The sequence below is a fragment of the Iningainema tapete BLCC-T55 genome (assembly GCF_014698965.1).
Classification (GTDB): domain Bacteria; phylum Cyanobacteriota; class Cyanobacteriia; order Cyanobacteriales; family Nostocaceae; genus Iningainema; species Iningainema tapete.
This window is the reverse complement of the sequence record NZ_JACXAE010000057.1, coordinates 57,672-115,342: the sequence shown is the minus strand read 5'-3', so window position 1 is coordinate 115,342 and position 57,671 is coordinate 57,672. Positions and strand designations below refer to the sequence as shown.

At 40.0% G+C, this 57,671-nt stretch carries 47 protein-coding genes and 1 CRISPR repeat array (2 of these 48 cut by a window edge); of the genes, 27 read left to right on the top strand and 20 right to left on the bottom strand.

Features of this window, described 5'->3' with window-relative positions; genetic code table 11:
- The 8 genes from ICL16_RS16755 to ICL16_RS16720 form a co-directional block, all read left to right on the top strand.
- Positions 1–119, top strand: the 3' end of a protein-coding gene (locus tag ICL16_RS16755; protein WP_190829753.1) for a hypothetical protein. 754 nt of this gene lie to the left of the window's left edge; only the last 119 of its 873 coding nucleotides appear in the window; its start codon lies off the left edge, out of view; the stop codon is at positions 117–119.
- A 42-nt stretch (positions 120–161) separates the two neighbouring features.
- Positions 162–950, top strand: a complete 789-nt coding sequence (locus ICL16_RS16750) for a hypothetical protein (protein WP_202895589.1) — start codon at positions 162–164, stop codon at positions 948–950.
- Positions 943–3,621, top strand: coding sequence for a CRISPR-associated helicase Cas3' (gene cas3, locus ICL16_RS16745; RefSeq protein WP_190829749.1), 2,679 nt, complete (start codon positions 943–945; stop codon positions 3,619–3,621). The genes ICL16_RS16750 and cas3 overlap by 8 nt, the downstream gene beginning before the upstream one ends.
- Positions 3,622–3,632: 11 nt before the next feature.
- Positions 3,633–4,481, top strand: coding sequence for a CRISPR-associated endoribonuclease Cas6 (gene cas6, locus ICL16_RS16740; RefSeq protein WP_190829747.1), 849 nt, complete (start codon positions 3,633–3,635; stop codon positions 4,479–4,481).
- 5 nt (positions 4,482–4,486) lie between these two features.
- The gene (gene cas4, locus ICL16_RS16735) at positions 4,487–5,080 is read left to right on the top strand and encodes a CRISPR-associated protein Cas4 (protein WP_190829745.1); all 594 of its coding nucleotides are present in this window, start codon (positions 4,487–4,489) and stop codon (positions 5,078–5,080) included.
- A gap of 20 nt (positions 5,081–5,100) precedes the next feature.
- Positions 5,101–6,102: a type I-D CRISPR-associated endonuclease Cas1d gene (gene cas1d, locus ICL16_RS16730; protein WP_190829743.1), complete on the top strand. Its 1,002-nt coding sequence runs from the start codon at positions 5,101–5,103 to the stop codon at positions 6,100–6,102.
- Between the two features lie 8 nt (positions 6,103–6,110).
- Positions 6,111–6,386 (top strand): CRISPR-associated endonuclease Cas2, encoded by a 276-nt coding sequence (gene cas2 / locus ICL16_RS16725; RefSeq protein WP_190829741.1) that lies wholly within the window; start codon positions 6,111–6,113, stop codon positions 6,384–6,386.
- Between the two features lie 265 nt (positions 6,387–6,651).
- Positions 6,652–14,961: a CRISPR direct-repeat array (repeat unit 37 nt; unit sequence GTTGAAATTTCCTAAAATCCCTATTAGGGATTGAAAC).
- Positions 14,962–15,464: 503 nt separating this feature from the next.
- The gene (locus tag ICL16_RS16720) at positions 15,465–15,929 is read left to right on the top strand and encodes a hypothetical protein (RefSeq protein WP_190829735.1); all 465 of its coding nucleotides are present in this window, start codon (positions 15,465–15,467) and stop codon (positions 15,927–15,929) included.
- Between the two features lie 256 nt (positions 15,930–16,185).
- Here the strand turns inward: ICL16_RS16720 and ICL16_RS16715 are convergent, their stop codons facing one another.
- Positions 16,186–16,404 (bottom strand): hypothetical protein, encoded by a 219-nt coding sequence (locus ICL16_RS16715; protein WP_190829733.1) that lies wholly within the window; start codon positions 16,402–16,404, stop codon positions 16,186–16,188.
- Positions 16,405–16,860: 456 nt separating this feature from the next.
- Here ICL16_RS16715 and uvsE point away from each other — a divergent pair, with 456 nt between their 5' ends.
- Together uvsE and ICL16_RS16705 are read left to right on the top strand one after the other, a co-directional pair.
- Positions 16,861–17,832 (top strand): UV DNA damage repair endonuclease UvsE, encoded by a 972-nt coding sequence (uvsE, locus tag ICL16_RS16710; RefSeq protein WP_190829731.1) that lies wholly within the window; start codon positions 16,861–16,863, stop codon positions 17,830–17,832.
- Positions 17,833–17,915: 83 nt separating this feature from the next.
- Complete coding sequence (locus tag ICL16_RS16705) at positions 17,916–19,511, top strand: Hsp70 family protein (protein WP_190829729.1); 1,596 nt, start codon at positions 17,916–17,918, stop codon at positions 19,509–19,511.
- Here ICL16_RS16705 and ICL16_RS16700 read toward each other — a convergent pair whose 3' ends face one another.
- The 4 genes from ICL16_RS16700 to ICL16_RS16685 all read right to left on the bottom strand — a co-directional run bounded on the left by ICL16_RS16700 (position 19,512) and on the right by ICL16_RS16685 (position 21,251).
- Positions 19,512–19,982 (bottom strand): L,D-transpeptidase, encoded by a 471-nt coding sequence (locus tag ICL16_RS16700; protein WP_190829727.1) that lies wholly within the window; start codon positions 19,980–19,982, stop codon positions 19,512–19,514.
- Positions 19,983–20,052: 70 nt separating this feature from the next.
- Positions 20,053–20,253, bottom strand: coding sequence for a hypothetical protein (locus tag ICL16_RS16695; RefSeq protein WP_190829725.1), 201 nt, complete (start codon positions 20,251–20,253; stop codon positions 20,053–20,055).
- A gap of 61 nt (positions 20,254–20,314) precedes the next feature.
- Positions 20,315–20,524, bottom strand: coding sequence for a hypothetical protein (locus ICL16_RS16690; RefSeq protein WP_190829723.1), 210 nt, complete (start codon positions 20,522–20,524; stop codon positions 20,315–20,317).
- A 94-nt stretch (positions 20,525–20,618) separates the two neighbouring features.
- Positions 20,619–21,251, bottom strand: a complete 633-nt coding sequence (locus ICL16_RS16685) for a bifunctional 4-hydroxy-2-oxoglutarate aldolase/2-dehydro-3-deoxy-phosphogluconate aldolase (RefSeq protein WP_190829721.1) — start codon at positions 21,249–21,251, stop codon at positions 20,619–20,621.
- 200 nt (positions 21,252–21,451) lie between these two features.
- Here ICL16_RS16685 and ICL16_RS16680 point away from each other — a divergent pair, with 200 nt between their 5' ends.
- From ICL16_RS16680 to ICL16_RS16665, 4 genes are all read left to right on the top strand, one after another.
- Entirely contained in the window at positions 21,452–22,294 is an 843-nt protein-coding gene (locus ICL16_RS16680; protein ID WP_190829719.1) for a DUF2382 domain-containing protein, read from the top strand.
- Positions 22,295–22,523: 229 nt separating this feature from the next.
- Entirely contained in the window at positions 22,524–23,486 is a 963-nt protein-coding gene (locus ICL16_RS16675; protein ID WP_190829717.1) for a DUF2382 domain-containing protein, read from the top strand.
- Between the two features lie 92 nt (positions 23,487–23,578).
- Complete coding sequence (locus ICL16_RS16670) at positions 23,579–24,466, top strand: DUF2382 domain-containing protein (protein ID WP_190829715.1); 888 nt, start codon at positions 23,579–23,581, stop codon at positions 24,464–24,466.
- Between the two features lie 744 nt (positions 24,467–25,210).
- Positions 25,211–26,110, top strand: a complete 900-nt coding sequence (locus ICL16_RS16665; RefSeq protein WP_190829713.1) for an SDR family NAD(P)-dependent oxidoreductase — start codon at positions 25,211–25,213, stop codon at positions 26,108–26,110.
- A 209-nt stretch (positions 26,111–26,319) separates the two neighbouring features.
- On the opposite strand, the gene ICL16_RS16660 is transcribed toward ICL16_RS16665, so the two are convergent.
- On the bottom strand, positions 26,320–27,666 hold the full coding sequence (locus ICL16_RS16660) for an ATP-binding protein (RefSeq protein ID WP_190829711.1): 1,347 nt from the start codon (positions 27,664–27,666) through the stop codon (positions 26,320–26,322).
- Between the two features lie 110 nt (positions 27,667–27,776).
- Between ICL16_RS16660 and ICL16_RS16655 the strand changes: the two genes are divergently transcribed.
- The 6 genes from ICL16_RS16655 to ICL16_RS16630 all read left to right on the top strand — a co-directional run bounded on the left by ICL16_RS16655 (position 27,777) and on the right by ICL16_RS16630 (position 32,994).
- Entirely contained in the window at positions 27,777–28,562 is a 786-nt protein-coding gene (locus ICL16_RS16655) for a Tab2/Atab2 family RNA-binding protein (protein WP_190829709.1), read from the top strand.
- A 100-nt stretch (positions 28,563–28,662) separates the two neighbouring features.
- On the top strand, positions 28,663–29,103 hold the full coding sequence (locus ICL16_RS16650) for a SufE family protein (protein ID WP_190829809.1): 441 nt from the start codon (positions 28,663–28,665) through the stop codon (positions 29,101–29,103).
- Between the two features lie 178 nt (positions 29,104–29,281).
- Positions 29,282–29,800: a DM13 domain-containing protein gene (locus ICL16_RS16645; protein ID WP_190829708.1), complete on the top strand. Its 519-nt coding sequence runs from the start codon at positions 29,282–29,284 to the stop codon at positions 29,798–29,800.
- A gap of 218 nt (positions 29,801–30,018) precedes the next feature.
- Complete coding sequence (locus ICL16_RS16640) at positions 30,019–31,497, top strand: NAD(P)/FAD-dependent oxidoreductase (RefSeq protein ID WP_190829706.1); 1,479 nt, start codon at positions 30,019–30,021, stop codon at positions 31,495–31,497.
- 15 nt (positions 31,498–31,512) lie between these two features.
- Positions 31,513–32,010 (top strand): DoxX family protein, encoded by a 498-nt coding sequence (locus ICL16_RS16635; RefSeq protein ID WP_190829704.1) that lies wholly within the window; start codon positions 31,513–31,515, stop codon positions 32,008–32,010.
- Between the two features lie 81 nt (positions 32,011–32,091).
- On the top strand, positions 32,092–32,994 hold the full coding sequence (locus ICL16_RS16630; protein WP_190829702.1) for an alpha/beta fold hydrolase: 903 nt from the start codon (positions 32,092–32,094) through the stop codon (positions 32,992–32,994).
- Between the two features lie 7 nt (positions 32,995–33,001).
- Here ICL16_RS16630 and ICL16_RS16625 read toward each other — a convergent pair whose 3' ends face one another.
- The 5 genes from ICL16_RS16625 to ICL16_RS16605 all read right to left on the bottom strand — a co-directional run bounded on the left by ICL16_RS16625 (position 33,002) and on the right by ICL16_RS16605 (position 37,438).
- Positions 33,002–34,078, bottom strand: a complete 1,077-nt coding sequence (locus ICL16_RS16625; RefSeq protein WP_190829700.1) for a WD40 repeat domain-containing protein — start codon at positions 34,076–34,078, stop codon at positions 33,002–33,004.
- A 101-nt stretch (positions 34,079–34,179) separates the two neighbouring features.
- A complete protein-coding gene (locus tag ICL16_RS16620; protein WP_190829698.1) occupies positions 34,180–35,151 on the bottom strand; it encodes a CobW family GTP-binding protein in 972 nt (323 codons plus the stop codon).
- 184 nt (positions 35,152–35,335) lie between these two features.
- Positions 35,336–35,782 (bottom strand): type II toxin-antitoxin system VapC family toxin, encoded by a 447-nt coding sequence (locus ICL16_RS16615; protein ID WP_190829696.1) that lies wholly within the window; start codon positions 35,780–35,782, stop codon positions 35,336–35,338.
- Entirely contained in the window at positions 35,770–36,021 is a 252-nt protein-coding gene (locus tag ICL16_RS16610) for a hypothetical protein (protein WP_190829694.1), read from the bottom strand. The genes ICL16_RS16615 and ICL16_RS16610 overlap by 13 nt, the downstream gene beginning before the upstream one ends.
- A 34-nt stretch (positions 36,022–36,055) precedes the next feature.
- Positions 36,056–37,438, bottom strand: a complete 1,383-nt coding sequence (locus ICL16_RS16605; RefSeq protein WP_190829692.1) for an aminopeptidase P family protein — start codon at positions 37,436–37,438, stop codon at positions 36,056–36,058.
- Between the two features lie 130 nt (positions 37,439–37,568).
- Here ICL16_RS16605 and ICL16_RS16600 point away from each other — a divergent pair, with 130 nt between their 5' ends.
- Positions 37,569–38,045, top strand: coding sequence for a DUF4332 domain-containing protein (locus ICL16_RS16600; protein WP_190829690.1), 477 nt, complete (start codon positions 37,569–37,571; stop codon positions 38,043–38,045).
- Between the two features lie 25 nt (positions 38,046–38,070).
- On the opposite strand, the gene ICL16_RS16595 is transcribed toward ICL16_RS16600, so the two are convergent.
- A complete protein-coding gene (locus tag ICL16_RS16595) occupies positions 38,071–38,685 on the bottom strand; it encodes a TetR/AcrR family transcriptional regulator (RefSeq protein WP_190829688.1) in 615 nt (204 codons plus the stop codon).
- Between the two features lie 303 nt (positions 38,686–38,988).
- Between ICL16_RS16595 and ICL16_RS16590 the strand changes: the two genes are divergently transcribed.
- The 4 genes from ICL16_RS16590 to ICL16_RS16575 all read left to right on the top strand — a co-directional run bounded on the left by ICL16_RS16590 (position 38,989) and on the right by ICL16_RS16575 (position 44,555).
- Positions 38,989–40,512 (top strand): M16 family metallopeptidase, encoded by a 1,524-nt coding sequence (locus ICL16_RS16590; RefSeq protein WP_190829686.1) that lies wholly within the window; start codon positions 38,989–38,991, stop codon positions 40,510–40,512.
- Complete coding sequence (locus ICL16_RS16585; RefSeq protein ID WP_190829684.1) at positions 40,512–42,011, top strand: M16 family metallopeptidase; 1,500 nt, start codon at positions 40,512–40,514, stop codon at positions 42,009–42,011. Before ICL16_RS16590 ends, ICL16_RS16585 begins: the two co-directional genes overlap by 1 nt.
- A gap of 507 nt (positions 42,012–42,518) precedes the next feature.
- The gene (locus ICL16_RS16580) at positions 42,519–43,343 is read left to right on the top strand and encodes a hypothetical protein (RefSeq protein WP_190829682.1); all 825 of its coding nucleotides are present in this window, start codon (positions 42,519–42,521) and stop codon (positions 43,341–43,343) included.
- A 384-nt stretch (positions 43,344–43,727) separates the two neighbouring features.
- A complete protein-coding gene (locus ICL16_RS16575) occupies positions 43,728–44,555 on the top strand; it encodes a hypothetical protein (protein ID WP_190829680.1) in 828 nt (275 codons plus the stop codon).
- 142 nt (positions 44,556–44,697) lie between these two features.
- Here the strand turns inward: ICL16_RS16575 and ICL16_RS16570 are convergent, their stop codons facing one another.
- The 7 genes from ICL16_RS16570 to ICL16_RS16540 form a co-directional block, all read right to left on the bottom strand.
- Positions 44,698–44,961 carry a hypothetical protein gene (locus tag ICL16_RS16570; RefSeq protein WP_190829678.1) on the bottom strand — a complete coding sequence of 88 codons (264 nt, stop codon included), beginning with the start codon at positions 44,959–44,961 and terminating at the stop codon, positions 44,698–44,700.
- Between the two features lie 46 nt (positions 44,962–45,007).
- Complete coding sequence (locus ICL16_RS16565) at positions 45,008–45,208, bottom strand: hypothetical protein (protein ID WP_190829676.1); 201 nt, start codon at positions 45,206–45,208, stop codon at positions 45,008–45,010.
- 2 nt (positions 45,209–45,210) lie between these two features.
- Positions 45,211–47,799 carry a tetratricopeptide repeat protein gene (locus ICL16_RS16560; protein ID WP_190829674.1) on the bottom strand — a complete coding sequence of 863 codons (2,589 nt, stop codon included), beginning with the start codon at positions 47,797–47,799 and terminating at the stop codon, positions 45,211–45,213.
- A gap of 138 nt (positions 47,800–47,937) precedes the next feature.
- Entirely contained in the window at positions 47,938–48,258 is a 321-nt protein-coding gene (locus ICL16_RS16555; RefSeq protein WP_190829672.1) for a hypothetical protein, read from the bottom strand.
- A 287-nt stretch (positions 48,259–48,545) separates the two neighbouring features.
- Positions 48,546–49,319 (bottom strand): peptidylprolyl isomerase, encoded by a 774-nt coding sequence (locus ICL16_RS16550; protein ID WP_190829670.1) that lies wholly within the window; start codon positions 49,317–49,319, stop codon positions 48,546–48,548.
- 62 nt (positions 49,320–49,381) lie between these two features.
- Entirely contained in the window at positions 49,382–50,914 is a 1,533-nt protein-coding gene (locus tag ICL16_RS16545) for a beta-barrel domain-containing protein (protein WP_190829668.1), read from the bottom strand.
- Positions 50,915–50,957: 43 nt separating this feature from the next.
- On the bottom strand, positions 50,958–53,993 hold the full coding sequence (locus tag ICL16_RS16540) for a peptidase domain-containing ABC transporter (RefSeq protein ID WP_190829666.1): 3,036 nt from the start codon (positions 53,991–53,993) through the stop codon (positions 50,958–50,960).
- Between the two features lie 1,431 nt (positions 53,994–55,424).
- Here ICL16_RS16540 and ICL16_RS16535 point away from each other — a divergent pair.
- Together ICL16_RS16535 and ICL16_RS16530 are read left to right on the top strand one after the other, a co-directional pair.
- Positions 55,425–56,270, top strand: a complete 846-nt coding sequence (locus tag ICL16_RS16535) for a PEP-CTERM sorting domain-containing protein (RefSeq protein WP_190829664.1) — start codon at positions 55,425–55,427, stop codon at positions 56,268–56,270.
- Between the two features lie 410 nt (positions 56,271–56,680).
- Positions 56,681–57,475 (top strand): PEP-CTERM sorting domain-containing protein, encoded by a 795-nt coding sequence (locus ICL16_RS16530; protein ID WP_190829662.1) that lies wholly within the window; start codon positions 56,681–56,683, stop codon positions 57,473–57,475.
- A 41-nt stretch (positions 57,476–57,516) separates the two neighbouring features.
- Here the strand turns inward: ICL16_RS16530 and ICL16_RS16525 are convergent, their stop codons facing one another.
- Positions 57,517–57,671, bottom strand: the end of a protein-coding gene (locus ICL16_RS16525; RefSeq protein ID WP_190829660.1) for a glycosyltransferase family A protein. Its footprint extends 1,522 nt past the window's final position; 155 of the gene's 1,677 nt are visible here — the last part of the coding sequence; its start codon lies beyond the right edge, outside the window — the gene reads right to left on this strand; its stop codon occupies positions 57,517–57,519.

Genomic DNA, 57,671 nt, shown 5'->3' with positions numbered 1-57,671 from the left:
CAGAAGCAAACACTAATCACATTCAACTTACGCACTTTGAGCGCTGGATAGGGGATGTTGCTTTGGAAAAATTACAAGAGTATTCCAGCCAGTTCGTAGACACTGTTTTACAAGCATGAATTATGTACTGTGTTGAACTCAAAATTCAACCCACTGCAGCTATGACCTTTCGCATACTGCCTGGGTCAATTCTCAACATTGCCACCTATCCTTTTGTTCCTCCAACTACTCTATCTGGTTTCTTGCGGAGGTTAGGCATGATGAGTGTTGGGTTAGACATTCCTGAAACTCGCGTCAACAATGAAAACCCACCAATTTATGCTTTACCTCCACGTTACTTGGCTCTAGGAGCATATCCAGTTAAAGGAACCTGGAGCGCAGTACATCGAACTTACCGCAAAGGAATGCGCGAGTTTAACCATGATGCTTTTTCCAGGCTTTATCAAGATGGAGACAAGGAAAATTTTCAACTGCACACTTGGGAATATTTAATTGCAGAAGAATTGGTTGGCTATGTAGTAGCTAATTCTCCAAAAGGATTAGAGCATTTTCGAGACTTAAAAGGTTACGGCTGCAAGTTAGGTAAAGAAGGCTTTGCTATTGTTTTAGAGGTTTCAGAAATATTGGAGTTACGCCAAGAAACCGCTACAGTTCATCCTTCAACAATTGTGCCGATGGAAACTCTCTTGCAGAGTAACCAGTTTGTTAGCGGGTGCGATATTTATAATCTCTATCGCTACAAATGGGCGACAGATGCCCAAAACCAATGTGAGCCAGAAGGATTTCTGGACAATCAGCCAGCTAAAGTAGAGGGATTTGTCCCGTTTGTTACAGCTTATTTTTCAAAACAAACTGGTTATGCTCCTACCCTCGAATACTACACTGATGGGAATGAAATTAATATCCCTGTCTCTATCGTCAACCTGCTGAAAGGTGAAGCTTATGTCTAAACCACAACGCCAATATCCATTTAAGTTTGGTCGAGTTTTCTTCCCTAGTGAAGTTAATCCAATTCCTTCTGAGGTACGTTTTCAAGCACTAGGTAATCATGTCGGTAATGTCAGGAAATTGGTGAAGTGTTGGCGTAAAAACGACTTTCCCTCTGAGTCTTCATTCGACCAAGTTCTCGAAGCCGCAAGCATTCATGACAATGGCAAACCACAAAGGTTTGAAATTATAGCAAAAATTGCAAAAAGCAAATTTCAAGAATACACTTATTCTTTTCGAGGGCATCGGTTCTTAGCTAAAAGTAAAAAAGATGCTTGGGCAGAAGCTTTGGCAATTGGACATCATGATTTTTCTGTTGAGGATATCTGTCGTGATGCTTATACCTTGAAAAAAGAACAGCATTATGCTGAAATCTTAACTAAAGAACCGCTTGCCTATGCTCGTGAACTTTACATTCTAGAAATGTGCGATCAAATTGAGGCTGAGCTAGCTTGTCGAGTTTTTGAAGACGGAAAACAGGCAGAATCTCGCGCTTTTATGGACTTTACCATTACACAAGATGAGTCAGAACCTACAACTTATCTGATAGACCCTTGGGCATTTGAGCCAGAGTTAAATTTCATTGAACTAACTTTTAGGTGTTGGTCAATGCAACCTGCTGAATTAGATACAGATGGAGAGTTGCAAAAATGCCTGAAAGATAATCGAGAGGGGGATTTAGGCAAGACGCTAGACCGTATAACTAAACGCTGGTGGCAATCTCAGCAGGGTCAGCCAAAGGAATCTATTTCCAAAACTATTATTCTCAAACCTTATCGCTCAGCCATTACATCAAAAGAGTGGACAGCAAAAGATTTCTATCAGCAGTTAGCAGGTTTTACACCTAACCCTATGCAAGCTGAGATGTTTGAGGCAATTTATGACCCCAATGATGAAAAACATCCTGCAATTTTGCTGAAAAGTTCTACTGGTTCAGGTAAGTTTGAGTCAGTATTGTTTCCAGCATTAGCATCAAATTATCGCCTAATTCTGCCTTTACCCGCTCGCAGCTTGTTAGAAGACCAGAAGGAGCGTATCGAAAAATACCTGAAGAAGTTTTCCATATTGCAAAAAGATAGAGAAGTTTCTTTGGTTGTAGACACAGGCTCACAGATGTATCGCTGGGTGTACAAAAATGGGGATGAAACCAAACGCACTTCAAATCTCCGACGCCATTTGTACAAAGGTGATGTTATCCTTACAACATTGGATAAATTTCTCTATCGTTATTTTGGTTTCGGTGACAAACAGAAGTCATTTACCTTCCCTTTGAGAATACATCGAGAAAAAACACTCATCTGCTTTGATGAGGCTCACAGCTATGATGAAATTTCCTTCACAAACTTTCACAGTTTAGTCAAAGCACTTTACGAAGCAGGGCGATCGCTCATCCTGATGACAGCCACAATGCCTAAGGAGTATATCGAACGCTTTGATTATCTTAACTCTATAGATTATGTTGATGAACTTGAAAAGGTTGAAAAACTCAAGCAGTTTCAGCAGCAAACTTTAAGACAACCTTACCTCAATCAAAAAGGCTTTGAATGGATTAGCCATATTCAGCGTGATTCTGAAGTACCTGAGATTTTCCAACATGAATTTGCTCAAATAATTCTCCGAGAATGGACTGTTAAAACTGACCGGAGACTTATTGCCGTAGTTGAACGGGTCAAAGATGCAGCAGCCATTTATCAGTATTTAAACAATTATTTAAGTGGCAATACTGATGCTCAAGGAAGGTTTTTATTCCTCTATCATGGTAGAATTGCCGACCAACTTAGACCAAGTATTTATAAACAACTGCAAGAACGCGATTCCAAAAATCAGCCTTACCTTTTAATTACAACAAGTGCAATAGAAGTTGGTTGTGATTTGAATGCTGAGGTGCTTGTTTCCGAAATTTGCCCTCCTGAAAACTTGATTCAAAGAGCAGGACGTTGTAACCGTAAAGGAAATATTTCTGATGCCAAAGTTATAGTGGTAGGTAATTCCATCCCTGACTTTGCAAACAGCTTAGATGAGTCCGGGTGGCAAAAATACCAAGAAACACTAACATCATTAGAAAAATTTGATACTCAAGCGATTATCGAATGTATTTCGCGTTCTGAGCATGTTGACGACTATCGAGTAGTGGAAGTGTTCTCAATGCTACACGACTACGTTTATGGTGCTGACCTCACTTGTAAAACAGCCCATGAAAAAGGTTTAGTAATCACTCGCAGTTGGACACCCTCAGCAACATTGATTTATAAAGATGGTAGCAAAGACCAGCATAAAATTAAAGTCCCAATTGACCGCTTGATTAAAAATGACAATAACCAGTACGCTAATACTCATGTGTACGAGCATTACTATAATCAGGAAACAACTCGCTGGGATGTACGAAATTTAGGATGGGGTTCAGCTTACTTGAAAGATATAGTAATTGAGATTCACCCAAATAATGAAGCTGCTCTAATGTATGAAGATAAACCAGAGTACCCTTACAATCCAGAACTAGGTTTTGTAGAACTACCGGGTGTGTTCATTAAACTCAAAACCAACGATTTTGAGGAAAAGTTGCTCTGTAAGCATACTGACAATAAATCAGCGATTATTACATATACAAAAGCTTTAAATCCCCAAACTTATTAAGTTTACTGAAAATGCCTCACAGTCTCGTCCTCAACCTACTTCCCCAATCTCCCATTTACCCACAATTCTTAACAGGTAGACATCTCCATGCCCTATTTCTCACCTTGGTTAGTTCGGTGGATAAGGAATTAGGCTCGCGCCTCCACGAATCCACCGCTGACAAAGCTTTCACCCTCAGCCCCTTGCAAGTTTACCATACTACCAGAAACAGAAACTCAGATCACGCTTTGCAATGGGAACATCAACAACCCATACAAACAGGAACTCCTTGTTGGTGGCGCATCTCTTTACTAGATGACACTCTTTTTAGTAAGCTTACCCAACTGTGGCTCAATATTAACCCTACCCATCCTTGGCACTTGGGTTCTGCTGACTTGTATATTACCAGCATCCTTGGCACTCCCCAGTCTACACAACCTTGGGCAAATGCTACTACTTACGCTCAATTGTACGAGCAGGCTTCGGAAAGCGATCGCCAAATTTTCTTGAGTTTCTCCACTCTCACCAACTTCCGCCAAGGAGAGTTTGATACTGCTTTACCAACAAGAGAATGTGTCTTTAACAGTCTACTTCAACGTTGGCACAAATATAGCGGTATACCCTTAGAACCTAATCTCACAGAAGTTCTTTTTCCCAGTTTCTTTAATATTCGCACTGCCATTGGAGCAGATTCCCGCAGCAAATTTATCGGCTGCGTCGGCGAAATTAACTATCGAATATTAGGAGAAGTCAATCCTTTAATTATTAAACAAATCAATACCCTAGCGGATTTTGCTCTTTACTCTGGTGTAGGAAGAAAAACCACTATGGGTATGGGAATGACACGACGATTAAAAATGACCAGACGCAATGTTGATTAAATACCATGAATAATACTGAATATATTCCCATTGCTGCTCTGAATCAATATAGCTATTGTCCCCATCGATGCTGGAGAATGTTTTGTGCTGGAGAATTTACTGATAATCAATACACAATTGAAGGGACTAGTTTACATTCTCGCGTCCATACATTAGGAGAAGGACAACGGGAAGAAACTTGGCAAATACGCGCTATTTGGTTAAAGTCTGAGCGTTATCAATTAATTGGTAAAGCTGATTTAATTGAAGAAACAGACGGACGTTTTTACCCTGTAGAATACAAGCGCGGACGCAAGGGAGAGTGGGATAATGATGCAATGCAAGTCATAGCCCAAGCACTTTGTTTGGAAGATATGACTGGTGAAAAAGTGACTCAAGGTTATGTTTATTATGCTGAATCTCACCAGCGTCAGTTAGTAGAAATAAGTGCCGAAATGCGAGAAGCTACCTTGGCAACAATTCAAGCTGTCAATAATTTGCTTGAAACAGGAAAAATGCCACCACCAGTGTATGGCGAGCGCTGTTCTGGTTGTAGTTTGTATTCCCAATGCTTACCGCAAGCAACTGCAAAAGTTAACCGCTATCAAGAAGCCAATTAATACTCACTTTTAGAACAATTATGGGAACAGTATACATTACCGAAGCCGATGCATTTATCGGTAAAACAGATGAACGTCTCAGTGTAAAATCAAACAAACAAACTCTTTTGGATGTACCGTTAATCAAAGTAGATGGTATTGTAGTTTTAGGACGGGCAACAGTTTCTCCATCTGCTATTTCCGAATTTCTCGAACGGCATATTCCCCTCAGTTTTTTGACAGATACAGGTAAATATCTTGGTAGGTTAGAACCAGAAGTGACTAAAAATATCTTTGTGCGTAAAGCGCAGTGGCAAGCCGCCGGAGAAACATCACAAGCAGTGCATGTTGTCAAGGGTTTTGTGCGGGGGAAGTTGAAAAATTACCGCAACGTCTTACTTCGCGCTCAACGAGAAAATGCTATTGACTTAAATGCAAGTATCACACACTTAGAAAACGCCCTAGCACCAATTAATACAACCGCATCGATTGATTCTTTACGTGGTTTGGAAGGTGCTGGTAGTGCTGCATACTTCGGTTGCTTCAATAAATTAATTCGTGCCGAAGGTTTTAGCTTTGAAAGCAGACGCCGCCGACCGCCCACCGATCCTGTAAACTCTCTATTAAGTTTGGGTTATGCTTTACTCCGTCACGACGTGCAAAGTGCAGTAAATATCGTCGGTTTTGATCCATACTTGGGCTACTTGCACGTTGAGCGTTACGGTCGTCCTTCACTATCCTTAGATCTGATGGAGGAATTTAGACCTACAGTTGTGGATGCAGTTGTACTTTCAGCGTTGAATAAGAAAGCACTGCTTATTACCGATTTTACCACAGAGCCGCTATCTGGAGCAGTATCTTTAACAAAAGAAGGACTGCGCACATTTTTGCGATTGTACGAACAGAAGAAACAATCCAAGTTTAAGCATCCAGTCCTGGGTCGTCAATGTACTTACCAAGAAGCGTTTGAAATTCAAGCGCGGTTACTGGCGAAGTACTTGATGGGCGAAACCGATAAGTATCCTCCTTTAGTAATTAAGTAGAGGTGACGGTGAGTAAGTTTGTTGTTGTATCCTATGACATCTCCGAAGACAAGCGCCGCACTAAAATTCACTCCATACTCAAATCCTATGGACAGTGGGTGCAGTATAGTATTTTTGAATGCAACTTGACAGAAACTCAGTATGCTAAGCTGCGATCGCGCCTTACCAAAGTCATTGTCAAAGGAGATAGCGTCCGGTTCTACTTCCTCTGCGCCTGTTGTCAAGGTAAAGTAGAAAGGATAGGCGGAGAACAACCGCGAGATGAAACCATCTTCTTTGCCTAGTTTATTTTCAGGATTCTGCGCGGATGGGTGGGTGTTTTTCCCAGGCAAAGTCGAAAACAAGCGCAAACACCTTTAATGTAAAGATTTCAGCCCTATTTCCCAGCTTTACCATCCGCGCAATTTCTCAAAACCTTGTAGCATAAGGCTTTTAGCGATATGAAAACAACCAACAATCTCTTGACCAATCTCTGGAAGTGCTATAAACTTAAATTGTCGCGCAACCGCACCTTGAAAACTACATATCGTAAGCTTTTTAGAAGCAGGCGTTGAAATTTCCTAAAATCCCTATTAGGGATTGAAACAATATTTTGAGTTTTGAAAGTTGGTTCATTGTCTTTTGGTTGAAATTTCCTAAAATCCCTATTAGGGATTGAAACAATGTATTGCGCGAGATTAGCTCGTGCAAGTTTGGTTGAAATTTCCTAAAATCCCTATTAGGGATTGAAACCGGCTACTAATCCAATCCAAGCGAGAGTGTCTGGAGGTTGAAATTTCCTAAAATCCCTATTAGGGATTGAAACTATAGGGGTGTAAAATTTTATTGACATATACGGTTGTTGAAATTTCCTAAAATCCCTATTAGGGATTGAAACTTTGCAAAGATGGAGGAACAGAGTTTGTATTATAGTTGAAATTTCCTAAAATCCCTATTAGGGATTGAAACTTTAGAAGGACGATGCTAGGGCATGGAAGGCACTAGGTTGAAATTTCCTAAAATCCCTATTAGGGATTGAAACTGCCTAGTAAGAAATGGATACACAGTACAAAAACGTTGAAATTTCCTAAAATCCCTATTAGGGATTGAAACAGCAATTTATGCACCAACCTATCCCAATCACAAGAGTTGAAATTTCCTAAAATCCCTATTAGGGATTGAAACGGGTTACGAAATTTACATCCACCGCACTGGTGCTCGTTGAAATTTCCTAAAATCCCTATTAGGGATTGAAACTCAGGGGCGGAATCAAACTGTACTTCAGTATCTAGTTGAAATTTCCTAAAATCCCTATTAGGGATTGAAACTGTAGATTAGAAGTATTAAACCAAGCTATTGCAAGGTGGGGTTGAAATTTCCTAAAATCCCTATTAGGGATTGAAACGGTAAACGCGGTTCTTGGGCTGTTGAAGACAAGGTTGAAATTTCCTAAAATCCCTATTAGGGATTGAAACCAATTACATGCTGGCTCAACCCATATCAGATCCAAGTTGAAATTTCCTAAAATCCCTATTAGGGATTGAAACGCGGTGACTGAGTGGCGCGACAGATATGCTCCCACTACGTTGAAATTTCCTAAAATCCCTATTAGGGATTGAAACAAAGTAACTGATGGTTGAGTAACCTGTACGTAACTCCGTTGAAATTTCCTAAAATCCCTATTAGGGATTGAAACGAAAGTACTGGCCCGCATTTCTCACAAGTGAAAAAGTTGAAATTTCCTAAAATCCCTATTAGGGATTGAAACTTATCATAATTCGTTGGTAATCCCAACGCTTTTAAGTGTTGAAATTTCCTAAAATCCCTATTAGGGATTGAAACTTTCCTTGTAAATCTTCGCAAGTATACCTGGTGATGTTGAAATTTCCTAAAATCCCTATTAGGGATTGAAACATAATTAATTTCAATATTTAAGTCTAAATTGAAAGGTTGAAATTTCCTAAAATCCCTATTAGGGATTGAAACAAAAACATTCCTCTAGATGACGAACATTTTGGTATTGTTGAAATTTCCTAAAATCCCTATTAGGGATTGAAACTTACGGTACACTTGCGACTAGTCGCAAGTAAGTCAGTTGAAATTTCCTAAAATCCCTATTAGGGATTGAAACAATGCAGGTACTCAAGACTACGTAGATGGATTAGTGTTGAAATTTCCTAAAATCCCTATTAGGGATTGAAACAAAGATTTATGCAATCTTTAAAAGACCAGTTGAGTTGAAATTTCCTAAAATCCCTATTAGGGATTGAAACATCCCAAAAGCAAACTTTTCTTCCAAAGGATATCTGTTGAAATTTCCTAAAATCCCTATTAGGGATTGAAACCTTTGTTTACTTAATCAGCATATATTTCTACTGTGCGTTGAAATTTCCTAAAATCCCTATTAGGGATTGAAACTAATGAGCGACGAGCATAGGCGCGGCAGGGTCAATCTGGTTGAAATTTCCTAAAATCCCTATTAGGGATTGAAACGGATGCAAGCAAATAAGCCTCAAATTGCAGTACATAAGTTGAAATTTCCTAAAATCCCTATTAGGGATTGAAACGAATTTACGACGGTTTCCGATTCCTGTCAACTCGTCCGGTTGAAATTTCCTAAAATCCCTATTAGGGATTGAAACCTCATCAATTAAGTCAAGCCGTCAAGGAACAACAGTTGAAATTTCCTAAAATCCCTATTAGGGATTGAAACTCATTGTTTCTCTTTGTTGAGTTTAAACAATTAGTTGAAATTTCCTAAAATCCCTATTAGGGATTGAAACATAGTAACCAAGGCGGTGTAGCGGCAGGCAAAAAGTTGAAATTTCCTAAAATCCCTATTAGGGATTGAAACTTAACTTTGCAATAATACAAAAAATACAACGGATGACGTTGAAATTTCCTAAAATCCCTATTAGGGATTGAAACAAGTAATAGCACTGATACCCCAAGATCTGTGCATTCATGTTGAAATTTCCTAAAATCCCTATTAGGGATTGAAACTTGATGACGGCGATCGCTGCCTGAGTTTTCGGTCATGTTGAAATTTCCTAAAATCCCTATTAGGGATTGAAACTAAACAAGCTTAAAATAGCACCTGCTTAATTTAGGTTGAAATTTCCTAAAATCCCTATTAGGGATTGAAACAAAAACACCCTTTGGATTGGCTATATTTTTAATGGTTGAAATTTCCTAAAATCCCTATTAGGGATTGAAACCCTTTATTAACTAACAACAAACTAACGATTTTAAAGTTGAAATTTCCTAAAATCCCTATTAGGGATTGAAACCCTTTATTAACTAACAACAAACTAACGATTTTAAGTTGAAATTTCCTAAAATCCCTATTAGGGATTGAAACTTATTCTAATGCAGCGAAAACACGTACAGTCAGGTGGTTGAAATTTCCTAAAATCCCTATTAGGGATTGAAACTCAATTTACTATTTTTACGATGTTGATTAACAATTGTTGAAATTTCCTAAAATCCCTATTAGGGATTGAAACTAACAATTAGAGATACAAACCGATATTTCTTAAGTGTTGAAATTTCCTAAAATCCCTATTAGGGATTGAAACTAGCAAAAGCAATGAACTTGAAGTGGGTATGTGAAAATGTTGAAATTTCCTAAAATCCCTATTAGGGATTGAAACAAAGAGCTAAATCAGCTAATTGAAATTTTTTCTACTGTTGAAATTTCCTAAAATCCCTATTAGGGATTGAAACCTATTTCATCCCGCATCAGTACACAGATAGCCTCGTTGAAATTTCCTAAAATCCCTATTAGGGATTGAAACTAGCGCTTACGCCTGCTATCTACGCAGGACTAGTGTTGAAATTTCCTAAAATCCCTATTAGGGATTGAAACTTTTATTGGCTACGATTCCTCTGGTACAGAAGTGTATAGTTGAAATTTCCTAAAATCCCTATTAGGGATTGAAACATCACGATTCTTGGGCTGTCCAGAGACAGGGCGAAGCAACGTTGAAATTTCCTAAAATCCCTATTAGGGATTGAAACTTGGCACATTAAAAGAAGAAACATCTGATACAACAGTTGAAATTTCCTAAAATCCCTATTAGGGATTGAAACCTTTCCGGTATATTTGTTAAATAATAGATGTGATAGTTGAAATTTCCTAAAATCCCTATTAGGGATTGAAACTCAGTTAATCCAGCTTTTCTAATCGAAACACCTAGAGTTGAAATTTCCTAAAATCCCTATTAGGGATTGAAACATTGTAAGTAATAGTGGAACAAATAAAGAAGCAATGTTGAAATTTCCTAAAATCCCTATTAGGGATTGAAACAAAAACATTCCTCTAGATGACGAACATTTTGGTATTGTTGAAATTTCCTAAAATCCCTATTAGGGATTGAAACTTACGGTACACTTGCGACTAGTCGCAAGTAAGTCAGTTGAAATTTCCTAAAATCCCTATTAGGGATTGAAACAATGCAGGTACTCAAGACTACGTAGATGGATTAGTGTTGAAATTTCCTAAAATCCCTATTAGGGATTGAAACAAAGATTTATGCAATCTTTAAAAGACCAGTTGAGTTGAAATTTCCTAAAATCCCTATTAGGGATTGAAACATCCCAAAAGCAAACTTTTCTTCCAAAGGATATCTGTTGAAATTTCCTAAAATCCCTATTAGGGATTGAAACGGAGTAATAGCTTTGATTACTCCGTGGGGGTAACGTTGAAATTTCCTAAAATCCCTATTAGGGATTGAAACGCAGTAATTTTAGGCATATATTTCTCCATTTTTTTGAGTTGAAATTTCCTAAAATCCCTATTAGGGATTGAAACAAGCTAACCCAGAAGTATGTTCTAAGACCTAGTGGGTTGAAATTTCCTAAAATCCCTATTAGGGATTGAAACGCATCTTATATCAGTAGCTTACCGCCACAAAATCAAGTTGAAATTTCCTAAAATCCCTATTAGGGATTGAAACAAAAAACGTATCACTAGTGCTGGATTAGAACTCTCGTTGAAATTTCCTAAAATCCCTATTAGGGATTGAAACTTTTGTAAATACTTATTTCCGTTTGTATATACAAATGTTGAAATTTCCTAAAATCCCTATTAGGGATTGAAACGGAAATTTGATTTTGTCATTAGGATTAGCTTTGTTATGGTTGAAATTTCCTAAAATCCCTATTAGGGATTGAAACAAACTATGGATAGAGATTTGAATGGTGCGCGGGGGTTGAAATTTCCTAAAATCCCTATTAGGGATTGAAACCACGAACAAGAACACCTGCATTCTTTCTACCGATGGTTGAAATTTCCTAAAATCCCTATTAGGGATTGAAACTGGGAAAAATGACCCATCAGGCTGCAATGGTGTAGTTGAAATTTCCTAAAATCCCTATTAGGGATTGAAACTAAAGCATTCATCCATAAAGGTAAAGATATCGAAGAAGTTGAAATTTCCTAAAATCCCTATTAGGGATTGAAACGTGGTGGCATCAAGCAAATGACCGATGATGATTACCGAGTTGAAATTTCCTAAAATCCCTATTAGGGATTGAAACATGCACAGCTTTGACTTGCGCCTCAGTCGCCTCAAAGGTTGAAATTTCCTAAAATCCCTATTAGGGATTGAAACACAACCAACGCTGCAAGAGAGCAAAGACAAAAAGAGTTGAAATTTCCTAAAATCCCTATTAGGGATTGAAACAGCTCACTAATAAAACAAATACCAGAAGACGTTTTGGTTGAAATTTCCTAAAATCCCTATTAGGGATTGAAACTTAGCTAAATATCTCCAATCGCCAAGCGAAAATTTTTGAGTTGAAATTTCCTAAAATCCCTATTAGGGATTGAAACGAGATGAGCCAGACAGAGAACTAATTCACGAATTGTTGAAATTTCCTAAAATCCCTAATAGGGATTGAAACACTTTTGACGAATACAAGTAACAGTGTTCAATTGCGTTGAAATTTCCTAAAATCCCTATTAGGGATTGAAACAAAGCACTTTCTCCTCTTGCCCTCGCGTGTCTCTCGTTGAAATTTCCTAAAATCCCTATTAGGGATTGAAACAAAAGCTTGATGGGTGTCTTTTTTTACGTGGAAATTGTTGAAATTTCCTAAAATCCCTATTAGGGATTGAAACCAAAAATGTAACGGAAGCGGAAAAAGAAGCAGCTAAGTTGAAATTTCCTAAAATCCCTATTAGGGATTGAAACTACACAGATATCTTCTCTCATCAAGGAGAAGGCAGTTGAAATTTCCTAAAATCCCTATTAGGGATTGAAACGTCCACTCTCTCCTTGGGTGCGGAAAGAAGCATTATCGTTGAAATTTCCTAAAATCCCTATTAGGGATTGAAACGAAGGTAGCCGATGTACTTCATCATCGAAAAAAAGGTTGAAATTTCCTAAAATCCCTATTAGGGATTGAAACATTTAATTGATTACTAATAGAACATGACAGTACAACGTTGAAATTTCCTAAAATCCCTATTAGGGATTGAAACAAGGACAGGATGGAGCAACGACGGATGATGCGACGTGTTGAAATTTCCTAAAATCCCTATTAGGGATTGAAACTTACTGCAATCGGACAGATAGAAAAAATTAAAAAGGTTGAAATTTCCTAAAATCCCTATTAGGGATTGAAACCAAATTACATCAAATAGAGGGAGGTTTTAGATGAGTTGAAATTTCCTAAAATCCCTATTAGGGATTGAAACGTAAATGGTGGCTTTAGGATATAATTTAGATGCGAGTTGAAATTTCCTAAAATCCCTATTAGGGATTGAAACTAAAACGAACTTAGGCATAGCTTTTTCGGACTCGCGGTTGAAATTTCCTAAAATCCCTATTAGGGATTGAAACTCACTAATTTCGTTTTCATCGTCAGCGCATAGATCGTTGAAATTTCCTAAAATCCCTATTAGGGATTGAAACATGAATGGGATGAACTACATCCGGGAACAAGGGAAAGTTGAAATTTCCTAAAATCCCTATTAGGGATTGAAACGATATTGCTGATGAGATTGGTTGTTCTGAGTCATATGTTGAAATTTCCTAAAATCCCTATTAGGGATTGAAACTTTCCCAGAATTCCATCTTCAAAGTTTTGCGCCGCGCTTCTTGGTTGAAATTTCCTAAAATCCCTATTAGGGATTGAAACAGACGTGCGTTTCTTTCAACTATTTGACTTAATAGTTGAAATTTCCTAAAATCCCTATTAGGGATTGAAACTGGGGGTTGGGAAGTCATCCAGTGGTACGAACACTGGGGTTGAAATTTCCTAAAATCCCTATTAGGGATTGAAACAGGCATAATCTAGTACCTTTGACTACAAACGATAGTGTTGAAATTTCCTAAAATCCCTATTAGGGATTGAAACCAGCTTCTAGCCCTTCTATTCCCCAAATTCGATTAGTTGAAATTTCCTAAAATCCCTATTAGGGATTGAAACAAGTCCGAAGCATTCCTTGACTTCAGCGAGCTTCCAGGTTGAAATTTCCTAAAATCCCTATTAGGGATTGAAACCCAGCAAAAAAAAACACTAAAGCAAAAATTTTGAATGTTGAAATTTCCTAAAATCCCTATTAGGGATTGAAACGTATTTTCTGTTGCCGTGGCAGGCGTATAGACGAGTTGAAATTTCCTAAAATCCCTATTAGGGATTGAAACGTACAAGATTGGGTGATGGGTACGAGCAAATAGTGTTGAAATTTTCTAAAATCCCTATTAGGGATTGAAACGCGATCGCGACTTTTTGCCATAATTCTTTACAAGTTGAAATTTCCTAAAATCCCTATTAGGGATTGAAACTCTGATGCGGAAAAAGAAGCAGCTAAAGCACAATTGTTGAAATTTCCTAAAATCCCTATTAGGGATTGAAACAAGGCAGAAAAAGAGCGCATCCGCAACCTAATCACTTGTTGAAATTTCCTAAAATCCCTATTAGGGATTGAAACATCTCAAGAGCAAAGAAAACAACAGACATGCCATGTTGAAATTTCCTAAAATCCCTATTAGGGATTGAAACTCAAAACCATCGTTGTAAATGGTGGCTTTAGGATGTTGAAATTTCCTAAAATCCCTATTAGGGATTGAAACGCGATAATAGAAAAGCTGACAAAATTAAATATTCAAGTTGAAATTTCTTAAAATCCCTATTAGGGATTGAAACACGGGATGATCCATTTTCTTGGGCGGTATCAGGGGTTGAAATTTCCTAAAATCCCTATTAGGGATTGAAACATCTGTCTGATTCTTGTTGCTGACGTTCCGTCTTGTTGAAATTTCCTAAAATCCCTATTAGGGATTGAAACGAAAAATAAACTTACCATTATTAATACACAAAAAGTTGAAATTTCCTAAAATCCCTATTAGGGATTGAAACAAAAACTTCAACAAATGCCAGCAGAAGCGATCGCGCGTTGAAATTTCCTAAAATCCCTATTAGGGATTGAAACATTGTCGCTCACGGAAGATGTTGCCGTATCTTCTTCCGTTGAAATTTCCTAAAATCCCTATTAGGGATTGAAACAAGTTTATTTAGAGCAACTCTCTCGTCAATTCCCAGGTTGAAATTTCCTAAAATCCCTATTAGGGATTGAAACGACATTACTATGCCAATTTCGTGAATATCACTAGCGTTGAAATTTCCTAAAATCCCTATTAGGGATTGAAACACTAATTTAGTTCATAATACCTACATAAAACATATTGTTGAAATTTCCTAAAATCCCTATTAGGGATTGAAACGCTAACTCTTCAACCCAAGCGAGATCTGTTTTCAAGGTTGAAATTTCCTAAAATCCCTATTAGGGATTGAAACAAAACTGGGATTGACGTCACAATTGCTACAGTCAAGTTGAAATTTCCTAAAATCCCTATTAGAGATTGAAACCAACCTGTAGTTAAGGTTCCCAAACTAGCTTCAAAAGTTGAAATTTCCTAATAGTTATTGCAAATATGGCGATCACAGGCAGGAGAGCAGTTAATAAAATGAAGGAACAGCCCATGATAAAAGGATTCCAGCATTTATTACCCGATTTTCCATCCACGCAATTTCCCAAAAGTTTGCCATAGCTAGCTTTTAGCTTGTATGATATATCATAAACTCATAAAGCCGCGCCAAAAGTGGCATAGTTTTATCAATTCGCGCAACTGAACCTAAAAAATTAAATACAGTAAGTGTTTCAAGTACTGGCGTTTCGTTTCAATTTCAGCGAATCCCTATTAGGGATTGAAACTACAAACTAGTTACAGAGGGCTTTGGTGGTACATGTTTCAATTTCAGCGAATCCCTATTAGGGATTGAAACTAAACGCGCGGCGCACTGTTGTGCGTTTCACTACTGTTTCAATTTCAGCGAATCCCTATTAGGGATTGAAACACGCAGGATAGTATATGTCAGCTACCATCACCCTTAACCCTGATGAAATTAAGCAAATATCTCTACCGCGTACAATAAGTTCTTCACAATTGAGAGTTCTTGCACGAAGATCTGAAGCATTAGCCATAGCGGTAGAAAAGCAGTGGGAAGATTTTTCTCCTCAAGAACGTAGTTTACTTGAAGCTATAATTTACACATTAATTGCCGAACGTCGTGGTATCATTGGTTTACTTTCATCTCTAAGTGCCAGACTATCGCTAGCCTGGATACTGATAAAGGGAGAAATTGATGCTCTTATTGACTACTTAAATGCTTTACAGCGTTTGAGAAATGCTGTACTTACAGCCATAGAGAAAGAGCATCCAGAATATGAGCAAAAAGTGACTGAAGCTTTACAAGAAGCTTTCTCTGAATTCGACAATAGTTCTGCAATGACACCAGAAGATTTCCGTGAATGGCTTACCAACATTTCGGATTAACCCGTCTAATAAATTTAAACAAGCAAAAAATCAGGGTAATTTGCAAATTTTCGACAATTACCCCAACTTTATTAATAATACAAAGAAATATCAACGCACTATGACGGCGCTCCCTCGATTGCTTTAAATAGCGTTTCTCTTCATCTACCTAACCTTTTAAAAAAGATTAGCGTCAAAGCTGGACAAATTTTCTAATGTTACACTGTTTGGTCTTCTGGCTCCGATATTTGCATTCAATCCAAAATCCGAAATCTGATTATGCTCTAGAAGTGGGCTTCAAAAACAGCCAAGCGACAAAGAAGGTAGCAGCAGTAAATAGTTGCACTAAGTCTAAAGCCGATAGATAACCATCCGACAATGAAGCGATACTGCGATCCGTAATGCCAAACAGCCAGGATGAGATACCAAACAGCCAAATCCCATTTCTGAGATTTCCGACAAATTCTCTAGAGTCTGAAGATTGCTGGTTAGTCATGATTTTTTGCTTTGTTGAGTAAAGTCTGTGAGTCGAGAGGGAGTCACCAGTGGTGACATTGCGTGAATTTGTGGTAGTTAGCGCATGTAAAGATTTGTTTTCACTCCTGTCTATAAAGTTATATATATATTAATAAAAATTTCACTTACTTGACATCACTACCAAAAGATACATACCCTCCCTTGAGCATTTTTTCTATGACTCTAATAAACAGCAATGCTTATGGTTTGGGAATTTCAACGCGGGGTTGAAGTTGCTTTGTAACACACTTGACAAAAAACCCATCGAGTGAAGTGTTAAAAAATCGTTCTAAAGATAGATTTATTGAGAAAAAACTTTATCTCTACACCCCACATCCCACACCCAATATTTGCTCAATTCTTCCTTTAGATACTCATCATTCACGGGCAAAACTTAGTTAAATCAAAATAATGACTAGTCTTGATACGGTGTAAGATGTCGGCAGTACGAGAGTCTAAGTCCCCAGTAGGGGTTAAAACAAAGAATTCATCTAGTGCAAAGCAGTGGCAAAACACTCCGCCGCACTTAGGGCTAGTTTGCATTACCTTTTCTAAGGAAGTGCGTTTGCGAACTATTACGCGCACACGCTATTTACAATTAACTGAGGAGCAACGAGAAACTGCCCTAAGAGATCTTTATAAAGATAACTTGCAGCGCTTGAATACAGCACTGTCTTTTTGTCAGCAGCACTCAATTCAGCTTTACCGCATGTCTTCTGCTTTATTTCCCTTGAGTGATTGGGAGGATGAAGTGGGTGCAACTATATTAGAGGAGATGAGCGCTGATTTAGCCAAAATCGGACAAAGAGCAACAGAATTGGGGATCAGAATGGTGCTGCACCCAGATCAATATGTTGTGCTAAGTTCAGATTCACCGGAAGTAGTTGCCTCAAGTATCAAAATTTTAGCAGGACATGCCCATACAATGGATTTGATGGGTTTACCACAATCTTCTTGGTCTTTAATGAATATACATGGTGGCAAATCCAATCGGGCGGATCAATTGGTGCGGGTAATTTCAGAATTGCCAGAAAATATCACAAGTCGTTTAACTTTAGAGAATGACGAACACGCTTACAGTGCTAGTGAAATTCTAGAAGTGTGTCAACGGACTGGTATACCATTGGTGTTTGATGCCCATCACCATATTTGTCATGAAAACTTGGATAGTTACGACGATCGCACTGTAGCATCCATGTTTTATGCAGCACGAGCAACTTGGGCTAACCCGGATTGGCAATTAGTTCACATTTCTAATGGTGAAGAAGCTTTTGGGGATCGAAAACACAGTGAGTTAATTACTGATATGCCTAGTGTGTATCGGGAAGCTCCTTGGATAGAAGTTGAGGCTAAACGTAAGGAAGAGGCGATCGCCCATTTGCGTTCTTGGTGGATTATGGGAAAATAGTCTCACGCATAGACGCAAAGCGGCTTCCCGTAGGGTAGGCGCAAAAAGTTAGTTGGCATTTTGGGTGATAGGGTGAATAAAATATGGTAGTGGCAATAGATTTTGGTACAAGTAATACTGTTATTGCTCGTTGGAACCCTGTTACCCAACAGCCAGAAACTCTTAATCTACCTGGTTTATCTGTTCAACAAAGTCTCAATCCTCCACTGATTCCGAGTTTGGTTTATCTGGAAAATGCAGCGAAAAAGCAAGTTTTGGTGGGGCAACAAGTGCGCGATGGTGGGCTAGATTTGAAAAGCGATCCCCGTTTTTTCCGTAGTTTCAAACGCGGGATTGGTGCAGAAATTCAAGGTTTTTTACCTGAATTAGATGGAGAAATTATTACTTTCGAGCAAGTGGGGGAATTGTTCCTTACCCAAATAATTGAGCAATTATCACTCATTCAAGGTGGGGTAGATTCTCTAGTATTAACTGTACCTGTAGATAGTTTTGAAGCATACCGCCATTGGCTGGGAAAAGTTTGTCAAGGTTTAAATATCGAACAGGTGCGGATGCTAGATGAACCTACAGCGGCAGCTTTGGGTTATGGCTTAGCTAATCAAGAAATTCTTTTGGTAATTGACTTTGGTGGCGGAACTTTAGATTTGTCTCTGGTAAGGTTAGATCAAAGCCTGCAAACAACCCAAAAACCTCTGGGGTTTATTCTCAAGTGGGGTAATAAGTCTCTAAGCGAATCAAAGCAGAAGGTAAAAACTGCCCGCGTATTAGCTAAAGCTGGACAAAATTTAGGTGGTACTGATATTGATAATTGGATAGTTGATTACTTTGCCAAAACTCAAGGGCTGGTGGTGAGTCCCTTAACTACAAGATTAGCAGAACGAGTGAAAATTCAGCTATCAACCCAAACTCAAGCAGGTGAAGTTTACTTCAATGATGAGACGTTTGAAAGTTATGAATTAGAACTTAACCGCGACACTTTGGAAACTATCCTTAAAGAACACTCGTTTTTTGAGTTACTGGATGAGTCAATGACATCTTTGCTGCAACAAGCACGACGCCAGGGCATCGAAGTTTCTGATATTAATGCGGTTTTGTTGGTTGGTGGAACCGTGCAACTACCATTCGTGCAAACTTGGGTAAAGCAGTATTTTGCAGCAGAGAAAATTCGTTGTGAACGTCCTTTTGAAGCCATTGCCCAAGGTGCCTTACAACTTGCCCAAGGGGTGGAACTCAAAGATTTTCTCTACCACAGCTACGGTATCCGTTACTGGGATCGCCGTCACAGTCGCCACAACTGGCATCCCATCGTGAAGGCAGGGCAAGCTTACCCCATGAGTCAAGCAGTAGAATTAGTCTTGGGCGCTTCTGTGGAAAGTCAACCTAGTATTGAATTAATTATGGGAGAGTTGGGGGCAGACACCGGTGGTACAGAAGTTTATTTTGATGGTGAGCGCCTTGTTACTCGTCGTCTTGATTCCGAGCAAACTAGCGTTAAACCTCTCAATGATACAGATGGTGCTAGAACTATCGCCCAACTTTCACCACCAGGAAATCCGGGGAGCGATCGCATTAAAATTTTCTTTAAAGTTGATGAACAGCGCTTTTTACGGATTACAGTTGAAGACTTGTTAACCAATGAAACGCTGTTAGATAATCAACTTGTGGCACAGTTGAGCTAGTTATTGATTTACTACCACTCGCGTTCCCACTGATGCCCAGTTATACAACTTTCGAGCTTGTCTAACAGGTAAATTTACGCAGCCACGACTAACTCGTCTGCCAAAACGGTTATGCCAATATGCTCCATGAATGGCATAATCTCCTGAGTAATACATTGTGTAGGGAACATCAGCAATGTTATAGTTTCTGCCTCGCATTCGAGTAGTGCGAAGCTTAGTTTGAATTGTAAATCTACCCGTGCGTGTGGGTGTAGAGCGTTTTCCAGTGGAAACACGCATTGAGTAAACAAGATTTTTACCTTCCCATGCATATAACCTTTGGTCGGAAAGGTCTACTTGAATCCGGCGAGACGATGAATTGTAGGCAGAAGCAGGCGTTGAGCAAGACAATAAAGCCACAAACATTAACAGTATACCCGTCCAGAAGTTACCTGAACGACGTATCCAATTACACCGAATCAGATTTAGCATTATATATTACCATTAAGTTAAGTTGAGATGCTATGTATCCCTAAACTAATTTAAACTTGATAGCGTAGTGTTATGTCAAGTGCGGTTTGAGTAAATTAGCGATCGCCTCATCTTCAAATTCTTCAGCTAACTTTAATACATAGTGGGCAAAGACTATATATTTAACATCTAGCTGCTTGATCCGATGAGCTTCCTGTTTAATTTGCAAAATATAACCAGCTTTAGCTGCTTGATATAGTGCAGTAAGTTCTTCTCGTGGAGGAAACAGCATGTCATCAAGCTCGGTTGAAGTTTGTTGAGTAGAAAAGACAAGTTGATCTTTACCATTATTTTCATAAATCCATCAAAATTTGGCGATTTTCTCCTTGATAGCCAATTACATTTTGCTGAAGAGATTCTATCTCAATCCAACCTGTTGCTTCTAGTAAATTTAAATCAAACCAAAATTTACTACCCTCTCCATAAATAACGACTAAAATCAGGCGGAAAGGTACTTTTTGAGCAAGTTGGGTACGGGAATTAGTTATGGTTTTCGGTGACATCAGTTTGTCCCATCAAAACTGATGGTAAGGATGCTTTCTCAATCTATAGTTCCCAAATTTTCGCAAAGAATTTACGGCGTTGGTGATTGCGTTTCTACACTAAACTTTGCATTAACTGTTTTGCCTGTTGAGTAATCAAATGCCAATCTCCGGCTGCTACCAGCTTTTTGGGAAACAATTCACTACTTAAACCAACGGCGTAAGCACCTGCAAGTAAAAATTCTTTGGCATTTTTCAAGGTAACACCACCTGTGGGAATCAAGGGAATATGACCAAGTGGTGCTTGTAGACTTTTGATATAACTTGCTCCTCCTAGCGCTTGTACGGGAAATACCTTTACACAGGTTGCTCCCGTTGTCCAAGCGCTGACAATTTCCGTCGGGGAAAGCGCTCCTGGTATAATTGGTATATCTAAAGCCACTGCCGCAGCGATCATTGCAGAATCCACATGAGGTGTAAACAAAAACTCTGCCCCTGCTGTAATTGCTTCTTGCATTGAGTGCAGATTTAACAATGTACCTGCCCCTATGACACTTTGGGGTAATTCTTTCCGTAATTGGGCAATCAATTCAGGAGCGCGATCGCTATTCCAAGTTATTTCAATTAACTGCATTCCTCCTGACGCCACAGCCAATGCCATTTTATATCCCAAAGACTTGGACGGAGCGCGAATTACTGCAATTGCTCTTTGTTGTTGCAAATATGATAACCAATTTTGACCAGACATTCTTTCTTTTAAAATTTAGGATTTTCTTTTTCAACCATGAGGAATAGATATTTAGACTGAGGAATTAGTCAACTAAATAACAATTCTTCTTCAACAACTGCTTATATTTATCACTTAAATTAAGTCGCCAGCAAGATGTAATAAACCAAATATATACTTATGCTGTTAACAGATGTTCTAGAAAGCTTGGTAAAAATATTATGCCTCTATACAAACTGGCGGACTTTGATCCCAACTACCGTGAAACTTTTGGTGGTGATGATATTAAGGCTTTAGATGTTTATACACAAGGTGGACAAAAAGTAGGCTCAGTAGATGATGTATTAGTTGATCCCGAAGGTCGTTTTCGTTATTTAGTTGTTGCAACTCACTCTGATTTTACAGGAAAACAGATATTGCTACCAATTGGTCTATCTCACATCGATTATAACGAACGGCGCGTATATGTTGACGGGTTGAGCAGAGAACAATTAGAGCGTTTACCTGAGTACAAACAAGGCTTAACTGTTGACTACGATTACGAAGAACAGGTACGCACAGCTTATCGTCCTGCAACTAGCAATGTTAACTACAACCGAGATACTTACAATTACCAGCAAGAGCCAACCTTATACAACCTAAACGATCGCGATCATCAAACCCTTAAACTCTACGAAGAACGGTTAATTGCTAGCAAAACTCGTGTTAAAACAGGGGAAGTCGCAGTCGGTAAGCACATTGAAACCGAAACCGCACGGGTTTCAGTACCAATTGAAAAAGAGCGCGTTGTGATTGAGCGAGTTACTCCAACCACAGCAGAAACAGTAGTAGATTCATCTAATGTTAAGTTTACTGAAGGCGAAGTAGCACGCATCGAAATCTACGAAGAAACACCAGAGATTCGTAAAGAAGCATTTGTACGCGAAGAAGTTCGTGTTACGAAAGTTGTAGATCGTGATACTGTTGAAGCTCAAGAAACTATTCGACGCGAAGAGTTAGATATTCGCACTGAAGGTAATTTGCCTGTAGATGAAACTGGACGTAATATCAATGATCGCATCTAATTAGTTTTTCCAAAGATCCCCGACTTCGTAAAAGTTGTCGGGAATCTTGTTCTTTCTTCAAATCCCCGACTTCTTCTCAAAAGTCGGGGATTTAAATTTTATCCTAACAACAACATACTACTGGTGAATATTAATAATTAATTTAATTCAGTCATAAGGAAGATGCTATTAATAACAAAGACTCTTACATTAGGTGATAAGAATAGAAACCAGCGAGAGGGAAAATAATATGGCTCTTTACAAGATTACAGATTTCGATCCAAATTACCGCGACACTTTTCAAGGTAATGATATTAAAGGACTGGGTGTCTATACAGAAGGTAATGATGAAAAGATAGGCACAGTGAGCGAAATTCTTGTAGATGAAGAAGGTCGTTTCCGCTATCTAGTTGTTGATTTAGGTTTCTGGATTTTTGGGAAGAAAGTATTGTTACCAGTAGGTCGTTCTCGCGTAGACTATAACAGCGATCGCGTGTATGCAGTTGGTTTAACAAGAGAACAAGCTGACAATTTACCTGAGTTCAGCGATCGCTTAGCTGTTGACTACGATTATGAAGAAAGTGTACGTGGTGTATACCGCAATCCAGCTAACACAACTTCAACTACAGTAGAAAGAGACTACGTTCAACCTGTAGATACATCTACATCTCTAGATGCATCAGCTCCTCTAGGTACAGCAAATGTAGGTACTACTCCAATTCCTGCTTTTACAGCTAATCAACAAAATACCGCAGCGACTCCAGTTTATGATCGCAATAGCTACAAATACGAGCAAGAGCCTTCTTTATTTGGGTTGAACGACACAGATCATCAAACTCTCAGACTGTACGAAGAAAGATTGATTGCTAGTAAGACACGTCAGAAAACTGGGGAAGTAGCGATCGGTAAGCATATTGAAACCGAAACCGCACGGGTGGCAGTTCCTGTAGAAAGAGAAAGAGTAGTTGTTGAGCGAGTAACTCCAGAAGACGCAGGTAGAGCAGTTGCTCCAGGCGTAGCTAACTTCCGGGAAGGTGAAGTTGCTCGTGTAGAAATCTACGAAGAAACTCCTGACATCCGCAAAGAAGCTGTTGTGCGTGAAGAAGTCAGAGTCAGAAAAGTAGTAGATCAAGAAACTGTTGAAGCTCAAGAAACAATTCGCCGTGAAGAATTGGATGTAAATGCTCCTGGTCTTCCAATTGAAGAACGCTAATAGTAAAATATAACTAATGTAGGTAGGGTGCGTTAGGCAAATAGCATAACGCACCATACTTAATTAAGGTGTTAATTATATATAAAATAACAATGAGTAATAAAACAGTTTCTTTCGATACATACACTTCTAAAACAAACGCAAAAATTGCCAACTTACTAGAAAAATTGCGGAGAAAAGTCAAAAATTTTACTGTAGTAGATAAGCAAGGTAAGCTAGTAGGAGAAGTCAGAGATTTAGTTGTTGATGCTAATCGTCAACTAAACATTATTGTGTCTAAATTAGTAGAGAAAGAACGAAAATTGTTGTTTCGCTTAAAAAGCAATGTAGTAGATAAGATTGATCCGGTGACGAAGAGTGTATCAATAAATATTGAGCAATCACAAATAGAATATATTCAAAAATATGATGTAAATGTACAGAAAGAAAGTACAGGAAGTAAAATGGCACAAAATTCAGCCGATGAGCAGCATTCAACTTATAACACTACGTCTGATACAGTAGTAAAACAGAATATTAATCAGATAGAGTCAGTAATTAGAGAAGACGGAGAAAATTTACAAGCAGATATTATTCGTTTGCTAGGAGAAAGATTAGTTGTTGAGCGTAGCAAGCGTAAAGTTGGAGAGGTAATTGTTCGTAAAGAAATAGAAACTCGCATGGTACAAATTCCTGTCCGGCGAGAGAAACTGATTATAGAACAAGTTGGCTCAGAACGCAAACAAATTGCCGAAATAGATTTAGGTCAACAGGAAATTTCTGCACTTGAGTCGAAAGAAAAAATACCTGTAACAGATTTAGATGACAGTTTAACTGTAAGCGGTGAATTTGATTCGCCTAAAATCGCTAGTTTGCTATTGAATGCGATCGCTCTTGAGCGTCAGCATGGTACCCTGAAGGTGCAAGTAACAGTTGTTGTCGAAAATGAGGAACGCCAAAAAACATACCAAGAGTGGTTTAATCGTACCTCTAAAGGTTAATCAGGAGTCAAGAGTTTACTTGATCCCCACTTAAATTTTCTCAATATCTGCTTGATCCCCCCTTGCCCCCCTTATTAAGGGGGGCAAGGGGGGTTGGCAATTAATCCCTCTTTTTTCGTCTCTCGTTCCCAGGCAGGAGCCTGAGAATGCAGACTTGTGGGCTGCTACCTCTGGTAAACTAAACTTTTCGAGGTGGAGCCTCTGGCCACGCAGAGCGTAGGAACGAGGTAGAGGAGTGGAATTCTTATATTCTGACAACTGAGTTCTTCTTTTCGCACAGCTAGCTGGAAATATCTGGATGATTTTAGCAAAAATCTCAGTTTACGAGTCAAAAAATTGAAGTTTTTGCTACTTATTAAGAAAAAATTATTAAAAAAATATTGTATATATTACTAGATATTAAAAATCATTAAGAAATTCTTATAAAAAAAGATTGCAACTACTTGATTTAATTGTTAAGGTGTGTAAGAACACACAGGCTAGTGTGCATATAGAGGAGGTAAAACCTATGAGCTTTATCCATAGTGATAATTGTTAATCGGTGATAAAGAGAAAAATTTATGCCTGTTATCGGCAATTATGAGGTTATAGCAGCAGATGAGTCAAAAATATAGACAGTCTAACTCATCTAGGCATCAACATTGATCAAATTGTCTTACTAAGAGCCAGGAAACGAAGAAGCTTTAACTATGTCTGGCTCATATCAGTCAGGTAAGACGTAGATACAGGAGGTTATCACCAAATATGAATATTCAAGGCAAAGTTGTCCTAATTACTGGCGCGAACCGTGGGATCGGGCGTGCGATCGCGCTTTCATTAGCGCAACAACGGGCAAAGCGGCTGATATTAATCGCACGCGATCGCCAAAAACTCAGCGAGGTAGCAAAAGAGATTGAGGCAATGGGAGTCGAAGCTGTGATTATGGCTTTAGATTTGACTCAGCCAATGTTGGTAAATATTGCCTGTGCGCAAGTTTGGCGCAGTTACGGTCCGATTCATCTGCTGGTTAATTGTGCAGGCGTAGCCTATCAAAGCTCCTTTTTGCAATCTAAACTCCCTCAAGTTCAAGAAGAACTCTCTCTGAATATATTGGGAACATACACTATCACTCATATGTTGGCTCGACGGATGGCAAGCCGAAGAGAAGGGACGATTGTGAATGTGTCGAGTTTGATGGGGAAAGTAGCTGCACCGACGATGGCGACGTATTCTGCCACCAAGTTTGCAATTTTAGGCTTTACCCAAGCCTTACGCAGCGAACTATCTGAATACAACATCCAGGTAATAGCATTACTGCCAACTCTTACAGACACAGACATGATACGCGACTTACAACTATTCCGGTGGGTGATGCCCATGACTCCCGAAAAGGTGGCTCAAGCACTCGTTACCGGACTACAAAGGGATTCGCCGGAAATATTAGTTGGATGGCAGAGTCATTTAGCAGTATTGTGTCAACGCTTTGCCCCTTGGCTGTTGGAGAAAATTTTACAGATTGCGTCTCCGCAAGCGTCTAGAAAACCAATTTACGAAAAACTGAAACGACTTATACAGAAATCAGGTTTGTTGAGTAAGATTTATCCTTTCAGGGATGTGTCTTTGTTCAAAAACCTGGTTTCTTTCGTATCTGCCGACAAGTTGTAAGCAAGAAGATAGTAAACCTTTCCCATTCCTCAACTTAGTTTTGTACTCCCTCATCGGTAAAATACCAACAGGGTAAGTCGAGGTAAAAACGATGCCAGAAGCAAAATCTGCAATACCCAACAGATAACATTAAAGGAAAAAAATGAATAATTTAACAACTGAAAACAGCGCTTTTTACAGTTTTGGTGGGCAATGCCCACCCTACATGATCAAACTAAAGGTAACAGAACCTCAAATTCAGTACCTTTTCCTGGTGTAGAACGGAAATTTAAATTGCCACCATGTCTTGCTGTGACAATTCGATAACTCACAGCTAAACTTGTTTCTTTATCAGCCCTTTTCTCAACAGAAAAAGACTCTAAAATTTGCTGTTGCAACTGCTGAGACATTTCCGGACCATTGTCGGCTATGCGAATAGAAACCAAACGAGATGAAAGTCCTTCTGGTATTGTTGCTTCCTGAGAAATGACCTTGGTTGTAATTACTATTTGTGGTTTAGCGGTATGAGATTCTGGATTTAATTGCTGTCGCACTGATTCATCAAGTAATGTATCTACAGATTGACTGATAATGTTCATAAATACCTGGTTCAACTGACCAATAAAACAATATACTAGAGGGAGACGACCGTAGTCTTTAACAATTTCAATTTCTCCTTGAATACTGCTATTAATTAGTAAGACAATACTATCCAAACAAGCATGTAAATCGGCTGGCTTAGGATAAACATCATCAATGTGACAAAAGTTTTGTAACCCAGTAACGAGTTTGTTTAATCTTTCTGCCCCGTTGCGGATACTGGCGAGTGCTTTTGTCAAATCTTCTTCTAAAAAATCAAATTCAATTTCTTGTTTAATTTTGATGATTTCAAAGGAAGTACTAGTTAATTGTTTTTCGTAAGCTGCTACCAGCTTAATCAAGTCTTGGCTGTAGCTAGAAACGTGAGTTAAGTTACCCCAAATAAAATTTACGGGGTCTAAAATTTCGTGTGCTACCCCATCCACTAAACGCCCTAAACTCGCCATTTTATCATTTTGAATCATCTGCGCTTGACTGCGTTCATACCGCACTTGAGTTTCTATACCCCGAATTTGCCAAGAAGCAATGTTCAATTCCTGCATATCAAGTAACTTGTATGTGTCAAGATCGGTTTGCACTACCACTGGTTCGGCTAAAAGTTCCGGCATTCGCTTCAACGCCAACTGCATTGCTGTCAAAATTGGCGTAGTATCGGCAAGCAGCAAAACACCCGTGCGAGCATAGCTGTAGAGAATGCGCAGCGGTTGATGGAACAACTCTTGTCCTAAGGGGCGAATTAAAAATTCCAGCAGTCGTCGCCGTGAAATCATCCCTACGTACTTTCCTGCTTCTACCAAGATAGCTCCAGGTAGTAACGGGTTTTTTTCCAAAAATTGAGCAACTTCCACACCAGTGCAACTAATTTCCACGGAGAAGTTGTATAATGATAGCTCCTGGAGGGTTGATTCCAAACCTAAATCGCTCTGGTTTCCAACCGATAAAAATGTTGATGATATTTCCTTACTGATTTCTTGCACCGCAAACCCTAAGTTGTACAAAGAGGACTTGTAGCTGAATGGCTAAACAATAACCTAGTATTTTAACTCTGGAAATTGGTTTAAACCACGTTCATGTGCACTTGCAGAAAATGAGTTTAATTTGGCAGGCTGATTTTTACCGTCGTCAAGGCTTGGATACAGCACAGGTATTGTGGGAATTACTGATGTGCGATTCAACGCGCAACTTTGAGTATTCGGCAACAATTCCCCAATCACAAGCTAATTCGACTTGGGTTGCTGCTCAAATTCAGCTTGCAGCAGGAAATCTTCTACCAGATGTTATACAGGTGTTTCGTCCTCAGTCGTTAAGTTTAATTGCAGCAGCAGGGCGCAGTTTGGGTATTACTGTAGAACCAACTCGCCATACATGGGCATTAAAACAGTGGTTACAGGAAAAACAATATCCCATCACTCTCGATCAACCACCCCCTACACCAATGCCAGAAGCTCTCTGGGGGGAACAATGGCGTTTTGCTACACTTAGCGCAAGTGATATTACGGAAGTGTTTAGCGATCGCCCGATCCCCATTATAGAAATGCCAGAATTTCTCCTCCCCATAAATCTCGGCTTAGCATCAACTTTACCGATCCCCGGTGTAGTAATCTATGGAGGAAGGCAATCGATGCGCTTGGCACGGTGGTTGCAAGCCGAACGTCCTTTTGCACTAAATTACATTGGTGGTACACCTGATGGGTTAGTTTTAGAAGCTGGTTTGGTAGATAGATGGATTATTGCCACATTTACCGATCAACAAGTCAAAGCCGCCGCTCAAATGTATGAGCAGCGCAAACAGCAAAGTCGCGGATTGCACTTTTTGTTAGTACAGCCAGACGATTCAGGCATGACTTACAGTGGTTTTTGGTTGTTAAATTAGGGGTGTGGGGGGAGGAGTGGAGAATCGTATTTCCCCCACAACCTCACATCCTGAAAACATCTATACTCAAGGTAATGTCGATGATTTTTTTGCCTGTGTTATGTCCTCTAACATAGATTCCTTGCCACCATCACTTGCTAAGATTGTCCAACGTTTCCAACGTGCTTCTGACCCAAAGCGACGCTATGAACAACTAATTTGGTATGGTCAACGACTCCCAGAGTTTCCCGAATCTGATAAAATACCAGAAAATAAAGTTTCTGGTTGCGTTTCTCAGGTTTATATCACAGCAACTTTGGATGACAGCAAAGTATTATTCCAAGGTGATTCTGATTCTCAATTAACTAAAGGATTAGTCGGGTTGTTGGTTGAAGGCTTAAATGGACTCACCCCAAAGGAAATTATTCAACTTACTCCAGATTTTATTCAAGAAACTGGTTTAAATGTTAGCCTGACACCCTCCCGTGCTAATGGATTCTACAATATATTCAAAACGATGCAAAAAAAGGCGTTGGAAAGTGAGTTAATGGCTAACGGCTAATGGCTAATTGTCAAAGAGGCAGCACTTTACTGACTTGCTGAGAAATTTCTCAGCAATTTCAGTGAGAACTCTCATCTCAAACTAATCCTAAACCAGATTTACACGGTGAAAATGATTTTGTGCTCAAAACAAGCGCAAAGCAAAAAACTTCCATAAATCTTATTTAGGTGAGGAAATTATGAAGCTTAACCAATTTGTACAACTAAGTATCGTTTCTTCTTTAGCTTGTGTTCTGTCAGTTTCAGCTGTTACAGTAAGAGCATCACAAAATCCTGTCACAAGAGTGTCTTCCTCTGTTTCTACTGTTACATCAGGTACTCTCATCGCTCAGAAACAACAGAAGATAGCCGCAAGTGGCACTTTTGTCAAAGCAGAACAACCTACTTCTGGAACTGCTCAAATTATTACAGAAAATGGACAACAATTTTTAGTACTCGATTCTGCTTTTCAAACCAGCGATCAAGGCCCAGACTTGCATGTTCTGCTTGACTCTTCAAACAAACCACCAATGAAGTATGATAATTTAACTCGCTACGTAAATCTAGGCAAACTACAAAAATTTAACGGTACACAGCGCTACCCAATTCCATCTGCCATCAACCTTGCTAACTTCAAGTCTGTCGTCATCTGGTGTCGTATGGCAAATGCTACTTTCGGCTATGCTCCTTTGCGCCCTGCTAGTAACGCCAGTCGCTAAAGAGAGTGGGGGAGAAAGGGAGTAGGAGAGAGAGGGAGAGTATAAATTTTAATTCTCTCCTAATTCCCTACTTCAATTGCACCATAAATTTTATCGTCTAAGAAATAAAATTCAAGACTAAGAGCTTAACTACGCGATTAGCTAACCGTGTAACTCTTTGGGTTCGTTAAAACGGACTTGAGCTATTAGCCTTAAACTTCAGTTTAAGGCGTACTAATATGAACAACACAACACCAACCGTAATTCTGGGTGGAGGTTTTGCTGGTTTATTCACAGCTTTGCATCTGTGTTCTGGGCATTATCCTCGACCAATCATCTTAATTGATCAAGCTGAGCGGTTTGTCTTTAAGCCATTGTTATATGAACTACTCAGTGGCGAAATGACTGACATTCAAGTTCAACCACGCTACGATGAATTACTTAACTGTGACGGGATCACCTTTGTACAGGATAGTGTTCGGCACATTGATTTGCAACAACGGCAGGTCAAGCTGGCTTCCGGACTATCTTACTCTTACAGTAATTTAGTGTTGGCGTTAGGTAGTACCAGTAGTTACTTCGGGATCAAAGGAGTTCAGGAGTATACCTTTGGCTTTCGTACAGGTGACGATGCACAAGCTTTAAAAAGACATTTACGAGAATGTTTACAACGTGCTAGTCAGACTAACGATCCCGAACAACGCCGATCGCTACTAACTGTAGCTGTCATTGGTGCTGGTCCGTCTGGAATTGAAATGGCAGCGACTTTAGCAGATTTATTACCTAAGTGGTATTTACAATTTGGTGGCAATCCTGAAGAAATTAAGATTGTCATTGTCAATCGCGGTAAGCAAATCCTTCAAGGCGATGTCAACTCTGGTTTACGGCAAACTGCACTCCAAGCTTTACAGCAACGCACAGTACCTGTGGAGTTAGTGTTAGGCGCATCTGTCAAAACAATTTATTGCGATCGCCTGGAATACCAGCAAGACGATCAATTAAAGACTCGTTCAGCAGCAACAATGATTTGGACTGCTGGAAATGGAGTTCATCCCCTGCTACAAAATTTATCTATTCCTGAACAAGGGCGTGATTCTGCAGGTCGTTTGCGCGTAACACCCACCTTGCAATTACCTGACTTTCTCGAAGTATTTGTCGGTGGTGACTGTGCAGTGTTAGATCAGCCTCTACCTGCAACAGCACAAGTTGCTTATCAGCAGGGAGCCGCTATTGCTCATAACCTCCAGGCAATAGCGAAAGGGAACCAGTTAAAACCAGCGACGGTAAGTATGCGGGGAACTTTGATGAAGTTAGGCTTAGGTGAGGGAGTTGCAAACCTATTTGATCGCTTCATGATTATCGGACGTTCCGGACACTTGATTCGTCAAGGAACTTACTTGGAACTACTACCTACACCAGTGCATAATTTCAAAGCTACTGTTGGTTGGCTGACTGATGAACTATTTCGCCGCTATAGTCAGCCTATATTAAAATCCCAGCCGCAAACCCCGGTTCTACAGTGGGCTGGTAACGCTGCTGCTGCGTTAGTAATGATTAGCAGTGGCTTACTCTTTTGGCGAACTGTTCAACAAACTCAATTTGAACAAGCTTTGCAACCAACAGGTTTACCCGCTTTACTAAATCAAATACAACAAGGGGAGTCAGCTCCTTTGGGGAAGTCAAAAGTCAAAAGTCAAAAGTCAAAAGTCGGGAGTTAATTTGGAGTTAAAAACATGCTGATAACAACTTATGAATCAGCCGGGTTAAGAAACGAACGTAGTATGCTCAAAACAGCGATCGCCACAACTCGCATTCTTTTAGGGTTATTCTTCATTCTCTCTGGCATTGCCAACTACATACATTTCCACGCGCCTGGTGGATTTTTTGAAACTATTATTAACAGCAAACTCAGGCTTTGGGGTTGGGGATTTGAAGGAATAGGACCTTTACCTGCTTTTTTTGCTTTACCTTACGCTTACTTACTACCTGCTGCGGAAATGATTGTCGGTACATTATTTGTGATTAATCGTTGGGTAAGATGGGCTGGTATAATTATGATGTTAATGCTTTTTAGCTTCATCATCGCATTTGGCTTAATTGGACCTGATGGATTGTTGCCTAATAACCAAGGTAACTGGGACAAAAATGTGTTTTTGCTAACTAGTGCCTGGATTTGTACAGCTTACGATGATTACCGCACTAAGCGGCAGGAAAGATTGAGTGATTTTTAGTGTACTTAACTCAGTCCCAAGTAACAAGGAGGAGCCTCATCCTCCTTTTTGCTATGATCGTGTAAAAGAAGATCAAGTCTGATGTCAACCGATTTATTAGCGAAAAAAGCCCCTGGCGACATCGGTGGAGTAGTTAAAGAATACTTTTTTACCTTTGAAAACCAGCAAATCCGTGTTGTCTATGAAAGTCTCGGCACGGGTTCACCGCTACTACTACTCCCTGCTTTCAGCACCGTTTCCATGCGCTCGGAAATTGGCGAAATTGGCAAGTTGCTCTCTCCCTACTTTCAAGTAGTAGCTGTAGATTGGCCTGGATTTGGGCAATCTTCTCGTCTTCCGGTTAACTATGGCAAGGAACTATATCACAAATTTCTCACAGAGTTTGTGACATCTGTATTTAATACCCCAGTCGCCGTTGTTGCAGCAGGTCATAGTGCAGCTTACGTTTTACAAATTGCACAAAAATCAACCGTATTTTCACGTATTGTATTGGTAGCTCCTACTTGGCGTGGTCCTCTACCAACCATGGGAGCAAATCAGCAAATAGCTGGGGTGGTAAGAGGGTTAGTGCGATCGCCGCTCATCGGTCAAGCTTTATATAAACTTAACACAGTACCATCCTTCCTGAGTTTGATGTACCGTCGCCACGTCTACGTCGATCCAGCTAAACTCACCCCAGATTTTATTCAGCATAAATGGCAAAACACTCAACAGCCAGGGGCAAGGTTTGCGCCTGCCGCTTTCGTAACTGGGAACCTTGATGCTGTAAACAACCAAGCAGATTTTCTTGCTCTTGTGCAAGGGTTATCAATCCCTTTAATGGTAGTAATTGGAGAATCCAGCCCAGCTAAATCCCGTGCTTCTATGGATGCAATGGCTACATTACCAGGAGTACAGACAGTAATTCTACCTGGTTCTTTAGGGATGCATGAAGAATTTCCCGAAGCCGTGGTGGATGCTATGCGCGGGTTTTTGTTGCCTTGACAATTGTTCATCCTCCAAAACCTTGTCCACGTGTTATTTTAGACCAAATTATTAATTCGCCATTTTCACCACCACCGGCAAGTAGTGTACCTTGGGGATGCCATCCCAGGCAAGAAAATCCATCACTTGCACCAGTGAGAATTTGCGCTACTTGCTTAGCTTTCTTCCACAGACAAACCCAACCATCAGCACCTGTGGAAGCTAATAATAAACTCTTGGGTGCAAAAGCGATCGCACTAATTACATCAACATGATTGGTAAGAACTCTTGCTTCCCAGCCCAAGGAGTCATCAGCTTGTTTTTCCCATGCCACAATACCTTCTACACTAGAACAAGCCAATAAGGGCGCACCTTGTTTCGTGGTAAGATCTGACCATGCGATTTGACGAATTTTACCAGGAAAACCTCGCATTACCCAAGGTTCAGATATTTCACCCCTAATCAATGGTTGAGATTCCACAACAGTAATCGTGCGATCCATATTACCAGAAGCGAGGAACTTGCCATCAGTTGACCAAGCGATCGCCAAACTCACCGAAGGTATATCTAGAATGTATGGTTCATCATTCCAGTTTTGACAATTCCACACCTTGACACCTTGATAACCCCCGATAGCAAGATATTGACCATCGCAACGCCAGTCAATACCCAAAACAGAAGACGATTCAAAATTCAACCCAGCAAGAATCTCACGAGTATCGGCATCCCACACCTGTACTTGACGCCCAGTACTAAAAGCTAGTTGATTACTAGTCGGATTCCAAGCCAAACGATCAACCCAAGCAGGAGAATTTTCCAAAGTAGCAATTAATTCATAATTCTGCCAAACTTTTACTCGTCCGTCTTGTCCCCCAACAGCCAAATATTGACCATCACCAGAAAAAGCAACGCAATCTACAGATTCACCATTACCAGTCTGTAAAGTAGTTATACTACCATTTTGCCATAATACCACATCTCCGGCGGCATTCGTAGCGGCAACCGTAGTACCATCTGGCGACCAAGCGATCGCAGTAACATAATCGGAAAGAGTATGCGAAAAGTATTCTTCAAATTCTTTCGATTGGAGAGCAGAGGAGTTCATAATTGTGCAGCGGATCGATGGATGGGCGTAGAGACGCCCCGGTGGGGCGTCTCCACAGGATTATGAATTATGAAAAATAAATATTAAAATTCATAATTTTGCTATGTCATACAAGCGAGAAAATCTTCTTTGAGTTTAGCCTCATCAAGATTGCGCCCAATGAAAACTAGTTCATTTTTAGGAGTTTCACCTTCTTTCCAAGGACGATCTGGTTTACCATCAAACAACATATGTACTCCTTGGAAGACAAAGCGGTTTTCTTCTCCGGCAATATTCAAAATACCTTTCGTGCGGAAGATATCTTGTCCTTGAGTTTGCAGTAAATTGCCCAACCAATTATTTAGTTTATCTCCATCCAGTGCGCCTTGTGCCACTAAAGCTATAGAGTATACAGTTTCATCGTGTTCGTGAGCATCTTCACCTAAAAATTCAGGATCGATTTCCAAAGCGCGATTCAAGTCAAAAGCTTTTACCCCTAAAACCGTATCCATCGATACTTCAGAATTCCGGGTACGATAAATTTTCGCCATAGCATTCATCAAACGTATCCGCTTTTCTAACTCATCTAGCTGTTCTGGTGTCACCAAATCAGTTTTATTGAGTAGAATTACATCAGCAAAGGCAATTTGCTCTTGCGCTTCGTCTGCATCCCAGTGCTGCCAGATATGCTTTGCGTCTACCACTGTGACTACTGCATCTAACTGTATCTTCTCCCGCATATCTTCATCCACAAAGAAAGTCTGAATTACGGGTGCGGGATCGGCGAGTCCAGTAGTTTCAATTACTAAATGGTCAAATTTATTACGGCGTTTCATCAAATTGCCAATGATGCGCATCAAGTCGCCGCGTACTGTACAGCAAATACAGCCATTATTCATTTCAAAGATTTCTTCATCTGCATCAATAACTAGTTGATTATCAATGCCCACTTCTCCGAACTCGTTGACAATCACAGCTACTTTCTTACCATGTTCGTGGGTAAGGATGCGATTTAAAAGTGTTGTTTTACCTGCTCCTAAATAACCAGTGAGAACAGTAACGGGAACTAAATCACTCGTTACGCTATCTACCATACCCTCAATGCCTCTTCTCTTACATTTAGATAATCGTTATCACTACCTATGATAAATGTTTTTTCATTGTTGTTCCGTGAGATACCTCCGGTTTGAGCAGAAATTACTAAATGTAGAGTTAGCATGGTTGAAGAATTGAGTTTTTTTAAGCAACTAAGTTTGTGTTTGGAAATTCAGTTTTCATTCAAGATGCCAGCACCTCATCTAGAATCACAACGGGCAAGTTTGCGACTGTTCGTAGTTGTCGATCATTGGTAATAAACTGGGTACAGCCTGAAGTGATTGCAGTTGCGGCATGAATGGCATCGGGTGTTTTCAGGGAAGGCGTGATGGCGCGTAGCCTTGCTGCTTCCCTCAAGATAATCTGATTAATTGGAATGAGTTGAAGCACTGAGGATAGAAGTAACTGCTCATAGGTATCAATCAGATTGGCATTGGATTGTCTAAATGGGATGACTAGGGATTCCATGAGAGTGAGTTCGCTAGTGATCAACTCAATTTGTCCTGCTTGAAATTTTTGCCACAGAGGTTGCACCAGTTGCCAGTAATTGGGATTGACCTCAATTGTGTAAATCACAACTAAGGTATCGATGTAAATTCTGGCAGAGTCTGGTAAATTTAGCTGTCCCATGAATCTCTTTCAGCTTGCAGATCTCGGTTAATTTCTTCAACGCTTCTGAACGGACCTTTGCCACGTGCTTGTTCAATCCATTCGAGGATATTTTGACGCATTAGTTGTGGTTGCTCAGGCAGGAGGACAATGACCTCAACGGTTTGTCCCACAGAACTTGAGAGCATATCGGTAGGCAAATTGATCTCAATCTTGTTGCCTGGTAAAATCTTAGTCTCAATTCGTAACGTTGATTGCATTCCTTACTTCTCCTGTTTGAATTGCCCTATTTCGTCAGCTATCTTTGACCAAATCTTCTACAATACTAGCGCCTGTTGGTAATGCCGCAGTTAAGACTTCCCTACCTTCATCTGTAACAAAGACATCATCTTCTATGCGAATTCCTCGTACATCGGCAAATTGAGATAAGCGCTCCCAATTAACTACATTTTGATATTTTGACCGCAACTGGACATCATTTAAAATGGCAGGCACTTGATAGAACCCAGGCTCAATTGTTACTAACATTCCCGGACGTAAGGGACGATTTAAACGTAGGTAGCCCAAACCAAAGCGATCGCTTCTTTGTCTTGCTTGTTCATACCCTGCCAAATCACCCAAATCTTCCATATCATGAACATCTAAACCTAGCAGATGTCCGATTCCATGAGGGAAAAATAGAGCGTGAGCGTCCATTTCTACCAAATCTTGGGGATTTCCTTGCAAAATTCCCAAATCCACCAAACCGGATGCAATCACAGTACAAGCTAAAAGATGAATATCTTCATACTCCACACTAGGGCGTACTTGCGCAATGCAAGCATCATGAGCAGCTAGCACTACATTATAAATATCTCTTTGGGTAGATGAAAATTCACCGGATGCTGGAAAAGTACGAGTAACATCAGCCGCCCAACCTCCAGATGTTTCCGCGCCAACATCAGCCAAGATTAAATCGCCCTTTTGCACGGGGTTGTGATATTGCTCGTTGTGCAGAACTTCCCCATGAACAGTGACAATACTGTTATAGGAAGTAGTCATATTATGAGCAATGATGACTTTTTCCATTGCCGCCCGGACTTCTGCTTCAATTTTGGCATTTGTTGCCGCCTTCATCCCAGCTTTATGTGCTTCTACAGTAATAGCAGCAGCAAAGCGCAACTCGGCTAAAGCACTATCATCATGACACAAGCGTAGCTGAATAATTGCGAGTGCCAACTCTAAGTCAATTCCTTGCGGAGGACTTTGTGGTAAAATCCATCTATTCATCAACTGCGACTGTTGCGTCCAAGTAGCAGCATCTTGCACAGCAATTGTTGCCGCATCTTCTACCCAGAAATCTAATTCTATCATTGGTCTTGTGACATCCGCACCGATCATCTGAGCAATTTTCTCACTTCTGGGCATTTCGCCATGCCAAAGAGCGCTACTTGGTTTAGGATCGTCCATGAATAATTCGAGTTTACCAGCATCAAGGCGAATTACTGTGTTGGGTAATGGTAATCCAGCGAAGTAAAGGAAGTGGCTGCTAGCGCGGAAGGGAAAAACATTTGCGCCAAAGTTGCGCGAAATACTATTTCCTGACCACAAGACTACAGGAAAATCAATTAGAGTGGCTAGTTTTTGTCTTCTGTGACGTAAGGTTTGCGCAAGGTAATTAGGGGTGTGGATATTCATGGTAAATGGAACCGCAAGAGGGAAAAACATTCATGAGCCTAGAAATTTATTTCTAGGTTTACAAAATGGTAGAACAAAGATCAGCAAATAAATTTGTCAAAATATAAGAACGTATTTTTCTTTTTCCAAAATGTCTTCTAAACGTCAAGCTATGGTGAGTAATGTCTCATCAAGTGATATACCAATTGACCAGTTACCTGGTTTGAGTCAACAAGAACAATCTCAACTCAAAGACTGCGGAATCACAACTATAGCAGCACTTGGACAACAAGGAAAGACTCCTGCCTCCCGGTTGGCATTGGCAAGTAAGTTACAAATCCACCTTCAGTATGTTAATAAGTGGGTGGCGTTGGCAGATTTGGCGCGTATTCCTAGTGTAGGAACGCAGTATTGTGGATTATTGCTACATGCAGGAGTTTGCTCGGTGGCTCAGTTAGCAACAATTCCGACGCATACATTGCACAAGCAAATTTTACGCTTGCAGGTAGCAACAATGCAAAGGCGAGATTTATGCCCAACGATAGAGCAAGTACAACAGTGGAGTAAGCAAGCACAAATAATCCAGAATTCAGAATTCAGAATCCAAAATTTTACTCCTGTCTCCTGACTCCTGACTCCTGACTCCTGACTCCTTACTCCTTTGCTAACACCCCATTAAGGAAGATGTCGGCTAATCCTTCAGCCATAGACTGCATTTGTTGAGGGGAAGCGTCAGGTTCGAGCATGGTGTTGTTAGAAAAACCGGCAACAGCAAACATTCCCAGGAATACCTTGGCAACAGTTTTCGCATCCATTTTGCGGTAAATGCCTTTATCCATTGCTGTTTGAAAGAATGCTTCGGCGACATCTGTCATTTTATCTATTACTTCCGATTGTACGCGATCGCGCAAATCTGGGTGAAACTGTGCTTCCATAAAACAGACACGCATCATATCGGCATTTTTTTGCATATTCCACATCCGCCTTCGCATCACCTGCGCCACTGCCTTATAGCTACCCATTTCACTTAATTCTGTGAGCAAGTCTGTGAGAATTTCCACCCAACCTTGAGTTGCCACCTCCACCAAAATTGCCTTTTTATTGGGAAAATGACGAAATAGAGTACCTTCTGCCACCCCTGCTGCTTGTGCTAAGTCACGAGTTGTTGTGCCATCAAAACCTTGAGAAGCAAATAATCTTTGCGCAGCTTGTAAAATGCGGGTACGTGTTTGTGTTTCTGAGGGAGGTGAAGAATTAAAAACTCGCATAGTAGGTATAGTAATATCTTTGGAACAGGTATGTCAGCATTATTGTCTAACGTTAAGTACAAAACCTCAGAAAGCTTAATACAAGATTAACGCCTTGCTGTTCAACTATCGTATTTCTTAGGTCAGAAAACTTTACTTTTCTTTATGAACCAATGGATTTTCAAACACATCTCGTTTAGCAATGCGCAACCCGCGTACCCCCCTAACCCACGCCACTCCCCTCAACTTTGGGAACCAAAGCACGGGGGTGGCTCCCCTTTACAAGGGGGGAATAAAGCCCCCCTTGTAAAGGGGGGTTGGGGGGTGCTAGCAACCCTTTTAGCGGTGACAATTTTCACCTGGGGGTTTTTACCAGGAGTAGCTTTAGCCAAAACGCCAACAAAGCCTAGCTCGATTCAACCTTATTTAGATCGAGTAATTAAGCAATTGACGGAATTCCGCCTTGACAACGGCATGAAGTTCATTGTCTTAGAACAACATCAAGCACCAGTAGTTTCTTTTCTTACCTATGCTGACGTAGGTGGTGTGGATGAGCCAGTGGGTAAAACTGGTGTAGCACACTTTCTAGAGCATTTGGCATTTAAAGGTACAAGGCGAATTGGTACAAAAGATTACAAGGCTGAAGCACCGTTACTAGATAAGTTGGATCAGTTGGCAACTCAAATTACTGCAGCGAAAGCAGCAGGTAATCAAGCTGAGATGACCAAGTTAGAAGCTGAGTTTAAGCAAGTAGAAGTACAAGCTAACTCTTTTGTCAAGCAAAATGAATTAGGGCAAATTGTGGAGCAGGCGGGAGGTGTGGGTTTAAACGCTAATACCTCGACGGAAGCGACACGTTATTTTTACAGCTTTCCTGCAAATAAGTTAGAACTGTGGATGTCGTTGGAGTCGGAGAGATTTTTGGAACCTGTATTTCGCGAGTTTTATAAAGAAAAAGATGTAATTTTGGAGGAACGTCGTCTGCGGGTAGAAAATTCTCCCATTGGTATGATGATTGAGAAGTTTACTGATACTGCTTTTCAGGTGCATCCTTATAGACGTCCGGTAATTGGCTATGACGAAGATATCCGCAATTTAACTCGTGATGATGTGCAAAAGTTTTTTGATACGTATTATGTACCAAGTAATTTGACGATCGCACTTGTGGGTGATGTTAAACCAACTGAGGTGAAAAGACTGGCGCAAATTTACTTTGGGCGCTATCAAGCGAAGCCAAAACCTACTACTAAAGTTGCTGTGGAACCAAAACAGACACAAGCACGGGAGGTGACTTTGCAGTTGTCTTCTCAACCTTGGTATTTGGAGGGCTATCATCGTCCGGCTATGAATCACCCAGATGAAGCGGTTTATCAAATTATTAGCAGGTTGCTTAGTGATGGAAGGACTTCTAGGTTGTACAAGTCTTTGGTGGAAAAGCAGCGGTTGGCGCTTTCGGCTCAGGGTTTTAGTGGGTTTCCGGGTGATAAGTATGCGAATTTGATGCTTTTCTATGCTCTCACGGCTCCTGGTCATTCGGTGGATGAGGTGGCGGTGGCTTTGCGCAGGGAGATTGAGCGGTTGAAGTCGGAGCCTGTTTCTGCTGCTGAGTTGGAGCGGGTGAAGACTCAGGAACGGGCTGATTTGGTGCGGATGCTTAATTCTAATGCGGGGATGGCGGCTCAGTTGTTGGAGTATGAGGTGAAGACTGGTTCTTGGCGTAATTTGTTTCAGCGGTTGGATGAGATTGCTCGGGTTAGTGCTGCTGATGTTCAACGGGTGGCACGGGGGACTTTTACTTTGGAGAATCGTACTGTTGGTAAGTTGTTGTCGAAGGGAGGGAAGAAGTGATGAACCGCCAAGACGCCAAGAGCGCCAAGAAGAGGAGAATTGGGAGAAGGTTTTTTTATGCGTTGCTTCTTTCTTTTTCCTTTTTACTTTTAACTTTTAACTTTTCTTTAGCGGCGGAGGCTAAGCATTATACTGAGTTGCAGTTTGCTCCTTTGCCTGAGGTGCGGTTGCCGAGGTATGAGCGGTTTGTTTTGAAGAATGGTTTGGTTGTTTATTTGATGGAGGATCATGAGCTTCCTTTGGTTAATGGTACGCTTTTGGTTCGTACTGGTAGTCGTTTGGAGTCTGGGGATAAGGTTGGTTTGGCTGATTTGATGGGTTCGGTGATGCGCAGTGGGGGTACTTTGAGGTATCCGCCGGATCGTTTGAATGAGATTTTGGAGCAGCGCTCGGCTTCGGTTGAGGTTGGTGTTGGTGAGACTTTTGGTAGTGCTGGGTTTGAGTGTTTGAGTGAGGATTTAAGTTTGGTTTTTGGTTTGTTTGCTGATGTGATTCGCGAACCTGCTTTTGCTCAGGATAAGTTGGATTTGGAGAAGACTCAGAAGCGGGGTGAGATTGCTCGTCGTAATGATGATCCTGATGGTATTGCTGGTCGTGAGTTTCAAAAGTTAATTTATGGTAAGGATAGTCCTTATGCTCGCACGGTGGAGTATAAGTCTTTGGATAATATTTCTCGTGCTGATTTGATTGGGTTTAAGGAGCGCTATTTTTTCCCTGGTAATTCGATTTTGGGCATTGTGGGGGATTTTGATGCCAAAAAGATGCGTGGGCTGATTCAATCTGGGTTTGGTGATTGGCAGTCTCGGCAGAATGCAGCTAAGGTTGAGTTACCTCCGGTGAGGCAGGTTTCTACTGGTGGTGTTTTTTTTGTTAATCAGCCGCAGTTGACTCAAAGTAGTGTTTTGATGGGACATTTGGGAGGACAGTATAATAGTCCTGATTATCCGGCTCTTGATGTTTTGAATGGGGTTTTGAATGGTTTCGGTGGGCGTTTGTTTAATCAGGTGCGATCGCGTCAAGGTTTGGCGTATTCTGTATATGGTTACTGGAGTCCTAGTTTTGACTATCCTGGCACTTTTACCGCTGGGGGACAAACTCGTTCTAATGCTACTGTACAGTTTGTTCAGGCGCTGAAGGAGGAAGTTAAGCGTCTGCAATCTCAACAGGTGACGAAGGAGGAGTTGGCTTTTGCTAAGGAGTCTACTCTCAATTCTTTTGTTTTTAATTTTGAAAACCCTAGTCAAACTTTGTCTCGTTTGATGCGCTATGAGTATTATGGTTATCCGGCTGATTTTTTGTTTCGCTATCAAAAGGCGGTAGCTGCAACTACTGCTGCTGATGTGCAACGGGTGGCACAAAAGTATCTGCAGCCGGAAAAGATGGTGACTTTGGTGGTGGGTAATCAAGCTGCGATTAATCCACCTCTGACGCAGCTATCTGCACAGGTGACGCCAATTGATATCACTATTCCCGGTACACCAACACAAGCTGCGAATTAATCAGTACAACAAAGCTTTTGTATATCTTCCTGATATGATATGCAAGCAATGAATAATTAATTGGAGACGCGAATCGCGTCTCCTGAATACATGTGTATGAACTTATATAGTCTCATGCTTATCAAATATAAAGTTTTCTTGTTCTATGTCTAGTTTTTCCCGAAAAATACTTACAGAAAATTTATCAAAGATCTGTTGACATAGTTTTAGTATATTTACGTAAGTAATAATTTACCTATCTATAGTTATTACAATACTTAATGATGCAGTAATTACCGTCTTTTATCGGTAAGACATCAGTGTATTGCTGCTCCGTAGTTTGTACTACTTAGTCACGGCACAAAAATTAGGACTTATATAGTCATCTTTACTCCTGCATAAAAGTAGAGAGAAGCTATGTAAGACTCCTTTTTCATGCTTGGCGGTGAAAATTTTTCATCGCAGAAGCTTAATCTGTTGGGTAAATAATTTACTGAAAAACTCAAAAAGTATTCAACTAAGAATTGTATGAAACAATACCAAGGATTGATCAAACACTTTTTACTACTCACTGCTCCATTTTTTACTAGCTGTATATTAGCAACACCAAGTCAAGCTGCAACTTTCGCTTTGTCACAAGGAAACTTCAATTTTACCGACTTCAGTCAAGAACCCTCTAACGTTTCCACTGAAGCTATTGCCAACACGGAAGTTTTTGTTGCTAAAAAAGGTAACGGTACAGCACAAGCTGAAGCTAACGCGGTAGCAAGTTTTGTCATCTCTCCACCAGCAGCATCTAACTCATCTTTAAGCACAGCTATGGGTGAGAATAGAAATTACTTAGCATTGGCAGACAGTCAGGCTACTGTTGTCGGCAACTTCGATGTCAATGCAAATACACCTTTTTCTTTTAACTTCACTGGCGATTTCAAGTTGCAAGCGTCAATAGAGAATACACGTTCTGAAAGTGCCAAAGCAGGTGGAGATATATCTTTTTTGTTAGTTGATACTGCTAGTAACAGTGTCCTAGACTTCTTTAGTTTAAAGGGAGATGTAGTTACACCCGGTGATGAAGATTTTGTTGCCATTGAAAAAAGCGACAACGTAGTGTTAGGTACTCTAGCCAAGGATTTTAGTTTTAGCGGGAATCAAGAATTTGCTCAAGCTTCATTTCAAGGTTCTTTCAATCGCTTCTTTACTGACGCAAAAACTATATCTTTAATTGAAGTTAAGCAGAATCGGGTTGAAGTTAAAGCAGTACCTGAATCTTCAACTAACTTAACTGCACTTGTTGGTGTTGGTGTAGTGGGTGTTGCCTTGGGTAGGCGCAAAGTACAACCACAATATTCGTAGAGACGCCCCACTGAGGCGTCTTTACAAGCATCATAATTAATTTTTAAGGCTGTGAGACTATGCGATCGCATAACCTCACAGCCTCGCTCATTCTATGTTTGCATAAATTTGATAATAACTTACAGAAAATTTATGCTAAAGATAAAGTAAAGGCATTAGTATTATCACATAGGGAAATATCTACCAAATAAATAACTGATACGACTGTCACCTTCTTTGAGATGAGAAAAAAGTTGACAGCGTTATTTGGGATGGGACAAATATTTACAGCAAACACGGTAAAGCTTGAACTTACTAATTACCGATTGCTGTTACTTAATTATTGGGGGCAGGTGTATATATCTACCAAATAAAAATAACTGCAAGAACGGAACTGAGGATTGTATGAAGCAATACCTAGCAAATATCAAGCACGCACTGCAAATAGCTACTCCAATTGTTACTGGCTCTGTGTTAGTGGCTTCACCTAGTCAAGCTGCTACCTTTGCTTTTTCTCAAGGAGATTTTGAATTTAGTAATTTCAGTCAAAGCCCTTTGGAAGTGGAGACGGAAACAGACGTTGATGCTGTGGCGATTGATACTGGTAAGAATAACATGGTGCAAGCGCAGGGTTCTGCACAAGCATCTTTTGTGATTTCTCCACCAGAAGCAATAAATTTTTCGATTAGCGAGGCTTTGGGAGAGGGCAGAAATTATATAGGAGAGGCAAATAGTGAAGCTAGAGTTATTGGTAAATTCTTTGCCGATGCCGGTACACCTTTTTCTTTTGACTTTGCCGCTAATTTAAATTTGCAAACATCAATAGATGATCGAAGAGATGAGATTGCCACCGGAGCAGGAGATGTCTCATTTTTATTACTTGATACTAATAAAATGAGTGTCTTAGATTTCTTTAGCCTTTTTGGTAATTTAACCACTCCAGATGATGCTGATTTTGTTGCTCTCGAAACTAGCGACAACATTACTATAAGTAATTTACTGCGAGACGCTAATTTTGAAGGAAATCAAGAATTTGCTACAGTTTCAGTCGCAGGTTCTTTAAAACGCACCTTCGCGGAAAGAACAGATTTCACTTTAGTAGAAGTGAAGAGAAATCAAGCTAGAGTAGTGTCAACACCTGAACCTTCTACTCACCTAGCTTTACTATTATATTGTGGTAGCGCAATTGGCGTGGTTGCATACAAGTCTAAACGTAAGATAACTGCTGCTTAGCACGTTAGACATCGACCGAATTTCAACGTGCATTATCCAGAATCCTTGTAGAGACGTTACATGGAACGTCTCTACATTATTCACTGCTATGTCTATTCTCAGATCCCCGACAACTTTTACGAAGTCGGGGATCTTTAACATTTTAACTAGTTACTAAGGCATAAGAGCTAGAGACAACGGAAAAGTTTTTCTCAAATTTAGCAATAATATTAATATAGCTAGTAGCTATATGATAACGCCCTGCTGGGTCACTAATTGCTCTATTGTCAATTACAGTAGTGATGTCAGTTGCATCACCATAACCATTGGCGCTAAAATCAGAAATAGCTAGAGCATCACCACCATTGATATGCTGAGCATATGTTTCAGGTAGAGATTCTAAATAATCAAGATCGCAAATTATCATAACTTCTCTATTTTCACATCACAAAACTAAGTAAGGCTAGAGACAATTAATCTCTTTGATTACAAGAAATAGAAATAGAACCAGATTGTGAAGAAATCTGAACGTTTTCCTCAGATGACACCTTGATTCGTACGCTTTGGCTAATCTTACTACCATCACCAGACGCCTGAGCAAAACTTTTGATCTCCGCAATCACTTTGCCATCAGGTGAGACTATTCGCTTAGTGACAAATTGTGAGTTATCCATGTTTATACCTCTTTTGTTAGTTCTATCGGTTGAATAGCGATCGCCTGTTGATAGTATGCTGTAGCCATCTTCAGATCGCCTGCATTTTCCCTTTGCACACCTAATTTGTGATTTAATTGTGCATAGTAGACTTGCTGTTCTTGGGAAAGCTTCCCTTGTTGGTGAAGCGCGTTGCCTAAATTGACATCGGCTTCTATACAGTTGGGTTGAACTGCCAAAGCTTTTTGATAGTATGCGATCGCTTCATCTAAAAGTCCTTGTTGTTGCAGAGTGTAGCCGAGATTATTGTATATCGGTGCTGCATCTGGTCGGAGAGCGATCGCTTGCTGGTATGCTTCTTGAGCTTGTAACCACTTACCCAGAGCTTGACGCACATTGCCCAAACTAAACCATACTTTGACATCTGGCTGTATTTGTGCTGCTGCGCTCAACCACTGCTCAGCAGCTTTGGTTTGCCCAGTTTGAATAGCTATTGTACCAAGCCCATATAAAGCTTCTGGCTGATTTTGCTGAATTTCTAGCACCTGATGATATAAATGTTCAGCTTCAGCCCAGCCATGAGTACGTTGACATTGATTCGCTTGTTGAAGTAATCTTGTTGCTATGCTACCACATTTTCTTGATTTTTTAAATAGTTTTAAGAGAAAATTTTCCAGAGCGGTTATCGGTTCTAAATCGCCAGACAATAAGTGCTTGTTTTGGGCAACAAGTTGGGAAATCTGTTGACGATATTGAGCATCTTGACCGAGACGAACCGCAATCTGCACATAATCTTCAATATTTGTCGCAATTGTCACATCAATACCCATCATTGTCAGGATTGCCATTGTATGCCTTCCCCGCATCAACTCACCAGGCATTGTCACAATCGGAATGTCGTAAGCTAGAGCTTCTAATGTCGAGTTGCATCCAGACCAACCGATACTATCAAGAAACACATCCGCAATGGCTGTCGTTGCGGTAAAAGTTTTGGGTTCTAGACGAGGCAAAAAAATGCAGTAATCTTGATAATTGAGTCCGAACCCTTCAAAAGCTTGCTTTAAGCGATCGCTAAAGACTTTGGTAATCTGTTCACTAGCATGATGTTTAATAAAAACAAACTTGCACCTACTTAAATATGATGCAATTTGCGGAAAAACATCATCATATTGCGGTAAATACTTATATAACGATTGACAGCACCAGAACATCACTTCATCATCTGCAATGCCAATGTCCCTTTTACTAATTGCTGTTCGTTGAATTTCCTTAGGTGTATAATGAAATGATAAGTTAGGTAATCTGACTAATTTTTCCGTATAATGAGCTTGAGCATTTTCTGGTTCCATTAAAGCACTGCTCAAGTAATAGTCAATCGTGGGCATTCCGCTAGTTTCTGGATGTCCCCAAGAAGTGATTTGAATGGGAGCTAATCTTAAACACCCCAGTCGAATCGTCATAGAGTCCATTCCAAATTCAGGGAAAATCAGAACATGTAGGCGATCGCGTTCAATTATATTAGCCCATTGTTCCAGCAGTAAAGGACCTTGAGTAAACTTGTCAAAAACTTTGGCTGCTGTGAGTGTTTCTTGATCTTGTAGTGAGCTGGTATGATACCCAAACAACTCAAACTCACTTTTATCTAGGTTTTCTACCCAACCTCTAATCGGAATTTTCCAATTGGAATGCTCCCGAAAAAAACCACTTACGAAACCGACGCGAATTTTTTCATGAGCGGCTAACTCAGGAATGGGAATTACCTTACCCCACTGAGGATAACACCTTGCCATCAGTTGACAAATCATTTCCCCGTAAATAAGCTGTAGATATCGGTCATTAAAACCTTGATAAGTTAAATAAAAAGGCTGTAAATAACCTACTACTTTCGCCATCTCTACTTGTTCTTCAGCAGGTGCAAATTTATAGTGCTGAGCTAACTCAATTAGATGTTTTTGATACTGATTTCGCCGCCACTGAATTTCGTCTACATGAGAATAGATAATTGGCAATTGATTCATACAAATGCCAAATTTAGCTGCAGCCAAGTCAGGTTTAATTTTTAAAGCTTGCTCAAAGCAAGTTTTAGATGCTTCTAAATTACCTTGTTCGTTCAGCGAAGTTCCTAAATTGTAAAGAGCCTCAGCCCAATCAGGTTTAAATTTTAAAGCCTGCTGATACGACTGTATCGCTGCGTCTAAATCATATTCTTTCAGAGCATTTCCTAAATTATTATGAGCATTAGCAAAATCAGGTTTAATGCTCAAAGCTTTTTGATAACATTTTATAGCTAAATCTGATTGACCTTGCTTGAGAAAAACATTTCCTAAGTTGTTATAAACTTCAGCAAAGTTAGGCTCAATAATTAAAGTTTGCTCATAAAGTTTGAGCGCTTCTGTTAACTTTCCCTGTTGTTGAAGGATAACTCCAAAATTAAGTATAGCTTGTTTATATATATCTCCTAAAGATTGTTGTTCTACATGTTGTTCAAACTGACTTTGCAATATTTGTCTATATATTGTTTCCGCCTCATCCAATTGACCTAACTTTTGCTTCTGGACAGCAATTTGGATGCGAGCTTTAACATGAGATTCTGAGATATTTTCGGTTTTCATTGCTATACGGAAATCCCCAAATACCCTTTATAAGTTATTACTTTATTATGGGTATTTGGGGATGCTTTTACCTTCAATAAACTTGTCAACATAATAATTGCTCCATGTGGAGCAATTATTTATATTTGAGGCTAAATACTATTTGTTGGTAGCAGAAATAAATGTTCCGCTTTGGCTAGAACCTTCACCAGCAATGGTGATTTGGCTCAATGTACCTTCAGCAGTGCTGTTAGGACCGATAGCTTCGTTATCGAAAGCGAATGTAGCAGAGTTACCTACAACGTTAGAGTTAACACGAATGTTTGCATTCTTGTTAACAACTTCGTTGATGTTGGTGTTAGAATCGAAATCCAAGTTGGTTTTGATGTTAGAGAGCAAGTTCTTGTCGAAGTTTAGATGACGACCACCAACAACGGTTTCGGTTACTGCTTCTAAGTAGTTTAAATCAGAGATAATCATGGTTCTGTCCTGGGATTTGTTTATTTTTGGGTTTTGTGTAAGCTGTTTTTCGCTCACATTTATACTTTACAACATTTACTTTTAAAAGCAATAGGTTTCAGGATATTTTTTGATAATTCTTTTTTATATTTATCAATCAGTTTTACTTTTTAAATGCTTTTTTGCTTATAGTTAATTATATGAATTAATAGAGACGCAAAATCAGCCAATATATACCTTTTATATTGACTACTTTTAATAATTATTCTTTTTTAAAATCAAACTATTTCAATTAATTAATAACTAAATTAAGCCTGTTTGAGCATTTCTTCAAATTGTATAGATTTAGCCTCTAAGTCAAGCTGTATGGTAGTTTGCGCAGTTTCAATTTGTTGTTTTAACCATGCCTCAAATAAATCAGTAATAATTTTTTGGCGTAATTTTTCATCTAACTTAGGTTGAATAATTTCCTCTACCAAAATTAAATGAACTCCTTTTGCAGTGACAATTGGCTTGAGAATTTCTGGAGGGTTGGCGGCAAAGATAACAGCAGTAATTTCTGGTAAGAAGTCTTGGCGATTTCGCACTCCTTGGTATCCCCAAGTGCGACGAAGTTCTGGATCAAGTATGTGTTGACGAGCAATTTGGGGAAAACTAGCTTCACTTTCTTGCAGTGAGTAAAACAGTTCTAGCGCTAAGTCGTAATCATCCAAGATGATTTCGTAGGTAACGGCTTGCACATAATTGGTTTGATGCTCAAAAAAGAATGGTTCGACCTGATGAGAGAATAAATGATTTGGTAATTTTTGCGCCAGAATATTGTGGCGTGCTAACTCTTCAAAGTCATCTAGGGAAAGATGATGTTTTTTTAGCCATGCCCAAGTGTCTGTGGCTTTGACTAATTTATTTGCCATCCGCAAGCGATCGCCTTCCTCCTGTAGTTCTTCTTCTTCGACTTCTACGCCTACTTCTTTAGCTACAGAAGCAATTATTTTTCTTTTGGCGATCGCCTCCACTATGCTCGGTATTTGGCAAGAGAGTTTGTTTTGGTGAATTATGTCTTCACCAGAAATATTTAACATGATGCAATTTCCTTGATCGTTTGAGATTTGGGATGGTGTAGAGACGTTCCGGTGGAACGTCTCTACTGGTGCAATTTTTTGAATGGATCTAATAAGAAATCGATGACGCGACGCTGACGGATGATTACATCAGCGGTTGCTGTTTGACCTGGCGTTAAGGGTGTTTGTTTATTTTCTGTTTTGATATAAGGCTGTTTGAGAGTAATATCCAGTTCAAAAGTTTCTAGATTACCAGCGGTAGTGGTACTAATTTTGGAATCTGGAGAAATCCAATTGACGTTTCCAGATATCACTCCGTAATCTTGGAAGGGATAAGCATCAAATTTGATCTTGACAGGCATTCCCACTTTCAAAAAACCACTGTGCTGAATTGGCATTTGAGCTTTGAGTACCAAAGGAGATCCGTTGGGTGCAATAGAAGCAATCAATTGACCTGGTTGTACAACTTGTCCTGGCTTTTTGATGGGCAACTCAAAAATTACCCCATCCACAGGCGATCGCACCACTCGTTGCTGCATCTGTAGCTTTAACGATGTGGACATGCTACCGGTTTGAGCAATTTGTGATTGTATCGCCGTAATTTGTGATTGCAAATCTTTGATTTGTTCTTGACTTTTAAGTACAGATAGTTTTCCGGTATGAATTAAGGTCTTATAACTGCGTTGTTGCTCTTGCAGACGTAGCTGAGCTTGTTGGATATCAGAGTTAGCTTGACGAATAGTTCGCTCATAACTACTTTGTTCTTCCTTCAAGCTTGATTGAGAGCGAGATATTTCTGACTTTGCTTGCAGAAGGTTTTGGTAGTTTTCTTTGACTGATTGTTGTATTTCCATCAACCGATCTTGGGGAAGAACACCCTCTTGGTAAGCTTTTTTGTAGCGTGGTACTTTTTCTTGAGCGCCACGGTAACGAACTTGTGCTAGCTCGTAAGCTGCTTTAATCGAATCAATTGCTAATTTTTTCTGGTTAACTTGAGCTAGCTTTTCCTCTTTTTGTAAGTAATAGTTAGTCTGGAGAGTATCAAGATTCTGCTGTGCCTGTTGTATTTGGGCAAGTTTTTCTGATTGTTGCGCTTGGTTTTGTTGATTTTGGACGCGAATTGCTAACTCTACTTGGTTTTTGAGCAAATTCAGTTGCTGCCGCTGACTTTGTAGCCCCGATAGCTTTGCCTGTGCTTGTTGGAGTTCTGTGCGCAGAACATCCGACTCCAGTTCTACCAAAACCTGTCCTGTTTTTACAGTCTCACCTTCTTTTACCTTAACTGCAGTCACACTACCAGTAGCCGGAGAATCTAATTTTCGGGTTGCTCCCAATGGTTCAATCCGTCCCCTTGCAGTTCCTGTCTCATCAATTTTGGACAACATTGCCCAAGGGACAACGAGCATTGCAAAACCGATGAGTACATACAGAATAGAGCGTGTCCAAGGTCTAGGTAAAGCATCTAGCAGTTCCTCAGTACCTAAAAACCAATCGTTGGTATCTTCTGTGTCTACCGGATTTAGGTTTGTCGATTCTGTTTGGTTGGGCTTGTAATTTTGTTCATCATCCGGCGACGGTTGAGCCCGTGCGGATGAATTGCGAGATACAAATGGCATAGTTTTCCTCCTGAATTCTGAATTCTGAATTCTGAATTCTGGCTCACCCTGCATGAGCTAGTTGTTGTTGATTAAGGTAGAAATAATGACCTTTTTTGGCAATCAATTCGTCGTGAGTACCGCTTTCAACCAATACACCGCGATCTAAAACTAAAATTAAGTCAGCATTGCGGATAGTGGAAAGGCGGTGAGCAATGATTAGGCTGGTACGCCCTTTAAGTATTGTTTTGAGATTGTTTTGAATAATGCGCTCCGATTCTGAGTCGAGGTGAGAAGTCGCTTCATCTAAAAGTATGAAGCGGGGGTTACCCAGCAAGGCACGAGCGATCGCCAGTCGCTGACGTTGCCCACCTGATAGCATTCCGCCACCTTCCCCAATTTGGGTTTCGTAACCCAGGGGCAATTTTTGAATAAATTCATCTGCGCCTGCAAGACGTGCCGCATCAATGATCTCTTCTATAGAGGCTTGTGGGTAAGCGATACTGATGTTTTCCCTCACCGTACCGCCAAACAGAAAGGTATCTTGTGAGACAACACCAAACTGCGATCGCAGCGAACGGAGGGAAATAGTCGTCACATCTAGACCATCAATCAACACTTTGCCTTCTGTCGGAAGGTATAAACCCAAAATTAATTTGGAAAGGGTAGTTTTTCCGGAACCGCTACGCCCGACAACTGCCACAGTTTGCTCTGGCTGAATCTCAAAACTAAGATTTTGTAGCACGTTCGTATCATTTTGAGAGTGATAGCGAAAAGTTACATTTTCAAAACGAATTCTCCCTTGCAGTTTGCGCAGAGACTGGCGGGGTTTATTTTGTAAATCTTCTTCCGGCTCTGCTTGGATGACATCATTAATGCGCTCAGTGGAAATAACTATTTCCTGCAATTGATTCCACAGCCCCGCCAGCCGTTGAAAAGGACCAAGGACGTTGCCAATCAACATATTGAAAGCAACTAATTGTCCAATCGTGAGTTGCTGGTTAATCACTAGCCATGCGCCAAACCAGAGTAATGCAGTATTGCTAAACAGATCGATAGTGCCACTAATTAAAGAAAGGCGGATGTTAATTACCTGCCCAGAAAAACCTTTTTTGACTAATTTATATAGCTGTTCTTCCCAATGCCACCGAACAGTTTGTTCAACTGCCATTGAGCGAATTGAGCGAATTCCGGTAAGGGCTTCAATTAAATAACTGTTTTCTTCTGCAGAAGCATTAAAAATCTCTCGAGAAATCCGCCGCAACAAAGGTGTTACAGTGAACGCCAAGATGAAATAAGGTGGCACAATGACTAGTACTAGCAATGTTAAACGCCAGTTGTACCAGAACATTAATCCCAGGTAGATAAACACTGTCATAAAATCCAGAACGATTCCTAGCGTCTCGCCAGTGAGGAAGCGCTGAATTTTCTGGTTTTCTTGGATGCGAGAAACAATGTCGCCGACGTAACGTGTTTCAAAAAATGCTAGGGGCAATCGGAAGGTATGTTTCATAAAGCCTACTAGCAAGGCTATGCCCACACGGTTAGCTGTGTGTGCTAGTAGATATTGCCGTACTCCACTCATGGTAAGGCGGAACAAACCAAAAACTAGCAAACCCAAACCAATTGCGTTTAAAGTGGCTGTGCTACCTTGTACAATCACTCTGTCGAAGAGCAATTGGGTGAATAGGGGTGTGACTAGTCCAAAGATTTGCAGTAAGACAGAAGCGACAAATACTTCTAGCAGTACTTTCCAATGGGGTTTGATGATGTCGAAAAACTGCCAGAATCCTGTAGCTGCTTCTTCTGTTTCTTTGAGTTCGGAGGTGGGCTGCAATAATAATGCATATCCACTCCAACCTGCGATGAATTCGTTTTTAGTTAGTTTCCGTATGCCAATGGCAGGATCGCTAACAATTACCTGCTTGTTTGTGATTTCATTAACTACTATGTAGTGTTTGCCTTCCCAGTGAGCGATCGCTGGTAGGGATTGTTCTGCTAATTTAGCGAAGGTGGCTTTGACTGGGCGACTAGCAAAGCCGATGCTTTCTGCTGCTGCTGCCAAAGAGCGTAAGTCTACCCCACTACGGTTGGTGTTAGCTAAATCTCGCAACCTATTCAAACTAAACTGCTTGCCCCAGTAGAGCCCAATCATGACAAGGCAGGCTGCCCCACAATCAGAGGCACTGTGTTGTGCATAAAAGGGATACTGCTTACTGAGCTTTTGCCACCAATGCCCTACTTTTTGCTTTGGGCTGGGAAAGTAGGCAAGTCGTTTTTTTGATTTTGGTTTTGGCGCTGGTTGTGGTTGCCGAAATGGAATAACGTTACTGCGATTGGGCGGTGAGATCGGCTCTACACTAGTTGAGCCATCATCAATTAATGCTAATTTTGACCAATAAGCGAGGCAAGCTAACCAATCAGAATCTCGGAGAATATAAACAATTGTTGGTTTGTTGGTGTGCCAATTACTTTTATTAGGGTTTACATAAATTTTTCCTGGTGTTAAGCTGTGATTGTTATAATTTTGCAACTCTCCTTTGTAAAGTAATAACGCTTTTACATCTGCCGGAAGAGAGACATTGTCTGAGATATCTATCTTTTGTCGTTTAAACAAGGATAGAGCTTTGTGCATAGCTTGCACATCAGATGGTGGCGACGATTGTATCTTATGGCGGCATATCAGTAGCAAATCCCACAGTTCAGCTTGCTGATATAAATGAGTGCGGATTTGTGGATGTTTATCCATCAACGGCTGCAACACATCTTGTTTGAGATAACAAAGCTTCAAGTTAGTAGAAGCTCTGGCAGTATATTGTCCAAAGTTATCTTCACGAAATAAAGTTGCTTGCCCAAAGGATGAACCTGCGCCAAGCGTGGCAATTAAATTATCACTTTCGTCCAGCAGTCTTACTTTACCTGCAACAACTATATATATACCGGCGCTGGCATCTAACGATCGCCAAAATTGTTTGGCACAAGGTGGTTCAATAGTTTCTACCGCCTGAGCGCATAAAAGCAGTTCAGTTTCAGTTAGCTTTTCACACTCGCTAGCTGCTAGTTGTTGAGCGAGCATAGCAGGAGACAAAATCATTGACATTCTCTTACCCCCAACTTAAAGTCATTGGATGGCGAGCGTTAATTTTTCTCCCGCGCAAAGCTTGTTTTCGACTACAAATGTGTGTCATGATTACTACCAGTTGCCCCGAAAAAAGTGGACATACACGTCTACAGCAGCTGTTATGACTGGTCTAAGAATCACAGCTGCAAGATTAGATAGCCAATCCTTGGCTATTTAAACAGTTAATACATAGGCAGCTAACCCTTGGATTCCCCTGATATTAGCGGTATCGGGGGATTTATCCCTGGGCTAAGTAAAGTTTTACTTCTTTAAGATTCAGCATAATTTTGAGTAAATTTTCTTCTCTAATTCGGTTAGGGAAGAGTTACATTGCCTATTTATTTGGCAGTAGTTAATATCCCTGAAAAGATTTGTGAAAAACATGGCTGCTGTTTACCTTAATAGCAACAGTGTATGGTAGTGCAATTACTGCCTGTGAAATGGCGATTATTTAACTAAATAATCTTATTGGTTTGCTTTAAACATGGCTGGTGAATGATCTGGGAACACTAATTTTATAAATCTTGAAGACAGAATAAAAATCTTATTCAGACTTCTACTTGTATCTACAAGATATACAGGGACTTTCTCAACTCTGCCAAGTGTTTACCGCACTTTGCTTAAATTACCAAGTATTTAACCACAATATGTTACAGAGTAGGTATGTTTGATTGTAAACAATCTATAAAGATTTTTCACAACATGAAACATGATCGCTGTAGCACTTGGCATTTGTAACTTTTTCTTGTTTTTTTAGTCTTGTGTGTTACACATGGAAATTGCCGATTAATTTATTGTGGGCGCTCGCACTTAAAAGTTAACAAACTCTACGAGTATTTGTGCAATTAAATATGAGCATTCCACTACATAACTAAGTAGCAATCCCTTAGTTGATTAAGATTTTGCTAAGACTTAGTAATATTTCATCACGCTACATCAACTAAAATACAACAGTTCCTTACGCTGCTAATCAGACAACTGATATCTAAATAGTAAATTTACATACATCTTGTCAAGCTTTTTCTGAGTAAAACCATTTTTTGATTAAATCTTTACACTTACTTCATTTGAGCTTTACCTCGTTATTTTTTCTGAAAAAATAAAATTCTTTGCTACTAATTAAATTCACAGATAACTAATATTAAATATAGTTAAACCTCAAATCAAGAAATTCCTTCATCATGTAAAATCCAGCAATTATGCAGTTAATATATGTAAAAGTAAACATCAATATACTAGTGTATTTACTTAGTTAAGTACTTGGGGCAAAGTTAACTTTACAGTTTTGTTATATAATTTTGGTTTTTGAACGCAAATACTCATAAAAACTTTATCAAAGAGTTTCTGCTCTAGCTTTAGTATATTTACGTATGTAATAATTTACAAATAGATAGCATAGCAATACTACTGATGCCTATACTACAGTTTTACGAAGAAGATTGTATGAAGCACTACCAAAAAGTCAAGAAGCGCTTAATGTTTTTCATCGCGCCGTTACTGGCTAGCTCCATCTTATCCTCACCGAGTCAGGCAGCTACCTTCGCTTCATCGCGAGGAGAAGTAGAGTTTATCAATTTTAGTCTGGTCCCAGTGGATAATGATGCTAGCTCTAACACCAACGTCATTACCATTGCTCAAGAAGGCTTGGTGCTAGCTCTTGCTGATGGGGACGCAAATTTTATCGTTAACCCACCAACAGCGACTAACTTATCTTTAAGCCAAGCCTTGGGTTTGGGTAGAAGTTATTTAGGGTTGGCAGAAAGTGAGGCGAGAGTGGTAGGTGACTTTGTTGTTGAGGCAGGTACACCTTTTTCATTTAATTTCAACGCCCAATTAAACTTACAAACAACCATAGAAAATCCTTCATTTGAGATTGCTGGAGCGACGGGAGATATAGATTTCGTATTAGTAAACACAGATAATAACAGTATCTTAGAATCATTTAGGCTGATGGGAAATATAATTACCCCAGGAGATAGTGATTTTATTACTATTACAAAGAGTCCAAATGTTAGCTTATCCAATGTAACCAATCAATCTAATTTTGGTGGGAATCAAGAATCGGCTACAGCTACCATCTTCGGCTCTGTGCAACGTTCTTTTACTGAACAAACTAAATTATCGTTAGTAGAAGTGAAACGGAATCAAGCAAGAGTACAAGTACCTGAACCTTCGGTGAGCATAGCGCTGATGTTGTCTTTGAGTGGAATGAGTTTGGTGTTGAAAGCTAAGCGTAAAGATACTTTGGTACTTTAGACTTCCAAATCAAAAAGTATCCAATTAGTTCTTGTGGAGGCAGGCATCCTTGCCTACTGGCTGTAGACGTTTTCTCACATCAGCTTCACAATATTGTCATGGGATTTTTGCGTGAAATTGACAAGAAATTACACGAAATTTATAACACATATATAAAAAAACTCCTAGTATAAATACATAGGGTAAATATACCAGAAAAGAAAAAACGTTCTAATACTACTGCGATCGCTACTTTCTTTTCAGTGCTAAGAAGGTTGACAGTCTGTGTGGTATTCAACAAATTTACCTACTGCAAATATTGCAGAGGTAATTTGAGATACCCGGAAAAAGGCTGTTTGCTAATTTCAACTGTCGCCTAATTACTATGACTATTTTAAATGCCATCGTACACAACACAAATTAAGGATTTTATGAAGAAATTTCAGGGATTTGTCAAGAACTTTGTCCAAGTAGCTACTTTATTGGTAACTGGTTCGATCTTAGCTGCTTCACCCAGTCAAGCTGCCACCTTTGCTTCTTCTAATGGAGCATTAGAGTTTACCAATTTTAGTCAAAGTCCTTTGAATGTTGGTACAGGAACTAACGTCAACACTCTTGCCCAGGGTGGGATAGTACAAGCTCAGGCTACAGCACAAGCATTTTTTGTGATTAATCCACCAGTAGCATTCAATTTATCATTAACTGAAGCTATAGGACAAGGTAGAGATTATTTAGGATTGGCTGAAAGTGAAGCTAGAGTTATTGGTGACTTTGTTGTCGAAGCAAGTACATCTTTTGCTTTTGACTTCACAGCAGCTTTAGATTTGAACACGTTTATAGAAAATCCTCCAGCAGAGAATGCCAGAGCCGCTGGAGACATATCTTTTGTCTTATTTGACAGGACTAATCAGAATGTATTAGATTTCTTTAGCCTAACCGGAAATTTAACCACTGAAGGTGACAACGACTTTATTGCATTGCAAAAAAGCGACAACGTTGCTTTCAATGTGCTAGCGCAAGATTCTCAATTTGGTGGAAACTTTGAATTTGCTAATGCTTTAGTTCAAGGATCTTTGGAACGATTTTTTGCCAATAAAACAGATTTGACTTTAATTGAAGTGAAGACGAATAAAGCTCAAGTACAAGCACCTGAACCATCTACTACTCTAGCTTTGTTCTTAGGTTGTGGTGTTGTTGGTATTGCTGCTGTGAGACGCAAGAAGTAACCAGATACCCGACTTCTTCAAGAAGTCGGGTATCTAATAAATTAAGAAAACAATTTAGAAACAATTTCTTTTCGCAGAGGGGCGGCTTGAGCTTGAGTTAACCAGGTGAATAACTTTGTTACCGCTTGGGGAGAGCTATCGAGTTTAAGAATCTCTTGGATTAAACGAAAAGCACCATCAACATCGCTTGCCTCAA

Bases quoted from the DNA above. Each gene is read 5' to 3' on its own strand.
- ICL16_RS16750 (WP_202895589.1), top strand. From the start codon at position 162: ATGACCTTTCGCATACTGCCTGGGTCAATTCTCAACATTGCCACCTAT.
- cas3 (WP_190829749.1), top strand. From the start codon at position 943: ATGTCTAAACCACAACGCCAATATCCATTTAAGTTTGGTCGAGTTTTC.
- cas6 (WP_190829747.1), top strand. From the start codon at position 3,633: ATGCCTCACAGTCTCGTCCTCAACCTACTTCCCCAATCTCCCATTTAC.
- cas4 (WP_190829745.1), top strand. From the start codon at position 4,487: ATGAATAATACTGAATATATTCCCATTGCTGCTCTGAATCAATATAGC.
- cas1d (WP_190829743.1), top strand. From the start codon at position 5,101: ATGGGAACAGTATACATTACCGAAGCCGATGCATTTATCGGTAAAACA.
- ICL16_RS16720 (WP_190829735.1), top strand. From the start codon at position 15,465: ATGTCAGCTACCATCACCCTTAACCCTGATGAAATTAAGCAAATATCT.
- ICL16_RS16715 (WP_190829733.1), bottom strand. From the start codon at position 16,404: ATGACTAACCAGCAATCTTCAGACTCTAGAGAATTTGTCGGAAATCTC.
- uvsE (WP_190829731.1), top strand. From the start codon at position 16,861: ATGTCGGCAGTACGAGAGTCTAAGTCCCCAGTAGGGGTTAAAACAAAG.
- ICL16_RS16705 (WP_190829729.1), top strand. From the start codon at position 17,916: ATGGTAGTGGCAATAGATTTTGGTACAAGTAATACTGTTATTGCTCGT.
- ICL16_RS16700 (WP_190829727.1), bottom strand. From the start codon at position 19,982: ATGCTAAATCTGATTCGGTGTAATTGGATACGTCGTTCAGGTAACTTC.
- ICL16_RS16695 (WP_190829725.1), bottom strand. From the start codon at position 20,253: ATGCTGTTTCCTCCACGAGAAGAACTTACTGCACTATATCAAGCAGCT.
- ICL16_RS16690 (WP_190829723.1), bottom strand. From the start codon at position 20,524: ATGTCACCGAAAACCATAACTAATTCCCGTACCCAACTTGCTCAAAAA.
- ICL16_RS16685 (WP_190829721.1), bottom strand. From the start codon at position 21,251: ATGTCTGGTCAAAATTGGTTATCATATTTGCAACAACAAAGAGCAATT.
- ICL16_RS16680 (WP_190829719.1), top strand. From the start codon at position 21,452: ATGCCTCTATACAAACTGGCGGACTTTGATCCCAACTACCGTGAAACT.
- ICL16_RS16675 (WP_190829717.1), top strand. From the start codon at position 22,524: ATGGCTCTTTACAAGATTACAGATTTCGATCCAAATTACCGCGACACT.
- ICL16_RS16670 (WP_190829715.1), top strand. From the start codon at position 23,579: ATGAGTAATAAAACAGTTTCTTTCGATACATACACTTCTAAAACAAAC.
- ICL16_RS16665 (WP_190829713.1), top strand. From the start codon at position 25,211: ATGAATATTCAAGGCAAAGTTGTCCTAATTACTGGCGCGAACCGTGGG.
- ICL16_RS16655 (WP_190829709.1), top strand. From the start codon at position 27,777: ATGAGTTTAATTTGGCAGGCTGATTTTTACCGTCGTCAAGGCTTGGAT.
- ICL16_RS16650 (WP_190829809.1), top strand. From the start codon at position 28,663: ATGTCCTCTAACATAGATTCCTTGCCACCATCACTTGCTAAGATTGTC.
- ICL16_RS16645 (WP_190829708.1), top strand. From the start codon at position 29,282: ATGAAGCTTAACCAATTTGTACAACTAAGTATCGTTTCTTCTTTAGCT.
- ICL16_RS16640 (WP_190829706.1), top strand. From the start codon at position 30,019: ATGAACAACACAACACCAACCGTAATTCTGGGTGGAGGTTTTGCTGGT.
- ICL16_RS16635 (WP_190829704.1), top strand. From the start codon at position 31,513: ATGCTGATAACAACTTATGAATCAGCCGGGTTAAGAAACGAACGTAGT.
- ICL16_RS16630 (WP_190829702.1), top strand. From the start codon at position 32,092: ATGTCAACCGATTTATTAGCGAAAAAAGCCCCTGGCGACATCGGTGGA.
- ICL16_RS16625 (WP_190829700.1), bottom strand. From the start codon at position 34,078: ATGAACTCCTCTGCTCTCCAATCGAAAGAATTTGAAGAATACTTTTCG.
- ICL16_RS16620 (WP_190829698.1), bottom strand. From the start codon at position 35,151: ATGGTAGATAGCGTAACGAGTGATTTAGTTCCCGTTACTGTTCTCACT.
- ICL16_RS16615 (WP_190829696.1), bottom strand. From the start codon at position 35,782: ATGGGACAGCTAAATTTACCAGACTCTGCCAGAATTTACATCGATACC.
- ICL16_RS16610 (WP_190829694.1), bottom strand. From the start codon at position 36,021: ATGCAATCAACGTTACGAATTGAGACTAAGATTTTACCAGGCAACAAG.
- ICL16_RS16605 (WP_190829692.1), bottom strand. From the start codon at position 37,438: ATGAATATCCACACCCCTAATTACCTTGCGCAAACCTTACGTCACAGA.
- ICL16_RS16600 (WP_190829690.1), top strand. From the start codon at position 37,569: ATGTCTTCTAAACGTCAAGCTATGGTGAGTAATGTCTCATCAAGTGAT.
- ICL16_RS16595 (WP_190829688.1), bottom strand. From the start codon at position 38,685: ATGCGAGTTTTTAATTCTTCACCTCCCTCAGAAACACAAACACGTACC.
- ICL16_RS16585 (WP_190829684.1), top strand. From the start codon at position 40,512: ATGAACCGCCAAGACGCCAAGAGCGCCAAGAAGAGGAGAATTGGGAGA.
- ICL16_RS16580 (WP_190829682.1), top strand. From the start codon at position 42,519: ATGAAACAATACCAAGGATTGATCAAACACTTTTTACTACTCACTGCT.
- ICL16_RS16575 (WP_190829680.1), top strand. From the start codon at position 43,728: ATGAAGCAATACCTAGCAAATATCAAGCACGCACTGCAAATAGCTACT.
- ICL16_RS16570 (WP_190829678.1), bottom strand. From the start codon at position 44,961: ATGATAATTTGCGATCTTGATTATTTAGAATCTCTACCTGAAACATAT.
- ICL16_RS16565 (WP_190829676.1), bottom strand. From the start codon at position 45,208: ATGGATAACTCACAATTTGTCACTAAGCGAATAGTCTCACCTGATGGC.
- ICL16_RS16560 (WP_190829674.1), bottom strand. From the start codon at position 47,799: ATGAAAACCGAAAATATCTCAGAATCTCATGTTAAAGCTCGCATCCAA.
- ICL16_RS16555 (WP_190829672.1), bottom strand. From the start codon at position 48,258: ATGATTATCTCTGATTTAAACTACTTAGAAGCAGTAACCGAAACCGTT.
- ICL16_RS16550 (WP_190829670.1), bottom strand. From the start codon at position 49,319: ATGTTAAATATTTCTGGTGAAGACATAATTCACCAAAACAAACTCTCT.
- ICL16_RS16545 (WP_190829668.1), bottom strand. From the start codon at position 50,914: ATGCCATTTGTATCTCGCAATTCATCCGCACGGGCTCAACCGTCGCCG.
- ICL16_RS16540 (WP_190829666.1), bottom strand. From the start codon at position 53,993: ATGTCAATGATTTTGTCTCCTGCTATGCTCGCTCAACAACTAGCAGCT.
- ICL16_RS16535 (WP_190829664.1), top strand. From the start codon at position 55,425: ATGCCTATACTACAGTTTTACGAAGAAGATTGTATGAAGCACTACCAA.
- ICL16_RS16530 (WP_190829662.1), top strand. From the start codon at position 56,681: ATGAAGAAATTTCAGGGATTTGTCAAGAACTTTGTCCAAGTAGCTACT.